Raw genomic sequence first — 56961 nt, 5'->3', positions numbered from 1 at the left:
GATGAGTTGCTGACGCTGTTGCCGGCGGATCCGATCGAGAGTCAGTATCTGGGGCAGGATTTGTTGTGTCAGGTGATTCAGCGTTATCCGCAGATTGCTCATTTGGTGCCGCGGGATTTGCTTTGGTTTTTCGCGGGCGATTGTCTGCATTTCATGCCGGACGATGAGATTGATTTGTATACGGCGCTGGAGGAGCGTCGCTTTGAGGCGATGGAGAACGATGAGCCGTTCGACTGGAATCAGGAGAAGCAGTTGCTGGCGATGTCGCAGTCTGAGTCCAAGCATTGATCTGAGGTTATCCGGATCAAGATCACCATCAAGAGCGTCCGCCTGGGGGCGGACTGTTTCGCCTTCGGCGAGTTACTTGATAAAGCCCCAAGTAACCAAGGGCTTGTGCTCCTGGTTGGGCCCTTCCTTCGTCAGGGTTCCTTCACTCCGGCCTCGCTCCGTGGGCCCGCGCCGAACGGACATCCATGTCCTGACGGCGCTCTCGCCGCATCCATGCGGCTCGGCCCACTTCGCGAGACCTGCGTTCAGCCTGCACCAAAGTCGCGTTCTGCGGTGTCCGGGCTATTTGTGTACGAAGATCAAAAGCGTAGAGCAGATCAACGGCTTCCCGGCTAAAGCCGGTCCTACTGACCGCACCCGCTGCTTTTCGTAGGACCGGCTTCAGCCGGGAAGAGGCCGGTTCGGACGCCGCAATTGATCGTTCCCCCGCTCCGGGTGGGAATGCCGCCCGCGCCGCTTTGCGTCATCCCGTACTCGTCGTCGACATCAATCCTGATAATCCGTCCCAAGCCGATCCAGTTCGCGGATCAGCGCATTCCAATGCCGTGTTACGCCAGGCCCCGTGCCGCTTTTCAGGACTTTGGCCTGCTCTTCCACCCGCTTCACCACCTCTTCAGGCGGGAAGATCAATTCGGCATTGCCCGCCGCCTGGGCGGCAATCTGGATGTTGCAGGCGTATTCGAGGTTGTGCAGGTGTTGAAATGCGTGCTCCACGCTCAGCCCTGCCGTGAGCAGACCATGGTTACGCAGAATCATCACGCTCTTGTCCCCCAAGTCCGCCACCAGCCGCTCGCGCTCGCCGAGGTCCTGCGCGATACCTTCATAGCCGTGATACGCCACCCGCCCGGAGAACCCGAGGGAATGCTGGGAGATGAGCAATAGCCCGTTTTTCTGCGCAGAGACGGCAATGCCATCGCGGGTGTGGGTGTGCAGCACCGCCTGCAAGTCAGGGCGCGCTGCATGGATCGCGCTGTGAATCACGTAGCCGGCGTTGTTGATGCCTAAGCCGGTGGGGTCATCGACAATCGTGCCGTCAATGTCGACCTTGACGAGGTTGGAGGCAGTGATCTCGTCAAACAGCAGACCAAACGCATTGATCAGGAAGTGCTCGTCCGGGCCCGGTACGCGCACGGAAAAGTGCGTGTAGATGTGATCGGTCCAGCGTTTCAGGGCGGCGATCCGGTAGGCCGCCGCCAGCTTCACGCGTACTTCCCACTCTTGGGGGCTGACCCGATCGCGTACGCTGCTGGCATTGGCTGCAAGGCTGACACTGGACTGAGCGGGCAAAGCGCTGACGTTGCTCATGGATGACTCCCTGATGATTTGATTCAGACGTAATCAGGGCAGCCTATGCGCTATGGGAGCCAGTTGAAAATCACATTATCTTCTAAGCTCATTATCATTATTTTTTATTCATGCCCTGGCGTCCGGCTCTTGGTTGATCAGGTGCGTGCATCTTCCTTGGATGCTCTATGGTCTCCTGGCAGGCATGGGAAGCTGCCACGTAATGAACGGCGGCTACTCCCCGATTTCGTTGAAAACATTGGCCGCGATTTCAAGGTAACCCCAAGCTCCGATCAGCCTTCCCAAGGCTCAAGAAACTTCAGAAGCAATCTGTTGACCTCATCGGGTTGCTCTTCGTGAGGGAGGTGGCCGCAGTGGCTAATGGCATGGGCTTCAAGGTCGTCGGCCATCTCGGCCCAAACCTTGGGCATGTCGAACAGTTCGGCGACGGCGGGGAAATTCGCGCCCCACAACGACATTGTCGGCACCGAGATTTTGGTGTCTGCGTCCTCCTGATCCTGGGCAGTGTCGGTGGCGTTGGCACGGTAATCAGACATCGCGCCTCGCACAGCGCCCGGTGCCTGATAAGCCCTGACATACGTGTCGAAGGCTTCTCCGGTAATCGCCTGTGGGTCGTGGCACCAATCAGAGAAGAAATGCCGTAGCCAAATGTGCTCACGTCCGGCAATCAGCGCCTCTGGCAAATCCGGCACCAGGTGGAACATGAAAAACCAGTACGCTTTGGCGATCTTGGCGTCCATCTCACGAGCGACAATACGGGTTGGCACGTTGTCCATCACCACCAGACGGTCCAGCAAATCCGGAAAGTCCTTGGCGAACCGTGTGGCCACGCGAGCACCACGGTCGTGGCCCACCAGCGCGATTTTGGGAACGTCGAGCTCGCGCATCAGCTCGCGAATGTCCAGAGCCATGTTGCGTTTGTCGTAACCGGTAGACGGTTTCTCGGTTTCGCCGTAACCGCGCAGGTCTGGAACGATGACCCGGTAGCGCTCTGCGAGTACCGGGATCTGGAACCGCCAGGCATAGCCGGTTTCCGGGAAGCCGTGAAGCAGGATCACCGGCGGACCTTCGCCGGCCTCAACGATGTGTTGACGGATACCGTTGGCGTTAACCGAATAGCTTTTCAACGTGGACATAAGAACACCTGTTAGAGATGTGGAGCTGTGATTCAACTCAACCATCAGCGATCAAACGGTCCTTAACCAACCCAACGTCCGACTGTGCAGTGAAACGCGACCTATATCGTGCGTAAACGGAGTCCTTCCTGCCGTAACTGTGAAGCAGGGGCAATTCCTGAAGGACTGAGCGTCGCCAAGCAATCGGAATCAGACGTTGGTATCAGCCCACAGTGCACCGTAACGGGTATAGGCCTTCGGAATCCCGATGTGTTCCCTCGGATCATCGGACGCGGTGATAACCCAGCATCCATGGCCCTCTGCCCTGGATGCAACGGTCACCGGGCTCAACGAAAGGTCATTACGCCGGCTGGCGTGGGCTGCAGAATCAGCCGCTGTAGGGCGGATAGTCGACATACCCTTTTGCATCGCCGCCGTAGTAGGTGTCGCGATCCGGCTCGGTCAGTGACCAGCCGTTTTTCAGCCGAGTCACCAGGTCAGGATTTGCGATGAAGGGCTGCCCGAATGCGGCAAGGTCGATCAGGCCGGCGTGCAGCAGCTCTTCAGCGCGTTCACGGGTCATGTCCCCGGCGAGAATCAATGCGGTCTTGCCCAGCTGTGTTTTGCAGTCTTTGAGCAGGTCACGAAGCGCCTGCTCCTGCGCAGCCGAGCCTTCCTCTGCCATGAAGAAGTGGGTCTGATCCATTACGTGAACGTAAGCGATGCCGCGCTGGCTCATGCCTGCACAGAGCGCTGAGTAGGTTTCGTCGATCTGCGGATACAACGGCATATCGAACAACTGGCCGTACGGCGAAATCCGGATACCCACTCGATCAGCGCCGACTCTGGCGGCTGCCGCATCGACAACCTCAAATACGAACCGCAGACGATTTTCCAGCGTGTCGGCTGAGTAGCGATCGGTTCGGTCATTCACCAGCGGATTCAGGAACTGCTCAAGCAAATAGCCGTTGGCGCCATGAATTTCCACCCCGTCGAATCCGGCAGCGATAGCGTTTTCCGCAGCCTGGGCGAAATCTTCAACCACGCGTGCTACCTCTTCGGTGGTCAGCGGGCGTGGCGTGGCGGTGGGCACGAAACCCGGCTCCCCGTCGTCCGTGTAGGCAAACGCGACTGCACCTTGCGCTTGTTTGCTGGTGGCGCTGACCGGCGCTTTGCCGTCGATCTGAATGGAAGTGTGGGACACGCGGCCAACGTGCCACAGCTGGGCGAACATCTTCCCGCCGACGCTGTGGACCGAGTCGGTGACCAGCTTCCATCCCTTGATCTGCTCTTCGGTATAGATGCCCGGATTGAAGAGATAACCCTGGCCCTCACGAGAGATCGGCGTGCCTTCCGAAACAATCAAACCGGCGGTGCCGCGTTGGGTGTAGTGCAGGGCGATTTGCTCCGTCGCAATGTCGTCAGGGGCGCGCGAGCGGGTCATCGGTGCCATGACGATGCGGTTGTCCAGCGTTGTGGCGCCGAGTTCGTATGCTTCAAATAAGGTCATGATTAGTTCTCCTGAAGTGCCCGCTGTGGGGCGCGGAGGTTGGATTCGTGGTTGGCGCGAGCGAGCAGCTCGATAGCACGCTGGCGGTTTGCTTCGCCGGGGATCATGGGGATGACCATCATCTGATCGGTCTGATACTGCGACGCGATGCGCTGCAGTTGCTGAATCGCCAACGGACCGTCGCCAACAACCACCCGCATGCGGTTGAGCGCGACTCGATCGCGCGCTTCAGCGCTGTACTGCGTAGGGTCGACCGCGTCGGGCAGCGCCAACGCCTCGGCTGGGGCAACAGACTCTGCCCGCAGCAACCAGTCATCAAAGCTGGTCGCCAGCCGCTCGGCCTGCTCGACGGTGTCGGCCACTACTGCGAATACAGCAACGATGACACTGGGCGCGGCATGCAGTTTTGACGGACGAAAATAGGCTCGATAATGCTCGGCGGCCAGCACACCTTGCTGATGATGGGGATTGATGAAGTGCGCAAACGTGAAGCCCATCCCTTCCAGAGCGGCCAGTTCAGCGGTACTGCCGCTGGCGCCCAGTATGTGCAACTCAGGGAGGGTCGTGATCCGAGGTGCAGCGTAGATCGGCTGGGGCTGATCGCCTGCCCCCTCTTTGTCATCAAGCAGCAGAGCCTTGAGGTCCTTGAGCTTGGCCGGGAACGGGATCTGGTGTGTCTTCTCATCATTGAGGGCACGGGTGACGCGTTGATCCGCTCCGGGCGCCCGCCCTACTCCCAGGTCTATCCGCCCCGGGTACAACGCCTCCAGCACACGCGCTGTCTCGGCAACTTTGTACGCGCTGTAATGGGGCAGCATGATGCCACCCGAACCCACCCTGATCGCCTGAGTATGGGCGGCAATCTGCATCATCAGCAGCTCAGGGCTGCTCCCTGCCTGAACGTTGGATTGGTGGTGTTCCGCAACCCAGTACCGTTCGAAACCCAAAGATTCAGCGGTTTGCGCCAGTCGCGTGGTCGCCCAAAGCGCATCAGCGGCTGTGCAGCCGCTGTCCACGGGAGAGTGGTCAAGAATGCTCAATCTCATGGCGCGCTCCCGTAAGCGTTGAAGCAGGTCACTGCCTCGCCAATCGTTTCAGGAGCGATTATTTCCTGCACTGCATCAGTGGGTGAATGACAAGCGCTTGCGCGGTGATGGCTGTCTCGACGAGACGGAGTTCGTGTCAGGCGCTGAAAGCGGCGGAGAGCACCACCGCATCGGGCCTCAACAGTCGATCGGAATCCTGTGGCGAAGCCAATTGCCGCTGTGCCGGCTGAAGAGGATGGCATGATGTCGATTCCTTAAAGGTTTCGAGACAGCCTATTGGAGAAATGAAGCGGGATCTCGGCTCGTTGTTACCGAGTGATGTGAATTATATTCACTAATCAGATCGTCTTAGCGAATCGCCGGGTGGGGAGATAGGTATGAGTAAAAGGCTATGGGGTCATGCCCGTTTTCGGCGAGGTGCCGAGCGATTATGACTGCCTTAAACCTTTGAATGTCCGCTTTGGGTCGAAAGCCGTCAGCTCCAGCAATGCGCGCCAAGCCCTATTAAAGCCGACCCGGTTCATACGTCTCGCTATCGGGCACCCCGTGTCAGTCCGACATTTCGAGCCGTACCGCATCAATGTCACCGACGCAGCGACCCTTAGACTTGAGTGCGGTTTGAACAGCAAGCCCAAGGGACTTGCCGTCACGCACCTGACTTGGGCAGCCGGTCACAGCACAGGCACGGTACCACCGTCGATACGGTGCTCGGACCCCGAGATTGAGGCTGCTCGCGGGGATGCCAGGAAAGCGATGAGGTCAGCAACCTCTTGAGGCATGGCTGGCCTGCCAAGCGGAATCCCGCCTATGGATTGCATGACGATTCGTCTGCCGCCCTCGTAGTCCGTTCCCGCCTCGGCAGCCAGCCGCTCCGCCAGCCTTACGGACGCCTCGGTTTCAATCCATCCCGGCGCGACACTCAGCACCCGAACGCCCTTGTGCATAACCTCTTTGGCCAGGGATTTGCTGTAGGTGGTAAGTGCCGCCTTGGCAGCCGCGTAAGCAGTGGTGGACTCCGGCAGGGGCATCATGCGCTGAATCGAGCTGACGTGAATGATGACGCCTGAACCCTGGGCCAGCATGGCGGGCAACAAGGCGCGGTCCAGACGAACTGCGGGCATCAGATTCAAGTTCAGTTCATCTAGCCAGTGCTCGTCACTGATGGCAGCAAAGCCACCTGCAGGCGTATTCGAACCACCGAGCACATTAATCACCATATCAACACCCCCCCAATCCTGGAGAACGCACTGTGCAAGGTGAGCCACACCTTCAGACGTCGTCAGATCCGCACGGATGTAAGTGACGCCTTCCACAGGTCGTGCTGACACGTCGCGGGCTGATGTCGCCACCCGGGCACCTCCCTCTACCAGGTTTTGCACGACTGCTGCGCCAAGGCCCATCGTCCCGCCGGTAACCACCGCCCGTAGGCCATTCAGTTGGAGATCGAAGCTCATAGCGTGATCTCCAGGTTTGCGATCAGGCCGCGCTCAAGGCGGAATGAGAACTTGAGGTCGATCGGGCTGCCTGGAAAATTACCGGCCACGTGGCAGTAGACAGCATGAACATCGCCCGCCCGCTCAATCGAGAATGGCTCAGTGGTGCAGGTGTAGAGGGTCGATACCTCGTCCTTCCAGGACTTGATGGCATCGCGACCACTGTGGGTCTGCCCTTCATCTTTCACGACGCCATCCGGTGTGAAACAGCGGGCAATGGCATTGGAGCCTTGGGTATCTGCCGCAAAATACGCGGCAATGGGATCAGGGAGAGTAAGTGCTGACATGGCGGATTCCTTGACTGGGACGGCCCACATGATGCGTCCTGGCTGTCATTTCAAGAATCCCCTAGAATCAGGATTGATTATGTAGAGAACAAGGCATAATGCGCGGATCTGAATTTGCTGAACTCAAAGCCTTTGTCGCCATTGTTGAGCGTCAAAGCTTCGCCCGGGCTGCGGAACATCTGGGCCTGTCACCTTCCGCACTTAGCCAGAGCATCCGACAACTCGAAGACCGTATCGGCGCACGCCTGCTCAATCGAACGACTCGAAGCGTCGCGCCGTCAGCAAGTGGCGAGCAGCTCTACAGACGCATAGCGCCCCTGTTTGAAGAAATGGCAGTTGCGGTTGCAGAGGTCAGCGAGGCGACGGGGCAGATGAGTGGCACATTGCGCATCAACACGTTAGGGATTGCAGCGAGGACCATCATTGCTCCACGGCTTTCACGCTTCCAGCAAATGCACCCGGATGTGGTGCTCGACATAGTGGTTGACGATGCGCTGGCGGATATCGTGACTGGCCGATTTGACGCAGGGATCCGCGTGGGTGGCCAGCTTGAAAAAGACATGGTCGCTGTTCGGCTCACCCCTGATTTGGACATGGTTGCCGTGGCGTCGCCGGATTACCTCGCGCGCCGAGGAATCCCCCACTCCCCTGCTGACTTACACGAACACGCGTGCATCAACTGGCGGCTTCAAGCGGACGGCAGATACTACTGCTGGGAGTTCAAGAAACGGGGCCAGCAACTCGAAGTCGCGGTGAAAGGCCCCGTCGTCACCAATCACCCTGATATCGGTATTACTGCTGCGCTACAGGGCCTGGGCATTGCTTACCATTTCGAGCGAGATGGAGTAGGTGAGCTTCTGGCCCAAGGAAGGCTGATCGAGGTCCTTGCGGACTGGTCGATCACGCGTCCCGGGCTGTTCCTCTATTACTCGAACAGGCGACACCGCCCAGCCGCTCTAGGTGCGTTCATCGATTGTCTGCTGGATCGGAAACCGTTTGATCGGCCCTGACCAGCCCCTTCGGAGATCCATCATGCACGCAGATGGAGAGCCAGCCGACGACATAAAAGCACTGCGTCATCCGCGAAAATTTGCCCGGCAGAAATTTGAGGCTGCCACGTGAACAAAATATTCCAGTCAATACGATATAAACCATCCTCTCATCGACGGCGACTTCAACAGAGACTTCAGGGTAGGCCTCAAGAAATGGAGGCTAATACCTGGTGGACAGAAGACCTGCGCGATCGCTCAACAAAGAGAGACGATGCCTGCCGGATCCGCTCGGCACTGACGCTCAGTAAGGTCCACGGTTCAATCAGCAAGGGATTTGCGGTAGTAGCGATAACTGCCCTCTTTGCGAAAAAATAAATAGCCTGCTGCCTCATACATGTGCCTTGCGGGGTTGTGCTCAATGACTCCGAGCGTCAGTAGCGTGGCGCCTTCTTTCGATGCATTACTCTCGAAATGTTGAAGCAGCGCTGTACCAATTCCCTGTCGACGAAAGTCTGGGAGCACATTGATAGAGCTGAGGCCAGCATTGTCGATTTCCATCTCCCAGAAATAGTATCCAACAACGTTACCTGCCATTTCGGCCATGTACATGCGGGATAAATTTGATACCCATTGCTCAATGTGACGATCTGCCGCGCTTTCCCAGGCGCGTAATGCTTCTGACTCAAAATTCTGGATATACGCTCGCTCAAGCCTGAACACGAGAGGCAGATCCATGGGCGATGCACAACGTAAACTAAGCACTAGATGGTTTTCCAATGTTTATCCCTATCTGCATTAGGGTGACTTGGTGAAGCCCGAGCCTGCTGCCCGCGCGGCCAAGGCGCTGAGCGGAATGAAATGCGCCGATGGCAGTATGAGCTGGAATCGATCGCTTACTCCGCTGCCACCGCCATCTGGTAACGGCCTTTAACAATCGGAGTGCGGGTAAACGTAAGTTTTCCGACGCCTAAGGAAAGAGAAAATGGCGTTCCCTTCATGATTGATTCTTCTACCAGGTATGGAATGGATAAGCCGAGCGCCCTGACTGCAAGACGCTTTGTCACTTTAACGAGCTCTCGTTTAGCAGGGTCTTCGTCATCAACAGCCGACACATCCACAAGAACGTTTAGTTTGAGCGGTATACTGTCGCGACCCTCTACGAAAAATAAAATCAGATTCGGGTTATCAAGGCTTATCGTTCTCGCGCTGCTTCGACAACCCTCTAGTCCTTCGACACTCCGAACCCAGTCGCCAGCCCTCAAATGGACGTCAGTCAGCAGACGACAGCTTTGGCCTGGCGAGCTAACACGCAGGTCGGCAAAACATTGAAGCGAAATCATCAGCGCGAGAAAGCCCGGTATAGAGCGAACCATCTGGTTAACCTTTTATCAATTAAGAGTAGTGAAGTGATTCCGCAACCATCAGGATTAGCTCAATTAATCCGAAACCCGCATCTGCCCGATTTTCCGAGTGACTGGACATAAGCTCCGTCGACACATAGAACTGCAAATCAAGCATGGGATGACGAACCCGCCAAGTGCCTTGCTGGCGCTATTCATTTATCAAGCTCTGAAGCCCCACTACCGCTCAAGCGCTGGCCATTCGGCTCAGCTGGCAACGAAGCGCAGGCTTCATCATCGCTGCTGTATAGCTATTCTTAGCCCCAGTGAGACAAATAGTGTCCCGATGATCTTCCCTTCCCATTTGCGAAGAGGCGAAAGTTTCACGAGCAATCGCGATAATGGACGGATTGTTAGAACAATTGATGTTGTATACACAATACTCATCGACGCCAGTATCGACCCCAAAATCAAAAACTGCAGGAATGTGGAGCCCGATGCTGGGTGGACAAACTGAGGCAAAAACGCCAAGAAGAATAAAGCCGTCTTTGGATTCAGAACTTCTGCCCCTACAGCCTGGATGTAAGCGGCGCCGGGCCTCAATGGAGCCAGCGTTATGTCGGTCGACTGACCAGGCTTAGCCATGAAAGCTCGAATCCCCAGATAGACGAGGTAGGCAGCCCCGATCCATTTTACGCAGTTGAACGCTAGGGAGGAGGTCATCAGGATCGCTGAAAGCCCCAAGGCGGCACTCAACGTATGCAAAAGATCGCCCGACGCTATCCCCAGTCCTGTCATTATTCCTATCTTGCGCCCGCCCTGAAGTGCCCGCGTTATGACCAGAAGAACTGCGGGTCCAGGCACCAAAAACAGTCCGATCACGATGATTACATAGGTGAACAGCTCAGATATTTCCATGGAATCCCCAACATTAATAGTCTGCCGTCCTGCACTGCCTGTGCACTGCGGACAGGTACGGCTGAATTGGCTTCAGCAATAGGTACTGATAACTGTACTGAGTCACAATGCTACCCTGTGCGGTACCGGAGGCAGTGCGTCATGGCGAGCACACGGCGATGGCCGCATGCCGTCTCCACTGTAAGTTTTGCTCTGCCCCTCGATGCTTTCAGGAGCTGAGCATTCTTACCTGCCAATGCGCTGTTCAAAGCCGCCAACTGTCAGCCCGCGGCACTGTTGTGCTGGGTCTATTAGCTATGAGCTGAAGTAATGAGCACCTAATTCCGCAGCTAGCTTTTCTTCAAGAGCGGCCGAGAGCACGTTAATGGCCCCTACCGGACCATGGTAGATGCCAACATCTACGATGTTCCCATCCGCATCATTGCTCAGTAATAAAACGCCATGTATAGCAGTCCCCCCCACGAGGACGGCGTCGTATTCCAGTAGCGTTCTATTCCCGAATGACGTGTGGTACATGACCGTGTGCTTTTCATACATCTCAGCTGCGCTTTGCACCACCCTGATAATCGCTTCCCTGCCTTGCAGCGAGCGATTGAGGACTGATGCGGTCAGTGTTGCGTCCGGGACCAAATGGTTCAGCCATTCGGGCACCAGGGGTACTGTTGAAGGCGCCATCATTCCAAAACCCTTAATACGATCTTGCCTTGAGTCCTACCCTGCTCCAAGAGCGCATGGGCCTTCGCGCCTGCACTTAGAGGAAACTCATGGCTAACGTGAGGCGTCAGCAGCCCCATATCCACCCACGCTGCCAGCTGTTGCAGCCCGGCACCGTCCGGCTCGACGGCGACACCGGAAAATCGGCGGCCGCTGGCTGCAGCCAGTTCCGTGACATGGCCATTGCTCAGCCCAATAGAGGTCACCACGATCCCGCCCGGTTTGAGCACTGAAAGCGAACGCTCGGCATAATCGTGACCCACGGTGTCGAATACTGCATCAATCCCACTGACCGCAGTGGTGAAGTCAACAGCCTGATAATCAATCACTTCATCGGCGCCGAGCATGCGTACGAAATCGCGTTTGCTCGCACTAGCGGTGGCAATTACATATACCCCAAGTGCTTTGGCGATCTGAATCGCGACGTGGCCTAATCCGCCGCCACCGCCGTGGATCAGTACCTTTTGTCCTGGCTCGACTTTAGCTATGTCGCTCAATGCCTGCAGCGCCGTGAGCCCTACCAAAGGCAAGGCAGCTGCCTGGACGTGGCTAAGACGCGCTGGTTTGAACCAAAAATGACGTGAAGGGGCGGCGACATACTCTGCATAGGCGTTTGCGGCACGTGGAAACAACGGCATGCCAAATACCTCGTCCCCCACTTTAAAGCGCGTCGATCCTGGATCTATTTCTTCGACCACTCCGGACACATCCCAACCTGGGACGAAAGGCGCTGGGCCCAGCAATGGAAATGCGCCTGAGCGGACGTATGTGTCCACCGGGTTGATTGAAGCAGCGTGGACCTTTATCAGCACCTCAGTGAAGTTGCGCAGCGGCTTTGCGACCTCAGCCAACTCAAGGACGTCAGGGCCGCCGACGCGGTATTGGATCAAGCTCTTCATGTCTTACCCCGGATAAAAAGCTCTCAAATAGAGCCGATATAGATATACTGCAGGCCGTGATCTCCTTTGTAAATTAGGCACCCACAAGTGCCGTAGGTACCCAATGGATACTAGATTTAGTCACCTTACCCGCGCCGAAATTGGCGGAATACGACCAGGGGATGTTTACGACGTTACCTGCCCGTCACGAAGCGTTATACAAATGCTTGCAGATAAATGGACGATGTTAGTCATCGATTCTCTTTCCGGGAGACCGATGCGGTTTGGAGAATTGCGTCGCCACGTGGGTGGCGTCACGCAGAAGATGCTGACGCAAACATTGCGTTTGTTGGAACGAGACGGCTTGGTCCTGCGCGTGGTGTATCCGAGCGCGCCGCCGAGTGTTGAGTATTCGCTGACGCCGCTTGGTGTCAGCATCACTGAAATCACCGAACAGATGTGCCGTTGGGCGCAGGACAACATGAAACCGGTATTAGTGGCGCGGCTCGATTATGACACCCGTATGACTAACGAGAAGCAACCGGCCTCCACCTCGCAGTCAACGTAACGGCCGTCACGCGCTATTCAAGCCTGTCAGACCTCGTTCCGTCCGGCGCCCGCCAATGGCCCATGTGGAGTCGGCTTCGGCTATCAGGTGGCAAACTGCGCGTTAATGATCAACGCACAGTTCAGTAATACACAGCAGTATCTTCATATTGAAGTGTATAGCTGTCGCTGGTGCCGTGGTTCGGTGCCGTACTCGGCTCCACGATTCCTTCCCGTCCCTAGCGCAAGGGTTTTCCGGAGTTATATCTCAGTCCTGTCCGGCTCAAGCAAAAGACGACCTCTGCTTCAGGCATCGAAACCGTAACGGAAGACTGAAGGATGGCTGGCGCACACCGGCGCATGACGGGGGTGCATTAAGCCAATTGTCAGAAGCGGATGGCTGCTTTGGGGCAAAAGCGTCCTCTCGCAAATGACTTTCTTCCTCGGCATGTTCACTTGCAAGACCGTCCCGCCAAAGTTAAGGTCGGTCTCATGAGTACGCCACGCTTCGAATCGACTACAACCTTCACGACCGCCACGCGCGGGTCGTGGGAGGTCATGTGAGTTAAACCAGCACACAATCCCTAAAGACCCGCCAGTAATGGAGCGGGTCTTTTTTTTGCCCCGGTTTTGCTGGCACCCACGTAAGGAAACGCACATGTACGCACTTCTGATTCTCGACATGCAGGTAGGTCTTGTTCACGGGCCGGACAAACCTTGGAGAGGTCCAGCGCTTATCGATACCTTGAATGGGCTCATGGGGAGTGCACGGGAAAAAGGGGCTCCCATCTTTCTTGCCCGCCATATAGGTCCGGCAGGGTCTACGATTGAGCCGGGTAGCCCGCTCACCGAGCTTGTCCAGGAGTTAGAGCTACTGGGTAACGAAGTGATTTTCGATAAAAAACGGCCCAATGCTTTCGCTCAGACTGACTTGGCAACTCTGCTAAGGGAGCGCGGCTGTGAAGGCGTCGTCGTTACAGGCATGAAAACCCAATACTGCGTGGACAGTACTTGCCGCGCCGCCCGCGATTGCGGATTCGATGCTGTGTTCATCGCAAACGGACATACTTGCTCCGATACTCCAGAACTCAAAGCAGAAACCATCGTTGCCCACCACAACGCAACGTTAGCTGGGCCATTCTGCCGAGTCGTCCAGGCCGAGGAATGGACTTTCTAGTTAACTCACCTGATCGACCCGGCCCGGGTCGATCAGCCCTTGGCGCTTTCCTTGCCACAAACCATTAGCGGCAAGGAGCCGTCCCTCAGAGCTGTCCGCCTAGGGTCGAAAGCAGTCAGCCGTTACCGGCAGCTTTCGACCCAAAGCGGACAGTGATGAACAAGTTATGAATCGTTCGATACAAGCACTCGAAGCGTCTAGAAAACAAGCTTCATGCATCTTTCACCATTTTTTCGAACTGACGAATCAGTTTTTCAAATCGAGATGCATCACATACCGGACACAGGAAAGGCATTCGTCGTCCCGTAAACATCGACGTCAGACTGTTGCATTTCATGCAATGGAGGTGTGTTTGTACGCATGCGGTCAGAGGTTCCACAAGCTGCTCGTTCAATCGGCTTGCGAGAAAGGCGACCTGAGACCGATCAAACTGGTTCGTCAGGCTCAGATGGCGTAGATGTGTACAGTGAACGAGGCTGGTGATGTCGTCGTCCTTGAGCTTCGCGTTAGACAGCGAAAGTCTGGTGAGCCCGGATATACGGGTAACAGGTTCAATTGATTCAAGGCGTAGCGGCGAGCCTCCACCCAAGCTGCCGGAAAGACGCAGCTCTGTAAGCTCGCTTAGCTTCTCTAGCCCGTCGAGTTGTTGCAGCCTTGGGAAGTCTCCAATTGCCAGATGCGTCAAGCGACTCAGTCTGGAAACAGGTTCCAGCGATTCGATCTTTGTTCCCCACTCCAGCGTCAATCGTCGTGTATGAGTGAGCCTGTCGATTCCCTCAAGTGAAGCAAGCTTGAGATGGTAAAGGCGTAGTTCCTTTGCTGTGCATCTAGAGAGCACAGTCGGCCACATTTTTGCTGAAATGTTCCGCAGATCAAGTTCCTGCCTTTCCGCCAATTCTTGTTCAGAGAACTCGCGATCCAAACACAGAATCATGGCTCAATCCTTAGAAATTGTTCCGTGAGGGGAAAGGGAAGCCTCGACAGGGCTCAAGGACACCGAGGCTATCGACTGACTGCAAGGCTGTCCAGCGGCTGCTCCTGGCCGATTTCAGCCTGTCGCGACCGGCTGAAAACGACCCAAGGCGGGCATCCACTCGTGACTATTCGGATCATGCGCCCACGTCATTTATCAGTTCGCGCCAGGCATCCCTTGCCTTCTCCTCCGAGGTAAAGACTTGTACTTTTGGATGCCAGAACTGCCCCTCAATTACGATGCATTCCAGGGTAGAGTCCTGAAACGTGAAGACATAATGGATGGCATCTTTTAGAAACCGCTGTCTATCGTGTCGCGGATGAATGGCGTTTCTCTGCTCAAGCTCTGCTAGCCAAGGCGAATTATCTATTCGATGAATTTGGTAATGCTTGAGGCCAAGTCCAATAAGCGGATGACCACCCAAAGCCTCGTCGTTTGGTGAGCCGAACTGAATTTTTTTAACTAGGGGAAAATGGATTAAAGCTATTTCTTCCCCAGCGGTGCAATACCGTAAACATAGCTGCGTGTCCGTGGCAAACACGATGGGTTCGGGCGACATACTTGGCTGTGGCCAGGAGTCAAGCAGCACTACGGTTGCGAATGACATAGGGAAGCCTAGTGAGGAATAGGGAGCAAAACAGAGTGCGAGAGCGACGCGTTGTCGTCAAACGTTTCTGATCGCGATGGGCTGCTTCTGGCCGATAACAGCCTGTCAGGACGATCAACTTTCCTCCCAATGCAGTCATTGATACCCCCGTTGCTTGACGTGCACGAGCACTTAGACATTGAAAGCAAGTGCCAGGATCGGGCTGCCACCCGAAACGATGACTCGCCAGTTCACAAAAGCAGCGCATTCCACCAGAGCTTCAAATTGTTTAGGACAGCGATGCTTAAAACTCTGGGCATTGTCGATGACCAATGAGAGTGTTTGTCCGCTCTGAACGTGGACAGATGACATTTCTACGCTGGGGTCATCGAGGTATGAAAGGCAGTCAACCCAAGCGTCCATATTGCGGCCGTAGAAGCCAGGGAAACCGAATTTTTCTGCGAATACGCTGTGGAATGTGTGCCAGTCAGTTATCAGGTTTGCATCCACTCGCACCATTGTCAGATCAACCTCTGTCGAATTGGAAAAAACAGGTATGGCGGTCTCGCGAGGTGAAGTCAATTGCTGACAGCGTATTCGCGCAACCTTGGGCTCGATCCGCGACAAACGACGCTCCAGCGGCCGTTTCTGGCCATAACAGCCTCTCACGAAGGTCTGTTTTCGACCCATAATGAACATCATTATGATACCAAGGCTGACATCGTCGTCTGAGTAGGTAGCCAGATGTGCCTGACTACTAAAGAGCGTTCCGACGCAAGCCTTCACCCCCAAGTTTCTTTCAGCACAGAGCGAAACAGTTCGGAAAGTAATGGTTCAACTTCTTTGCGTTCGCTACGGATCGGCTTGATGGTTTCAAGTCGATGCAGTTCACGCTCAATGAATTGTTGGATGGGAGTGATCTGGGGTGATAACCCCATCTCCGGAGACGCGCGCTTGATCGCAAGCAATTCATCAATGGCCTGCTGGAGCCCGGACTCTCGCTCGATGACACCGCGCAGCTTCTCAAACTCTATGGGGGTAGGTGTACCAAACTGCTCCAGCCACCGCACCGATAACAGCGGGCGCAGAACGTAGAATTATTTTTTCAGCGGTACCTGAGGGGCCTGCAAATATCCCCTATAGTTGGTTTTGGCCATGCTGCGATAGTGGTAGATGCCACTCTCCACCGAATACACCTGCGGCAATAACCCCTTTGCCCGCTCGTGGAAACAGCCAGCATGCTCGTAAATGATGGTCGACTGTATCCACTCCACAAAGCCTGGATTGGACTTCCAAAATAGCCTGAGTGCCTTACGTAGATCCCAGCCATTGATATCCATGTCGTCAATGATCGGATACTCGATGACGTCGCGTTGCTCCTCGAGGCCGACAGAGATATACCACTCGGGTTTATTTACGTAGATGAAGCGTGCGTCGTAGTCGCTGTTGGGAGAGGCAAATCCCCAGGCACGACTGCCAGACTCAATAGCTAAAAGAACTTTCACGTCATGCTCGGTCTCAGCACGACGTAGCCGGTCTCGAACCTCTTCTTGAACAACGATAGAAACCATGAGCCAACTCTAATTAGACGATGTTTCGAGTGCACGCTACTCATCCCGCGGGGGGCTGTCCAGCGTCCGCTTCTGGCCGATAGGTGTCTTACCTTTGGCCGATTTGGTGAAAAAACAGCGTATGAGGCAAATGGCTCCAGCAGCGAATGCAAACACGCAACAGATTTGCTGCTGATTGTTAACTGCACCGCTTGGTTCGCGAGGCTGGTCGTGGTGCAGGATGCAAACGCGGCAATGTATTGCTGCAAGATTTGCCCTGGTTGGTTGGCTCAGTGGTGACCTGTGATTGGGCATTTAGCCAAGTCTCCAGGCTCTGCCATTCGAAATCGGGAAGATCTGCGATTCTCTCTCCGCGCCGGCTAACCATGCGCAGACCAAAATGCTCTGGCAGAAGGGGACCGAGGCCCCCGAAGCGCCAAGCATGATTGAACACAAGGACATTCAGCCCGCCGGTGTCGCGATCTTGAGCTTCAGTGCCGTGGACAGGATTGGGCTGCCAGATAAAGCCACCGTTTGTGGGCTTGTAGAAGTTGTCCGGTACCTCGGTACGGCCAGGCTTCTTGGAAGCAAAGCGAGGGTCGTTCCAGTACCCGCTGAAGGCCAGCACCTCCGATACGATTCCCGCCCAAACGACGCTGTGGCTTGAAATGGGATTTACTTTCGAACCAGCAAATGCGAGCACCATATCACCCACCTTAGCCTTCTTGCGGATTCGCGGCTTACAGACAGCCAGCGTCACGGCAGGCAAATCGTAGTTCGGGGCTGAGCCCGCGTCTGTAGCGATCACATATGTGTGAACTCGCAAAATCATGCCTCCTGCGCAACCGACCGATTGAGCCATACCCCTAATATTCGTGCAATTCTGGATGCCCACCGTAACATCCACTGCCGGGGTCTACGTACATTTCGACCGTCCCCTTTTGGCCGAAAGCTGCCGGTCGCGCCTGACCGCTTTCGGCCCAAAGCGGCCCTTCGGCGCCATAGAACGCGGTTAAGGCTTGCCGAAGCTTGGTAGGCTAAAATTTACAACAATATGGCCGACATAGGGTAATCCCTAATCTCATGATGCAATGAATATCAACGATCCCAGGGCGTAACTCAGCGTATTTTGGCTTGGTTACAGTCTGATTCAGGGTGATATAAATAGGGTAAGACTTCTTGAAGTGGTGTGCGCAGAAGGGATGATAAATTATGCCAGTGCAAAGATGTTATAGCCAAGTTGCAGTTGTGCAGATCATATTTGGCTACACTAATAAAATTACGAGGTGCTTTTCGATGAGGAATGCAGCGATGAGACAGGGGCTGTAGAAGTGAAATTAATTAAGAATTGGTCTTTTTTGTTGGCGCTGGCGTTTAGTCTTCTAGGGTGCCAAAGGTCCGTCATCAATGCTAATCAAACTCCGCACGTTACTATTCCAGACGACGTGCGATGCATTCTTGCTCAGTCAAGTCACAACCCGTCGGATATAGACATACTTCAGAAAAATACCGAGCGAGGAAATACGCGTTGCCAAGTGCTTCTTGGAGATCTGTACGAGCATGGTATTGGTGTTCCCCAGGATATTCCACATGCAAGGTCGCTCTATCTTTTAGCGGCCCAGACGGACGTGACAGCTAACTTCTATCTAGGACGCCTGGCTGAAGAAGGTACAGGAGCGCCAGTTGACTATCGCATGGCAAGATATTATTACAAAAAGTCGGCTACTGGCATCGGAAAAATCCCAAGCAGCCTCAAGCTTGCACCGCTTTTAGAAAATGGAAAGGGTGGCCCTGTAGACTTGCAAAGTGCCATGGATCTTTATTTGGATGTAGGCGGTTCTAATGCAGGAGCTCGCGACGGAATTCTTCGTCTGTATCGTTTAGGGGCTGAATTAAGTGACTCTCAAAGAGTTGGATTTTTTAATTCCTGGGCGAGTCAATCAGTAAGCTTGCTGATGTCGCAACTTTCTGAACAATGCCACAGTCTTTTAAAGGCAAATCCCTCAGCAATTGAGTTGAAGCCTGCAAAAATTCAGCTTAAGTATGTCCCTAGGTCTTTGCTCGCGCAAATAAAACTACTGGAAAGCTCAACTGATAAAGTTTTCGATCAGCGTTTAATGCAAGCAACTTATGATTATAAGTTTCCATATGCGCCCCTGCCGGAACCATCAGGAAAGCCGGTCAACATAATAACTGACATTGATCCACGTTCCATCTTATGTATCGTACACCTTTAAGATTCAGGAAAACTCTGAAGAAGACGTCAAAACTTGGCTTAATGTCTGATATCAACCGCCGAGATGCCTGATGAAGCAGATCACCTTTGCCGACGCCGAGTAGGCCGGCAAACGCAAGCAAAGCCGTAAAGAGCGTTTCCTGATCGAGATGGATCAGGTCGTAGTCTGGAAGGGATTGATCAATCTGATCGAGCCTCATTACGCGCTCGAGCAAGAACAAGGACGGAAAACGCGATGCCAAAATGCATTAGACGGAGAAAGGAAGCCAGTATTTCTTCCGCGTGCCAGCGCCCATCTGGGTACGGCGGCGAATGTGGCAGACGTGAATCAGCTCGACCAGCTGCTGCACGGCGAGGAAACCTTTGTGATTAGTGATGCGGGCTGCACCGGCGTCGACAAGCGTACGGAGCGTCAGAGTTGTTAGCTGAACTGTTCAATCGCGGCACGCCCAAGCAGCTCCAAAAAGCATGGCGAGAACTGTTTGATCGCACGCGTGCGCCGCAAGATCAAATACGTGAGAGTCCGAGTGCGGGCGAAGGTTGAACATCTGTTCCGTATGATCAAACGCCAGTTTGGTTATGCAAAATTGTTGTTTCGCAGGTTGGCTATAAACACTGCGCAGCTGGCCACGCTTTTCGATCTGTCAAACCTCCAAGTGGTACGAACACAGCTACTGATAGGGAATCCGGGTTTCGATGGGACAGCTCCTGCGAGCACCACCGGCCTGCTTACTTAATTCGTCAAGGCTCATCTATGCAAAGACAGATGAGCCTTTCATACCGATACCGCAGGTAGGCGCATTCAGTCTGCCTGCCAATCAGCCTAAATGCTCGTTCCCATGCTCTACCACGCCGCCGATAAGGGTGATGGCCGTCGCTTCGGTATGGCTGACTTCGGTGCTCAGTAGCGGCGAGGAGGACACAACTTTACTCCCGTCAAATTCTTTGAATATCAAATGAGCAGGGGTCAGATCCGCGACGTGGTTGCCCTGTAGCAGCAACTCGAAGTGCGCGCCGTCCCGGTCACTGGCGTCCAGTGATTTGAGCGCGGTCAGGGTGCCGGCGGCGTTCACGACCACCTTGAGCGTACCGTTGTGCCCATTGCCCAGGCCAAGGAAGCCTGTACCAGACACATCGATGACGTCGTTTTCGTTCCCGTTGAAGTCAGTGATCGTGTCCCGCTGTGCGGTGCCGTCATTGTCGTAACGCTGGCTGTTTCGAAAGTTGCCGTACACGAAGGTATCGGCGCCCGCGCCGCCCGTCAGGGTATCGGCGCCCGCGCCGCCCGTCAGGGTATCGCCGCCAGCCCCGCCGTCGAGTCGATCATCGCCGGCGCCCCCATTAAGCGTGTCCCTGCCTGCACCGCCCAGTAAGGTTTCCGCAGCACTGGTTCCAAGGAGCTTGTCACTGGCGTCGGTGCCCTGGATCACGGGTTGCAGATTGGCATTGGTGAAGGTATGCAGGAAGTTGCCGTTCAAGGTCAATTCGAAGCGTTCCCCCAGCACGTCCGCATCCAGACTCTTCAGATAAGTGACGTTCTTGGCCTCGTTGTAAGCCAGCACGAGCGTGTGGTTATGGCCATTCCCCAGCCCGGTGAAGCCGATGCCTCCACCTGCAACGTCGATCTTGTCATGGGCCACGTCGAAATCGGTGATCACATCCGCATACGACTTGGTCGCGGTGCGATAGCTCTCACTGACCGTATCGAAGCGGAAAATATCATTCCCCTCGCCACCGGTGAGCTTGTCTACGCCAGTGCCACCGATCAGGGTGTCGTTGTTGCCCTTGCCGTTGAGGGTGTCGTTGCCAGCGCCGCCGTATATCACGTCTTGAGTGATGTCACCGTTGAGCGTGTCGTTTGAACGGGTACCGTAGGTGTAGATAGAGTCGGTATTGTCCGACACTTCGCTGCTGGCGAGCGCGGCAACGGCGCCCGTTTGGGTGTGACTGATGACGTTGTGCGTGTACGAATTGTCAAACACGGCGTTGCTTTCGCGGATGCCGTAAGTGGACTGTTCGCTGCCAGTGATGATATTGCCGGTCACCCTGATGTCGTGGGACTTGCTGGAGGTACTGACTTTGGCCACGCCGTATACCTCAATTTCGGACACGGGGCTGCCTAGAGAATTATTGTGGACGGTGTTTGAAAAGACGTCGCCGTTTACGCTGCTTGCGATATATATCCCGCTGCCCTTGTTGTCATGAATATCAACGCCCGTGATCTTGAACTGACGGGCGAACGCGGTGTGGATTCCGTCATCGCCATTGCCGTAGACTTCGCCGCCTTTAACGGTAGTGCCGGTGCTTTGCACGAATATTCCGAAGTCGGTATTGCGATAAGCGTGGTTGTCCACCACCTGGACATCGCCGCCGACGTTGAAACCGGTCCGGTTTGCGTAGGCGACATTGTCATGCAACAGGCTGGCAGTCGTTGCATAGGCGCGCACACCGTAGTCATTGTCATGGGCGACGCTGTTGCTCAGCTCTACCTGCACCAAACCGTTGGTGCCCTGCAAATCGAAACCGTTGCCCGCTGCGTTCTTGGCTTCAACGCTATCGATCTTGACCTGAGTCCCGCTGCCATTCAGCCAGCCCGATACATACCCCGTGTTGTGCTGAAGGTTGCCATCAAGGGTCAGTTTGCTGGCCCCCACATCGTGGGTGCCGTCGGCCGTCAGGATGCCAGTGACGGCGGAGGGCAAGTCGTTCGCCAGCTTGAGTGTTGAGACGCCCATGCCTTGGCCGACCAATAAAACATTGCTCTTCAGGGCGAGGCAACTGCCCGTCGTTGCGCTGACCATGTAAGTGCCCCCGGGCAAGTACACCTGTCCGCCGCCCGCCGCAGCGGCGGCATCGATGGCTTTTTGGATGGCGAGCGTATCGTCGCTGCTGCCATTACCCTTTGCGCCGAAATCTTTAACGTTGAATGTTGCCATGATGACTCTCTGCTGGGGATTGAGGTGTCTCCTTATCCACCAGGGAGCCGATGAAGCGGCTCGGTCCCGGACAACGAACAGACTGCATGAGGGTTGGACAGCGCAACAGTGTGGCTGAAATCCAAGGGTTTACCAGCGTACTGACCGCCGTCTATCGAAATTGGGATCAAAGCGGAAAAGGGTATGGAGGTGTAGCGCACATGGGTCGGGCGCAGCTTAGCCACCAATGCCGGCTGCGTGCCGATCATGGCGCCCTGGCGGGTCGCAACCCCTACATCAGCGCAAGGCCCAGACCGAGTGCCTCTGTTCTAGCTTTGTCAGCGCTGGACCGCGGCCTCGGCTCGTTAGCCGCCGTTGGGCAAGACGGCTGACGATCAGCCCAGGTCTCCTCTCTCCGCCCGGGCAACGAACTCATCCACGACGCGTCTTACCTTGGGCTGCAGGTGCCGCGTCTGTGGCCAGACAACGTGGATGGCGACGTCGCCCGGGCTGTATTTTTCAAGCACAGGAACCAGTCTGCCGTCCTTGAGGTGGTCGCGGATCAAAGAACTGGGCATCTGACAAATGCCCTGCCCTGCCGCCGCCATCGCAATGATGGCATCCCCGTCCCCGACCTCGTGGGTACTGGGTGGAACGATCCGGGCGATCTCACCGCTTTCATCCCGGACAGACCAACTCATCCTCTGGCCTCTTCGATAGTTGACGATACAGCGGTGCTGCTGAAGGTCTTCCACAGACTCCGGGTACCCGTGTTTTTCGAGGTAGCGAGGTGCAGCGCAGATGATCTGTTTCTGTACAGCAAGACGCCTCGCTACCAGGCCGCTTGCGTCCTTGAGCGTCCCGAATCGAATGCTGAGATCGATACCCTCCTCGATCAGATCAATCACGCTGTCGGTGTCACCGTCAACTTGAGCTCTGGATAGGCGTCAAGGATGTAGGCTATTGCCTGAATGCCGTTACCGGGCAGTTACGCATTGAAGATCCGGTCATCGCCCACGACATCGCGCATCCGCATTCGCCGCGCACGGCGCCCGGCATTGTTCTCGAAGCACTGCGACGCCGTCGTGCCTCGGGCATCGCGGCATTTACCGTGTTGTGCTGTGACAACATGCCGGACAACGGCCAGCGCACCCGCCAGGCAGTGACTGCGTTGGCGGCGATGCAGGACGAGGAAATGGCGCAGTGGGTTAACGATCACGTGGCCTTTCCGGGTTGCATGGTTGACCGGATCGTCCCCGCCATGGATGACGAGTCCTTTACCCGGCTAGAGCAGGAACTGGATTGCAATGACCGTGCGGCCGTGGTCTGCGAAAGCTTCAGCCAGTGGGTGATCGAGGATCACTTTCCTCTTGGGCGTCCAGACTGGGAGGTGGAAGGTGTGCAGATGGTGGACGACGTACGTCCGTTCGAAACCATGAAACTGCGCATGCTCAACGGTAGCCATTCACTGCTGGCCTACGTGGGTATGTTGCTGGGCCACGAATCAGTGTCCGATGCCATCAACGATGCGGACCTGGCGCCGTTCGTGGAGCGTTACATGACCGAGGAAGCAGCGCCTACGCTGCAGATGCCGGCTGGCATCGATCTTGTGGCCTATGCCGAGGATCTGAAGGCGCGCTTCGCAAACGACAATCTGCAACATCGGCTCCGCCAGATCGCCATGGATGGCTCGCAGAAGCTGCCACAACGCTGGCTGCTCGGCGCGCAGCAGTTGCTCGACCAGGGTCGTGGCTTTGATTGCACGGCGTTAGGCATTGCCGCATGGATTTACGACTGCACACAGCCGCGCCCCGATGGATCGACGCGCGTTATCGACGACCCGTTGAGCCCGACTTTTACCGATCTTGCTCAACGATTTGAAGGCGCATCATTGGTGGATGCGTTTCTCGATCTGGATGACGTTTTCCCGGGCGCGCTCCGTGAACGCGCTGAATTTCGCGCCTCCGTGCAACGTTGCTATCGCGCTTTGATTGACGAGGGCATGAGGTCCTGGCTGCAAGCTTCTGCGGCCCACAACTAACCGGAAGGGAGAACCACATGGAACACACAACCCGGCGATAAGTCCGGTGCTGCCAAGGGCGCCGAGCCCCTGCCCGTGCTGTGTCATGTTGTTCGCCAGGCAACGCGCATCAGATCTGCGCCAGGCCGCCGTCGACCGGCAGCGGCCGCAGAATCGCGAGCCCCCACGTCACAGCCCTCAAGCCGCATCCCGCTCCTGTTTCAGCGATTGCGCCACCAGGCTGCCGAAAGACGCCACTGGCGCCTGCAAATTGCCGAGGAAGCGTGGATACATCAGCCACAGGTCCATCACCGGTTTGAAGTCCTTGAGCGGTATGACCGCCAGTGCATCGCGGTGAACGCTGCGCTCCAGCAGCGGACGCGGCACCAGACCCAGCCCCATGCCGTCGGCGACCAGGCCCAATTGCAGCTCGGTGCCGAAGGTTTCCAGATTGACCTTCAGGCTCAACCCCTGATCGGCCAGCGTACGTTGCAGCCCGGCGCGGAAACCGCAGCCGTCGGGGTTGAGCACCCAGCCCTGCTCGTAGCAGTCAGCCAGTTTCACCGGCTTTTTCGGCAGCGCGTCCTTGGCACACACCACCACCAGCTCCATTTTGCCGATGGACTCGCCGACGATGCCTTCAGGGAAGATCTTCCCGGCCGGAAAAAGCGCGGCGGCGGCGTCCAGTTCGCCGTTCTCGATTTTGTCGATCAGGTGGCTGCCCCAGCCGGTCATCACTTGCGCGCGCAGGTCGGGAAATTGCCCGCGCAGGTGCTTCAGCGCATCCAGCAGCACCACGTCGCCGATGGTTTGCGGCACGCCCAGCCTGAGCAAGCCGCTGGGCGGCGTGTCGCTGGCAACGAGTTCGCGCAATGAGTCCATTTCCCGCAGGATCCCCAGACACTTCTGATAGACCTGCGTGCCCATCGGCGTCGGCTTGAGCGGCTTGGTATTACGGTCGAACAACTCAACGCCCAGGGCCTGCTCAAAATTTTGCACTCGGCGCGTGATGGCCGGCTGGGTCAGGTCCAGGGATTCAGCAGCATGGCTGATCGACTGGCAGCGAATGACCGCTACGAATGCATCGATGTCATCAATTTTCATTCAGATCGCACATGGAATAAGGGGAACAAGATAGGCAAAAATCATAATGGCTATCGAAGGCTCTGGATAGCTTCACATCGATCTTCATCCTGAAAATCGGTTATCAACGCATTTTTGGTTATAACCTAATCATCAATAATTAGCATATTAACCCGCTGCATTATGCTTATATGAAGCTCTCTTCTTTGCCCGGAGCCGACATGACTCACATCCGACACCCTGAACGACTCAGGGCTTTCATCGGCGCGTTGGCCGAACTGATCGATAGCAATTCGAGGGAAGGCGACCTGCTTTCACGGGGAGGCAAACTGCTGGGGCAATTGGTCCGTTACGACGACTGGCTGCCGGATGACTTCGCCACTCCCGATCCGACACGCTATCAACAGTTTCTGTTGCACGCCGACTCACGGCAGCGCTTTTCGGTCGTCAGCTTCGTGTGGGGACCCGGCCAGAGCACACCCATTCACGATCACCGCGTCTGGGGCCTGATCGGCATGCTGCGCGGCGCCGAGTATTCGCAGGGGTTCGCCCGCAGCGCCGATGGCCGCCTCGAGCAGGAAGGCCCGGCCATCCGCCTGGAGCCCGGCCACGTCGAGGCGTTGTCGCCGCACAGCAACGACATTCATCAGGTCAGCAATGCTTTCGACGATCGGGTGTCGATCAGTATCCATGTCTACGGCGCCAACATCGGCGCCGTGAAGCGCGCTGTTTACCAGCCGGATGGCAGCGAAAAGCTGTTCATCTCCGGGTATTCCAATGCCTTTCTCCCGAACATCTGGGATCTGTCCAAAGAGAGCCAAGCCCAATGAGCCACCACACCCGTTCCTACGCCGACATCCGCCACGCCCTGCTTGCCCATGAGGAGGTCGCGCTGGTCGATGTCCGCGAAGAAGCGCCATTCGCCGAAGCTCATCCGCTGTTCGCCGCCAACATCCCGCTGTCGAAGCTGGAGCTGGAGGTGCTCGCGCGCATCCCTCGTCGCGACACCGCTGTGACGGTTTATGACAATGGCGAGGGTCTGGCCGAGCGCGCTGTGAAGCGTTTTCAGGACCTGGGCTACAGCGACGTCACGCTGCTTGAAGGCGGGCTGCAGGGCTGGCGCGACGCTGGCGGCGAGGTGTTCATTGACGTCAACGTGCCAAGCAAGGCGTTCGGCGAACTGGTGGAGCACCATCGTCACACGCCTTCGCTGGCCGCCGAGGAGGTCAAGCAGCTGCTCGACGCCAAGGCCGACGTGGTGGTGCTGGATGCGCGGCGGTTCGATGAATACCAGACCATGAGCATTCCCACTGGCGTCAGTGTGCCCGGCGCCGAACTTGTGCTGCGCGCCCGTGAGCTGGCACCCGATCCCAGTACCCGGATCATCGTCAATTGCGCGGGGCGTACGCGCAGCATCATCGGCACTCAGTCACTGGTGAATGCCGGCCTGCCCAACCCGATTTCCGCCCTGCGCAATGGCACGATCGGCTGGCTGCTGGCCGGGCAGACGCTGGACCACGGGCAATCACGGCGCTTCCCGCAGGTCAGTGAAGCGATCCGGGAAGTTGCCCGGTCCGATGCGCGCCAGGTGGCGGACAAAGCGCGAGTGAAACGCGCCAGCCGCGCGGACTTGCAGGTCTGGCAGGCAGAAACGAATCGCACGACGTACCTGTTCGATGTGCGCACGCCGGAGGAATTCGAAGCCGGCCATGTGCCCGGTGCCCGTTCGACGCCGGGCGGGCAGCTGGTGCAGGAGACTGACCATTACGCCAGCGTGCGCGGCGCGAGAATCGTATTACTGGATGACGACGGCGTGCGCGCGAACATGTCTGCTTCGTGGCTCGCGCAGTTGGGCTGGGAGGTGCTTGTGGTGGACGACCTGGGTCCAGAGGATTTCAGCGAAAAAGGGACCTGGAACGCGCCGAATCCGCCCGCGTCACAGGTCGAGGAGATTAGCGCCGAAACGCTGCGCGAGTGGCGCGAAAACGGCGGCGTGGCAGTGCTGGATTTCACTGCCAGCGCCAACTACGTGAAGCAGCATATTCCGGGCGCCTGGTGGGTGCTGCGTGCCGAGCTGGCAAACGCGCTGCAAAACATCCCGCTTGCCGAGCGTTACGTGCTCACCTGTGGCAGCAGCAAACTCGCGCGCCTGGCGGTGCCGGAGGTCGAAGCGCTGACCGGCAAACCGGTGTTTGTGCTGAAGGACGGCACCGCCAGTTGGGTGGCTGCCGGTTTCGAGCTTGAGCACGGTGAAAGCCATCTGGCCTCGCCGCGTATTGATCGCTATCGTCGGCCGTACGAAGGCACCGATGCACCGCGTGAAGCGATGCAGGCGTATCTGGATTGGGAGTACGGGTTGGTCGAGCAATTGGGCCGCGACGGGACCCATGGGTTTTATGTGATCTGAGCCGCCGCATAACGGCTGGCCCTTCGTCGCGCGGACGACGCCAGCCTCTGTGGGGGTAAGCGCGCTCACGAAGACGGCGTTTCAACCTTTGAAGATCCAGTGAGTGTGCCCGCCACTTGCTGGGTAACCGCTCCCGGAGAACTGAATAGCTTTAAAAAAGGTTATGCATTTATTTGATGATAATAAAATACATAATCACGCAAATACATAATTAGCATATAACCAAAAGATACTTCTATTCCGTTTCTTATAGGCATAAGGTCAATCCCCTTGCCGACCCCTTCTCCAGGCGGAGGCCGAGAATCCACTTCCACGCCTGGAGACACGCATCATGTCCGCCCCTTTCGCCCCCCTGCTCCGCGTCCGACACGTGATACTCGGCGCACTGCTCGCATTCTCATTCAGCCAAACCACACAGGCCGCCGAGCAACTCCAGCCGCTGCTCGTCGCTAACCAGAAGTCCGCGCTGAAGGTGCTGCTGGAGGTGTCCGGCGAGCTGAAGGATGTGCCCTACGAGATCAAGTTTTCCGAATTCCCCTCGGCATCGCCATTGGGCGAAGCCCTAAACGCGGGGGCCGTGGACGTCGGGGCACTGGGCGACGCGCCCTATGTCTTCGCGCTGGGCGCCGGCGCAGCATTAAAGGTGATCAGCATCACCCACGTCGATGGCCGCTACACCACCGCGCTGATCGTGCGTAACGACTCGCCGATCAAGTCGGTGGCGGACCTCAAGGGCAAGCGCATCGTCACCGGTCGTGGCTCCATCGGCCACTACCTGGCCATTCGCGCGCTGAACGAAGCAGGGCTTAAGACCAGCGACGTGAATTTCGTCTACCTGTTGCCCAGTGAATCCCGGTTGATCCTCGACAACGGCGACGCCGACGCCTGGGCCACCTGGGCGCCCTACACCACCGTCGCCACGCAAAACGGCGCGCGCATTCTGCCCAATGGACCGGATTTGCTGACCAACCATTCCTACCTGGCTGCGACCCGCTCAGCCATCGCCGACAAGCGCGTGCAGCTGGACGACTTCGTGGTGCGGCTCGACCGCGCCTATCGCTGGGCCAACGCCCACCCTGCCGAATACGCCGCCGCCCAGACCAAGGTCACCGGCCTGCCATTGGCCGTGCACCTGGCGGTCAATCAAGAGACGAAGATGGAACGCGTGAGCATCAATGACGGCGTCATCGAGGGGCTGCAGAACACTGCGGACATCTATCAGCGCGAAGGCATCCTCAACAAGCACGTCGACGTCTCCCGCGGCTTCGACCCGGGCTTCAACGCCATCCGCCTGGCCGCCGAGCAATCGGCCGAACACACGGCCAATCAAGCCACTGACCCAACCAATCCCCAAGCTGCGCGCTAAGCGCTCGAATCAGGAGCACAGATCATGAGCAAGCCTCGTCAACTCAAATTCGGTGCAATGGTCCACGGCGTGGGCCACGGCTGGGGCGAGTGGCGCCACCCGGACGCGCAGGCTGATGCCAGCACCAACTTCGACTGGTACAAGGGACAGGCCCGGTTGGCCGAGGCCGCGAAGTTCGATTTCGTGTTCATCGCTGACAGCCTGCACATTCACGAGAAATCCAGCCCGCATTACCTCAACCGGTTCGAGCCGCTGACCATTCTCTCGGCACTGGCGGCGACGACATCGAAGATCGGGCTGGTGGCGACCGTGACCGTCAGCTACACCGAACCTTTCCAGGTGGCCCGACAGATCTCTTCGCTGGACCACATCAGCGGCGGCCGGGCCGGCTGGAACGTCGTCACCTCATGGCTCAGCGGCACCGCCGAGAACTTCAGCAAGAGCGAACATCCGCCCCACGCCGTGCGCTATCGCATCGCCAGGGAACACGTATCGGCGGTCAAAGGGCTGTGGGATTCCTGGGAGGACGACGCTTTCACCCGCAACAAGCAAACCGGCGAGTTCTTTGACCGCAGCAAGCTGCACCCCTTGAACCACGCGGGCGACTTTTTCCAAGTCAAAGGTCCGCTGAACATCGCCCGCTCCCGCCAGGGCCAGCCGGTGCTGTTTCAGGCGGGCACCTCGGAGGACGGGCGCAACTTCGCTGCGGAATATTCCGACGCCATTTTCGTCCACGCCGAGTCCCTGGAAGAAGCCCAAGCGTATTACGCCGATCTCAAGCGCCGCGCTGTCGGTTTCGGCCGCGACCCGGATGACCTGTCGATTTTGCCAGGGATTCGCCCGATCGTGGGTCGCGACCCAGACGAGGTTGAGCAGCGGTATCAACAAGCCGTGCAACTGGTGAGCATCGAGGACGCCATCGTCGCGCTGGGCCGACCGTTCAACGATCACGATTTCAGCCAATACCCGCTGGATGCGCCGTTTCCAGACCTGGGCGATCTTGGCGCCAACAGCCAGAAAGGCGGATCCGATCGCATCAAACAGCAGGCCAGGGAGCAGAACCTCACCCTGCGCCAGGTCGCGCTGGATTTCTCCCGCCCTCGCCGCGAATTTGTCGGCACACCTGAACAGGTCGCCGACCAGATTCAGCACTGGTTCGAGCACGGCGCCAGCGACGGTTTCATCATCAATTCGCTGCTGCCTGATGGGCTGAAATCCTTCACGGAGCTGGTCATTCCAGTCCTGCAGCAGCGTGGCCTGCAACGCACTGATTACAGTGGTTCGACCCTGCGCGAGCATTTCGGCCTGGCGTTTCCGGTTAATCGTCATACGGCCGCGCGGTTGGCCACTGCGACGAAGGTCACGGACGCTGAACAATCGCAGATCCCGGCATGAGCGCAGGGTTGAATCGGCAGCCTGGCGCCCCTGTAGTTGCGGAGACCGAACCGGCCTTTGCTGCGCGTTTGCAGGGGATAACCGAGCGGCTGGCCGAGACTGCGCAGCACTACGACCAGACGGCTGAATTCCCACACGAAAACTTCCGTTTGCTGCACGAGCACGGTTTGCTTGGGCTGACGGTGGAAGGCGCGCTGGGGGGCGGCGATGCGGATCTCAAGCGGGCGCAACAGGTGATCAGCGCGGTGGCGAAAGGTGAGCCGTCCACCGCGCTGATTCTGGTGATGCAGTACATCCAGCACGCGCGCATTCGCGAGGTGAAAAACTGGCCGGAGCATCTCTACCGCCAGGTGGCGTTGGACGCAGTCAATAAGGGCGCGCTGATCAATGCCCTGCGGGTCGAGCCGGACCTGGGTTCACCTTCTCGCGGCGGACTGCCGGCGACGATTGCGCGCAGGACGGCGGAAGGCTGGCGGATCAGCGGACGGAAAATTTATTCAACGGGCAGTCACGGGCTGACGTGGTTCAACGTCTGGGCGCGCAGCGATGACGCCGATCCGCAGGTCGGGGTGTGGCTGGTGCGCAAGGACAGCCCGGGCGTGCGCATCGTCGAGGACTGGGACCATCTGGGCATGCGCGCAACGTCCAGCCACGAAGTGATTTTCGACGACGTGCTGGTGCCGCTGGACCATGCCGTCAATACCAGCCCGGCGAGTTCACCGCAGCCGGAGCTGGATGCGACGGGGTTGCTGTGGATGTCGGTGTTGTTGTCGTCGGTGTATGACGGCATTGCTCAGTCGGCGCGGGACTGGCTGGTCGGTTTTCTGGAGCAGCGCACGCCGTCCAACCTGGGCGCCTCGCTGTCGACACTGCCGCGCTTTCAGGAAGTGCTCGGCCACATCGACACGCTGCTGTTCGCCAATCGCACGCTGCTGGAGTCAGCGACCCATGGGCTGACGTCGGCGGGCCATGCGTCCCAGATCAAATACCTGGTGACCAGCAACGCCATTCGCGCGGTAGAGCTGGCCATCGAAGCCACCGGCAACCCCGGCCTGTCCCGCAGCAACCCGCTGCAACGCCATTACCGCAACGTCGTCTGCGGCCGTGTCCATACGCCGCAGAATGACGTGGTGTTACAGGGGGTGGGCAAGGCCGTGTTTACCGGGCGAGCAGTCAGGCAGTAAGTAGCGCCGCACCCCCCCAGTAGGACCGGCTTCAGCCGGGAAGAGGCCAGTTTGAACACCCCAAATCTTGCAGCGTGACGCCTGACGTCTTCCCGGCTAAAGCCAGTCCTACGGGTGCACGCGGTGTTAGTAGGACCGGCTTCAGCCGGGAAGAGGCCAGTTGCAACACCCTCAATCTTGCGGCGTCATGTCCGACGTCTTCCCGGCTAAAGCCGGTCCTACAATGCGCGTCATGCTTCAGTTTGCCGATCAAGCCAGCATCTCTGGCGGATCGAACGCGGTGATAGGGGGCACTTCGCCGTGCCACTTCTCGACTTCAACCGTGACCGTCTGCGCCGAACAGCCCTGGGACAGACTCGACGCGCCGACATCTTCAGTCAGCACGTTCGGATTGCCATGCTTCTCCAGGCTGTTCGCCTGCCCCTTCGCCAGCGGATCAAACCAGGCGCCGGTGGCGATCTGCACCACGCCCTGACGAATGTTGTCTGACACCATCACCCCCGCCAGAAACGCACCTCGATCATTGAACACCCTGACCACCTCCCCTTCGGCAATCCCGCGCGCCAAGGCGTCCTGCCGGTTGATTGTCAACGGCTCCCGTCCCTGAATTTTCGAAGCCTGGCTGTAATCCCCGTGGTCGTATTGGCTGTGCAGGCGCGTCTTCGGCTGATTCGACAACAAATGCAGGGGCAGCGGCTGGGCGGGCTTGTCCAGCCAGACGGGATGGCCGGGACAATCGGCGTAACCAAAGCCTGCGATCGTCTCACTGAAAATCTCGATCTTGCCCGACGGCGTCTGTAGCGGATTCCCCTGCGGGTCCTCACGAAACGCCTTGAGCAGCACCGTATCGTCTGGCGGGTAATCCACCTCAAAGACACCTTCGCGCCAGAATTCCTCAAAATCGGGCAGCTCAATGGCGAAGCTTCCGGCCCGTGGTCGCGACTCTTCATACAACAAGCGCAGCCATTGCCCGGCGTCACGGCCCTCGGTAAACACCTGCATGCAGTCGAGCCGACGGGACAGCTCGGCGAAGATCGCATAATCGTCCCGCGCCTCCCCCACTGGCTCGATCGCCTTGTGCATGGCGATCATGTAGCGGTCCGACGCCGCGCTGCCGATGTCATCCCGCTCCAGTGCGGTAGTGGCCGGCAGTACGATATCGGCGTGCTTGGCCTGAGCGGTCCAGAATTGCTCGTGAACGATGATGGTTTCCGGACGCTGCCAGGCGTGCAGCAGTCGATTGATGTCCTGGTGATGATGGAAGATGTTACCGCCAGCCCAGTACACCAGCCGAATGTGCGGATAGTGATACCGCTTGCCGTTGTAATTGAAAGCCTCGCCAGGATTGAGCAGCATGTCGGTGACCCGCGCCACCGGAATGAAATCCTTGACCGGGTTCACGCCTTGGGAAAAGCGCGGCCCGGAAAACGCCTTGCGCCCGCTGCCGGTGTTGTTCATGCAGCCATAACCCAGACCGAAGCCGCCGCCGGGCAGACCGATCTGCCCGAGCATTGCCGCCAGGGTCACGGTCATCCAAAACGGTTGCTCACCAAACTGCGCCCGCTGCAGCGAATAGGCGACGTTGATCATCGTGCGCTTGCCGGCCATTTCCCGCGCGAGGCTGACAATCCGGTGGGCCGGAATACCAGTCAGGGCCGCAGCCCACTCCGGCGTCTTCGCCACACCCTCCACGGCGCCGATCAGATATTCGATGAAGCGCTCATGCCCTGTCGTGTAGCGACGCAGAAAACCCGTGTTGTGCAGCCCTTCGTCCACCAGCACCCAGCACAGCGCCATCATCAGCGCAGTGTCGCTGCCGGGCCGGACGGCGAGCCATTCATTGCGTTCCGGTCCGGTTAAATCATCACGCAGCGGGCTGACATTGACGAACTGCACGCCAGCATCCGACATCCTGCGAATGCCGTTGCTGACCAGATGATCGCTGGCGCCGCCGGGACTGCACTGGGCGTTCTTCAACGGCAAGCCGCCGAACGCGACGAACAGCTCGCAATGCTCCGCCAGATTTCGCCAAGACGTATGGGCCGCCAGCAGCCAGTCCATATTGCCGACGATGTGCGGCATCAACACCCGACCGGCGCCGAGGCTGTAACTGTCGACGCTGTACACGTAGCCTCCATAACTGTTGAGGAAACGGTGCAGCTGACTCTGCGCGTGATGAAAACGCCCCGCGCTGCCCCAGCCATAGCTGCCGCCGAAAATAGCCTTATTGCCGTGCTCGCCCTTCACCCGCGACAACTCAGTGGCGACCAGATCCAGCGCAACGTCCCACGGCACCTCGACGAAGGCTTCGTTGCCGCGCAGGTGCGGGTCGCGTAGGGCCGGATGATCGTTGAAGCGCTCGAGAAAACTGCGGCGCACCGCCGGCCGACGGATACGCGTGGCAGAGTCGATGGCGCCGGGGATAGATAAACCGATCGGCGAAGGGTCCGCGTCCCACTCTACCGGGTCCATGGCCTGCAGACGTCCGTCAACAACGCGCGGACGGTAAGCGCCCCAATGCAACGAGGTGAAACTCATGGGTGAATGCTCCAGCAGGTGGGCCTGTGCGATGACTGCCGTGATCGGTCAACGCGCCGTTTGTGCCAACGCGTTAGCCCCGGCTTCGAGCGCCGAGGCAAAGGAGTCGTCGAATACAGTGCCAGCAGGATAGGATTTCGTCAGCCCGGCGGCGTTGAAAAAGTCGATGGTCTGCTGCGCCTGGGTGATGACCTGGGGCGAAATCGGCAGCACCACCGTCGCCGAACGCTCGAACCAGCCGCGCGCCACTGCAGGATCGGCCTTGGAAAGGACGGCCCAGGCGTTGGCGTACGTGTCAGTGTTTTGCTTGTTGGCGACCGACCAGGCCCGAGCCTTCTGCAGGCGTTGGAGAAAGTCAGTGATCTCTGGGCGCTTGTCTTTGATCGAGCGGTCATTGGCAACAACAAAGCTCTGCGCCGGAATCAGGTTCTGCGCAGTGGTGATCACCCGCCCGCCCTGCCGTTCCTGTTGAATCACGTAGGGATCCCACGTCGCGATGGCGTCGACCGAGCCGCCGTCCAGGGCGTGAGAAGCATCCAGCGCACTCAAATATCGATATTCCACCGCATCCCGCGCGATGCCGGCCTTGTCCAGCGCGGTCAGCATCAGTTGCTGGCTCCACGAACCCTTCCAGATCGCCACCCGCTTGCCTTTAAGGTCCGCCACCGTTTTGATGGGCGAATCCTTGCCGACCACGATCGCCACACCCGCCAGATTCTGCCGGGAAACCCCAATCACCTTGATCGGCGCCCCCAATGCGCCGAGAAACAGTACGGGGGCATCACCCAGCAGCCCGACGTCGAGGCTGCCTGCGTTGAGCGCTTCCGCCACAGGCGAGCCGGCAGTGAACTGCTTCCACTCCAGCGTGTAAGGCAAATCGTCGAGAACGCCGGCGGCTTCCATGACGGTCCGGGCGCCATAGCTTTGGTCGCCCACGACCAGTTCTGCGGCATGCACCGCGGTGAGGGAGCCGCTGAATAAAAGAAGGAACAACACAGGACGCAGCAGAAAGGATTTGATCGACACAGGCAATCTCCGGGGAGGCTCCATCGGAACCGGGATCATGAAATGAGCGCCGGTCCGCCTGTGCGGTAGCCGATTCTTGGGCCTGCGCTGGTTCAAGCAGCATCAGGCATCAGAACCATAGCATCGAACGTTATATTAAATAAATTCAATATGGTTATATGGAAATATGCGGAATGCGCAGGATGAGACTCACCAGCAGCGGGAGTTCGTTATAAATCGAACACACACAAAAACGCCGCTCTGTTGAGCGGCGTTTTTGAGAATTTGGAGCGGGAAACGAGACTCGAACTCGCGACCCCGACCTTGGCAAGGTCGTGCTCTACCAACTGAGCTATTCCCGCAAATGGCGTCCCCTAGGGGACTCGAACCCCTGTTACCGCCGTGAAAGGGCGGTGTCCTAGGCCACTAGACGAAGGGGACACAGCCTGGAAACACCATGGTGTTGTGTTCCAGTTCCAGAAACACATCCGAAGATGCTTCCTGGTTTCACTCAACTTCGCCCGAAGGCAAAGCTGCTTAAAAATGGAGCGGGAAACGAGACTCGAACTCGCGACCCCGACCTTGGCAAGGTCGTGCTCTACCAACTGAGCTATTCCCGCAATGGCGTCCCCTAGGGGACTCGAACCCCTGTTACCGCCGTGAAAGGGCGGTGTCCTAGGCCACTAGACGAAGGGGACACGCTACAACATTCACTGCCTGCTACGCTCTGCTGTGTGCTTTACGCTGCAAGTGGCGCGCATTCTATGGATGGATATAGGGGTCGTCAACCCCTCAGTGAAAATATATTCAAATCAATGACTTCGCCCTCTATTAAGGCAATGTGCGGCCGATACACAGGTGTCAGCCGCCATGGCCTAAATCTGGCGAAGTGACAGGACCACCTTCCCGCGATAGTGGATAGCCACTACACTCGCGCAAATTACTTGACTGAGGCTTGTGCGGTGACACCACTCATTATCACCCTGTTCGTCGTAGCAGGCATCGTGCTCCTCATAGCCGTCGGCTACTTGAATCATGTCGCAGAGGGCAAAAAGGTCGAGCGTGCGCGAGGTCTTGTCGAGCTCAATGACCGGCTGCGTCGCTGCAGCGAGCTGTCCGAAACCTTCCCCGGTCAGTTGATGACACCGGCGCTCAAGCTGCTGCTGGTTCGCCTTGAGCTGAACGTGGTGAAGCGTCTGCTGGCGCTGGAAAAGAGGAACAACCCGAACCTTCAGGAACGCCAGGCTGAGCTGGAAGCACTGGTGGCCCAGGGTGACGCGATCACGGTCAGCAACCCGGCCAGCCCGATTCAGACCGAAGCCAAGGCCAAGGACGTGCGCTTTCTCCTGGAAGCCATGCATGGCCAGGTCACGCGGGCGGCCCACGATGGTTTCCTGCAAACCGCTGAAGCCAAACACTGGATTCGCGAGATCCGTAACTTGCTGGTGCTGCTGCACATCGAATTCTTCAACAACCTCGGCCAGCACGCGATGAGTCAGGAACAGCCCGGCCAGGCCCGTCTGGCCTTCGAGCGCGGCGTTCAATACCTGAAAAACCAGCCTGAACCCGCACCGTGGAAAGCCCACCTGCAGGCGATGGAGCGGCAACTGGCCAAGGCCAACTCCATGGTGCTGGACACCATCGCACCGACTGAAGACGACAATAACGAGCTGACCGAAGGCTTGAGAGTCGTGGACGCCGACGCCGAATGGAAAAAGAAAGCCATCTACGACTGATGGCTTAAACCTGACGCACCGCGCGGTGCGTCAGGGCTTTATCTCAGCAATCAGTCGATTTCAAGAAGATCGCCGCCAGCCTTTCAATCCCCGCTTGATCCTCCTCGCTGAAGCGCCCGACACTCGGGCTGTCCAGGTCCAGAACGCCAACCAGCTTTCCGTCCTTTATCAAAGGCACTACCACCTCGCTATTGGAAGCACTGTCGCAGGCGATGTGTCCGGGAAACTCATGGACATCGTGCACGCGCTGGGTTTCGCGGCTTTGTGCCGCCGTGCCGCAGACACCCTTGCCGAACGGAATGCGCACGCAGGCGATCTGGCCCTGGAACGGACCCAGCACCAGCTCTTCGTTGCGATTGAGGTAGAAGCCTGCCCAGTTCAGGTCCTCGAGCTGGCTATAAAGGAAGGCCGAAAACTGCGCCGCGTTGGCGATGAAGTCGCGCTCGTCGGCCAGCAGGGATTCCAGTTGTGCAGCCAGCAGGCGGTAGCCATCAAGGCCCTCCCCTGCGGAATTCAAATCGATCATGCGTCTTGCTCCAGCATTTTCAAACCAACCCAGTAGCGGGCGAACTGATACGCGCAACGACCGTTGCGGTTGCCGCGGCCGGTCGCCCAGCGCACGGCGTGAATCTCAAGGGCTTCATCACGCTGCCATTGCAAGCCGGCCTTGGCCGCCAGCTCGCCGATCCAGTGCTCCACCACATCCAGGAAATGCTCCTGGGTGAAGGGATAGAACGACAGCCAGAGACCAAAGCGGTCCGACAACGCGATCTTGTCCTCCACGGCTTCACTCGGGTGAATCTCGCCGTCGTCACCGCGCTGCCAGTGAGCATTGTCGCTCTCCTTTTCCGGCACCAGGTGGCGGCGATTGGACGTGGCGTACAGCAGGACGTTGTCCGGCGCCTGTTCCAGCGAGCCGTCGAGCACGCTCTTCAGCACCCGGTAGTCGCCTTCGCCGGATTCGAACGACAGGTCATCGCAGAACAATACAAAGCGCTGCGGCAATTTCTGCAGCTGCTCGACCACACGCGGCAGATCCCCCAGATGATCCCGCTCGATCTCGATCAGGCGCAGGCCGGCTTTGGCGTGCTCGGCCAGCAACGCCCGGACCAGTGACGATTTGCCCGTGCCACGGGAACCCCAGAGCAACGCGTGGTTGGCGGGCAGCCCGTCGATGAACTGTTGCGTGTTGCGGCCCAACTGCTCACGCTGGCGGTCAACGCCGATGAGGTCGGACAGGCGCATGTCCAGGGTGACCTCGAGCGGCATCAGGTAACCGACACGGCCTTCGCGCACCCAGCGCGCCGCCAGCGTTGTCTCCCAGTCCATGGGCTGTCGCACGGCGGGCAGCAGAGGTTCGAGACGGGCCAGCACCGACTCGGCGCGCTCCAGAAATGCGTTCAATCGAGAATCCACGGTTTCTCCTTGATTTAACGGGTTAACGCCCGGTCGCGATCAGCTATGCTTGCCACGCGACGGACACGAGAAGTGACAATGCCTTTATGGATATAGCGATCACCCACAGGCTGTCATTCAAACAGGCCCGTCTGACTGTGCTGATCGGCTTTGTATTGGGCACGCTGCTCAGTCTGTTTCAAATTGCGCTCGATTATGCCAGCGAAGACGCGTCCATCGATCGTGAAATTCGCTCCTTGCTGCAAATCAGTCACAACCCCGCCTCGCGCATTGCCTACAACCTCGACGCAGAACTGGCGCAAGAGCTGACCCTGGGCCTGCTGCACTCCCCGGCCGTGGTCGGCGCGCGCCTGACCGATAACAACAACGTTCAGCTCGCTGCCGTGTCGCGACCGTTGGCGAACAGCGCCTACCGGATGGTCAGTGATTTCCTGTTCGGCGGCAGCCGGCAGTTCGAAGACGTGCTGCACCTCGACCACATCCCCAATGAGTCCATCGGCATCTTGCACCTGGACGTCGACACCTTCGCGTTCGGCAGCCATTTTCTGCAGCGCGCCGGGATCACACTGATCAATGGTTTCGTGCGCAGCCTGGTGCTGGCCGGTCTGTTGCTGGCGCTGTTTTACTTCACCCTGACCAAACCGCTGACGGGCATGATCCGTGCGCTCTCGGAACGGGATCCGCGCAGCCCCGTTCAACCCCCGCTGCCCTGCCCGCGCGGCCATGAGCATGACGAAATCGGCGTGCTGGTGGCGGTCACGAATAGGCAGTTCGAGAGCGTGGCCAGTGAGTTCGCGCGGCGGCGGGAAGCGGAAAACCGGCTCACCGACCACCTCAACGAACTGGAAGACATCGTCTCCGCGCGGACCAACCAGCTTGAAGCCAGCAACGCCCGGCTCAGCCAGTCCAACGAAGAACTGCAGATCGCGCGCAGCACGGCGCTGGACATGGCCCACGCGCGCTCGGCCTTTCTGGCCCACATGAGCCATGAAATACGCACGCCCCTCAATGGCTTGTTGGGCATGCTGGCCCTGTCCCTCGATGGCCCGCTGAGTGCAGAACAGCGCCAGCAGCTGTCCATTGCCCACGACTCGGGCAAGGTGTTGGTCGAACTGCTCAACGACATTCTCGACCTGTCGAAATTTGATGCCGGTCAGGTGGAGCTTGAGCGCATTCCGTTCGATCTGGCGGCCTTGATCGAAGACACCGCCAGCCTGCTGTCGCAGAACGCGGCGCCGAATGTCGAGCTGACCTGCCTGATCGACCCGCGTTTCCCGGCGTCCGTGCTGGGTGACCCGACCCGAGTGCGCCAGATCGTCAGCAACCTGCTCTCGAACGCCCTCAAGTTCACCCGGGCCGGGCGCGTGGATGTGCGCCTGGGTCAACATGGAGACCACATGCGTATTGAGGTGTGCGACACCGGCATCGGTATCGCGCAGGACGCTCAGGCGAAAATCTTCCAGCCATTCACCCAGGCCGAAGCCGCGATCACCCGGCAGTATGGTGGCACCGGTCTGGGCCTGACCCTGACCCACAACCTGACCGATGCCATGAACGGGCAATTGAGTATCGAGTCCACCCTCGGCGTCGGCAGCCGTTTCCGCGTGGACCTGCCGCTGCCGGCACACACGCCAGCGCTGCAATGGCCGCTGCTGAAAGGCAAAGTGCTGGTGGCCAGCGATACGGGCAGCGGATTACTGGAAATGTTAAGCCGAGTGCTGCCGGAATGGGGCGTTACCTGCCAGCACCTTGAGGAAGACGCACCACCCGACTGCGATGCGGACTTGCTCATCACCGATTGCCCGCAATGCCTGGTGGCCATCCGCGAGGCGTGCACGGTGCCGGTGTTGCTGGTGACGGCGTACGGCAATTTCATGCCCGGCGAGCAAGTCGCGGCCCTGGCACCGTTGCAGCAGCAGGCGCGGCCGTTACCGCGCAACGTGCTGCATCAGAGCCTGGCTCGCATTCTGGACGCCGACGGTCAGACGGGCAGCAGCCACGAACAGAGCGCCCCCTCACCCACCCATCGGGCGCGTATTCTGCTGGTGGAGGACAACCCGGTTAATCAGCTGGTAGCCAAGGGCATGCTGGGTAAGCTCGGTTGCGAGGTCATCGTCAGCAGCAACGGCGCCGAAGCGCTGCAACAGCTTGAGCAGGACCACTTCGATCTGGTGCTGATGGACTGCAACATGCCCGTGATGAACGGCTATGACGCCACCCGTTGCATTCGGAAAAACGGACGTTGGTCGGACCTGCCGATCATCGCGCTGACGGCCAACGCGATGCCCGAAGAGCGCGAACACTGCAAGGCCGCGGGCATGAGCGACTACCTGGCCAAGCCGTTTCGTCGCGAGGAATTGATGGCGTTGCTGGATCAGTGGATCCCCGTGGCACAGCCCCAGTAAAAGGCTTAGATCAACCGGCCGCCTGTTCTTTCAACAGCGCGTCGATGTCCGCCTTGATGTCTTCCGGCTTGGTCAATGGGGCGTAGCGCTTGACCAGCTTGCCGTCGCGACCTACCAGGAACTTGGTGAAATTCCACTTGATGCCTTCCGAACCCAGCAAGCCCGGCGCGCGCTTCTTGAGCTGCACGAACAGCGGGTGGGCCTGGCTGCCGTTGACGTCGATCTTCTTGAACAGCGGGAAGGTTACCCCGTAGTTCAGCTCGCAAAAGTCGGAAATCGCCCCTTCGTTGCCGGGCTCCTGTTTGCCGAACTGGTTGCATGGAAAGCCCAGCACCACCAGCCCGCGATCCTTGTAGCCCTGCCACAATTCCTCAAGACCCTTGTACTGCGGCGTGAAACCGCACTTGCTGGCAGTGTTCACCACCAATACCGCCTTGCCGCCGAAATCAGCGAGGGTCTTTTGTTCGCCCTTGATCGTTTGCACCGGAATGTTCAGCAGCTCGTCGCTCATGGCGATGCCTCGAAAGTGGTAAACAGCCAAGCTAGCGCGCCATTGCCTGGCGCGCTATCCCATTGTTGCCGGTGATAGGCGTGCATCAGGCGCTGCGCGGCACCAAATCCAGGCACACGGAGTTGATGCAGTAGCGCAGACCGGTGGGCGCCGGGCCGTCCGGGAACACGTGGCCGAGGTGAGCATCGCATTTACTGCAGACCACTTCAGTGCGGATCATGCCGTGACTGACATCGCGCACTTCGACCACGGCGCTGCCTTCCAGCGGCGCGTAGAAGCTCGGCCAGCCGCAGCCCGAATCGAACTTGGTTTTTGAATCGAACAACGGCTCGTTGCAGCAGATGCAGTGGTAAACGCCGTCAGTCTTGGTCTCGTTGTATTTACCGCTGAATGGACGCTCGGTGCCCTTCAGCCGGCAGACGTTGTACTGCTCCGGATCGAGCATCGCTTTCCATTCTTCAAGGGTTTTATCCAGCTTAGCCACGGGTAGACCTCCGTAAATGAAAAAGCCCGATCTGCGTCTTTTCCACGGATCGGGTGGCACGTATGATTGCGCCTTCGTTGGACGCCAGTCTGTCACCCGCGTTTCTCGCGTACAAATCCATTTTGATGGCGTCATGCTCAGCGGTCTGCGCATCTTCACACAGCGGGCCGTCTCTTTTCGGGACCAATCACCATGCAGTTCAGCAAATCGAACAAGCTCGCCAACGTCTGCTACGACATTCGCGGGCCGGTGCTCAAGCACGCCAAGCGCCTGGAAGAGGAAGGCCATCGCATCCTCAAGCTGAACATCGGTAACCCGGCGCCGTTTGGTTTCGAGGCGCCGGACGAAATTCTGCAGGACGTCATCCGCAACCTGCCCATGGCCCAGGGCTACAGCGATTCAAAAGGCCTGTTCAGCGCGCGCAAGGCGGTGATGCAGTACTACCAGCAGAAGCAGGTCGAAGGTGTCGGCATCGAAGACATCTATCTGGGCAACGGCGTCTCCGAACTGATTGTGATGTCGATGCAGGCCCTGCTCAACAACGGCGATGAAGTGCTGGTGCCTGCGCCGGACTACCCGCTGTGGACCGCCGCCGTGGCGTTGTCGGGCGGCAACCCGGTGCATTACTTGTGCGACGAGCAGGCCAACTGGTGGCCTGATCTGGAGGACATGAAGGCCAAGATCACGCCAAACACCAAAGCCATGGTGATCATTAACCCAAACAACCCGACCGGCGCCGTCTATTCCCGTGAAGTGTTGCTGGGGATGCTGGAGATTGCCCGTCAGCACAATCTGGTGGTCTTCTCCGACGAAATCTACGACAAAATCCTCTACGACGACGCCGTGCACATTTGCACCGCCTCGCTGGCACCGGACCTGCTGTGCCTGACTTTCAACGGGCTGTCGAAGTCCTACCGCGTGGCGGGTTTCCGCTCCGGCTGGATCGCGATTTCGGGGCCCAAGCACAACGCGCAAAGCTACATAGAAGGCATCGACATTCTGGCGAACATGCGCCTGTGTGCCAACGTGCCGAGTCAGCACGCGATCCAGACCGCGCTGGGCGGCTATCAGAGCATCAATGACCTGATCCTGCCGCCGGGCCGTCTGCTGGAACAACGCAACCGGACCTGGGAACTGCTCAACGACATTCCGGGTGTCAGCTGCGTGAAGCCGATGGGTGCGCTGTACGCCTTCCCGCGCATCGACCCGAAGGTCTGCCCGATCCACAACGACGAGAAGTTCGCGCTGGACCTGCTGCTGTCGGAAAAGCTGTTGATCGTTCAGGGCACGGCGTTCAACTGGCCGTGGCCGGACCACTTCCGCGTGGTGACGCTGCCGCGTGTGGATGATCTGGAACAAGCCATTGGCCGGATCGGCAATTTCCTGAAGACCTATAAGCAGTAACGCTGCTTGCTGCAGGAGCCGACTTGCGGGTGCCCGCCCGTAAGCCGACTCCTGCCGATTTGAGCGCAATTGCCCTGGCCTCACTCCCTCGCCGATGACACTCATCGCCGAGGCGACACCAAACGACACAGTTTGAAATGATCGCCCGGTTGAATACGCCCCGACATCACCTTATATACCCCCGCAGTACGTTACATATTCTTCCCGAGGAGACACTCTTAACCATGATGCGCATTTTGCTGTTTTTGGCCACTAACCTTGCGGTCGTGCTGATTGCCAGCATCACCCTGAGCCTTTTTGGCTTCAACGGGTTCATGGCGGCCAACGGGGTTGATCTGAACCTCAATCAGCTGCTGATCTTCTGCGCCGTGTTCGGTTTTGCCGGTTCGCTGTTCTCTCTGTTCATCTCCAAATGGATGGCGAAGATGAGCACGGGCACCGAAATCATTACCCAACCCCGCACCCGCCATGAGCAATGGCTGCTGCAGACCGTGGAACAACTGTCCCGCGATGCGGGCATCAAGATGCCGGAAGTGGGTATTTTCCCCGCCTACGAAGCCAACGCCTTCGCCACCGGCTGGAACAAGAACGACGCCTTGGTCGCGGTCAGTCAGGGCCTGCTGGAGCGTTTTTCGCCCGATGAAGTGAAGGCGGTGCTGGCTCACGAGATCGGTCACGTGGCCAACGGCGACATGGTGACGCTGGCGCTGGTCCAGGGCGTGGTCAACACCTTCGTCATGTTCTTCGCGCGGATCATCGGCAACTTCGTCGACAAGGTGATCTTCAAGAACGAAGAAGGCCGTGGCATTGCGTTCTATATCGCGACCATCTTCGCTGAAATCGTGCTGGGCTTCCTCGCCAGCGCCATCGTCATGTGGTTCTCGCGCAAGCGTGAATACCGCGCAGACGACGCCGGTGCCCGCCTGGCCGGTACGGGCGCGATGATCAGCGCGCTGCAGCGTCTGCGTTCGGAACAGGGCGTTCCGGTGCAAATGCCTGAGAGCATGACGGCATTCGGCATCAACGGTGGCTTGAAGCACGGCCTAGCCGGGCTGTTCATGAGCCACCCGCCGCTGGAAGAACGCATCGAGGCGCTTCGCCGTCGCGGTTGATTCCGTGACAGCTGGACGAGAAAGGGCTACGTGAAGTCGCCCTTTTCTTTTGCCTGTGGCAGATTTTGTGCGCATAGGCGGTCTGTGGGAGCCGTCCCGCCGCTACGCGCCGCGCTGTCACGCAGCAAACAGGGTGCACGACTCCTCTCCTGTGGTGATGCTAATACCTTGGAAAGCGAAGAGCGGCTGCCCCGTCAGGGGCAGCCGCTTTTTGCTTTGCTAGGATTCAGGTGCGCGGGACAGAGGCCGGTACTCACATTGGTGTGACAGCACCCGCGTGGGAGAGTGGCCCGCACGGTATCGGCGTGGAGTCCTTGTCGGCACGGCTAGCCGTGACCACGTATGAGAGAGTGAACCCTTTCGCCACCGTGTGCCCCGCGCGCCCATCATCCTGCGAGGAAATAGCATGGCGCGCAAGCAATCCAGGCAGCGTTTTGAACTGGTCCATCCGCATTGTGCCGGTATCGATATTGGCAGCCGCGAGCATTGGGTCGCCGTTGATCGTGACCACGAGCAACCGGTACGCAGCTTCTCCACCTTCACCGACGACCTCATCAAGTTGGCCGACTGGCTTGAAGGTCTGAAGATCGAGGTCGTGGCCATGGAAGCCACTGGCGTCTACTGGATTCCACTGTTTGAGCTTCTTGATGCGCGAGGCTTCAAGGTCTATCTGGTCAACTCACGCGCAACGCGGCAGATTTCCGGTCGTAAATCCGATGTCCTCGATTGCCAGTGGATATGGCAACTGATGAGCCATGGCCTGCTGCGCGGAGCTTTTCGCCCTGACGATGCGATCTGTTCCATGCGGGCACTCATTCGCCAACGAGCCAGTAAAGTTCGCAGTCAGTCCCAAACATTGAACCGTATGCAAAAAGCGCTGAGCCAGATGAACATCCAGCTCGCCAACGTCATCAGCGATATTTCGGGCGTGACCGGCATGAAAATCCTTCGTGCAATCATTGCCGGCGAGCGCGATCCGTCTGTTCTGGCCGACCTGACTGATCGGCGGATCAAGGCCAGCAAAGAGACTGTAGCCCGCAGCCTCCACGGTAATCGGCGTCTGGAGCACCTGCATGCGCTCGAACAGGAAGTGCAATGCTATGACTTCTTTGAGCAGCAGATTGGCGCTTGCGACAAGGCCATTATGGGCGCGCTGAGTCAGCTGCCCGAGCGCGAGGAGGCCCCGCAACCCTCACGAAAAATCCTGCGTAGCCCCCACCGCTGCGCAGCAGATCAGGCGGCTCTGCATCAGTCAATTTGGCGCGTCATGGGCGTCGATCTCACCGCCATACCGACCATCGGCGTCGATACGGCTCTAATCATTGCCGGCGAAATTGGGCCGGATTTGTCCCGATTTCCTACGATGGAGCATTTCTGTTCCTGGCTGGGCGTGGCGCCACCGACACGGATTTCAGGCGGTCGCCCACTGTCGGGTAAAAGTCAGAAAATCCTCAACAACGCGGCCCAGGCGCTCAAGCAGGCGGCGTCCAACGCGCGAAATGACAAAAGCTTTATCGGCGCCAGCCACAGGGCCCGACTGGCGCGGATGGATACCAGTTGCGCCATCAAGGCCACGGCTCACCAACTTGCACGCTTGATCTACGCCATGCTGACCAAGGGGCAGCCCTATGTTGAGCAGGGGGTCGAAGCGTTTGAAGAAAGGAGCAAGGAAAAGCAGTACCGGGCCTTGCTGCGCAAGGCCCGGAAACTGGGGCTGGACTTGGTAAAGGCTTCTTGAATTGTGTAACGAAATCAGAGACTTATTTTTTGTTTGATGAGAGTGAGCTTGCTCACGAAGACGTATCCACATCCGCTGGATTTTCCAGCACTGGAGCCCATTCTCCAGCCTGCCCCTTCCTTATCGCCGATACAGACGATAAGCATATTCCATCAGGGATGTCGCGCCCGCCTGCTTGAACTTCACGCCCTGCTCCAGCACATCCAGATCCGCGACGCGCTTGACCCGCCAATCGGGGGACAACAACTGCAGCACCTCATCCTCATCCACTGAGAACGGCGGGCCGGCAATCAGCGACTGATCGTAATCCAGCGTCACCAACAAGCCGCAGGCATCTTTCGACAGCAAGTGATTGAGCTGTTTGACGTAACGCCAGCGCAGGTCCGGCGGCAGCGCAATCAGGGCGGCTCGGTCGTAGAATGCGGTACAGTCGCCCACGTCTTCGGGATTCAGGGCAAAGAAGTCACCGCACCAGATCTCGCAGCCCTCCACACGATAAACCTTGAGCGCGCCACGCTCCTCGACCGTCGGCTGCAAGCCGTTCTCGCTGAAGAATCCCGCCACCGCTATCTCAGACAATTCTGCGCCTACCACGTGAAAGCCCTGGTTGAGCAGCCAGACCATGTCGATGCTTTTGCCGCACAACGGCACCAGCACGCGCTCCCCAGGCATGGCGGTGAGCTCTGGCCACAGGCGCAAGAGGTGCGAATTCACAGACGCCTGATTGAAACCGATCTGATTGATCGCCCAGCGCTCATGCCAAAAACGCGGCTCCATAGACACTCCTGATATCCCGATCAAAACGGACGAAAACTTATATTAGATTTAGATGGATGTACTGCCCGATCATGCCACTCACCTTATACGCTCAGGACACTGCAAATGCTGCCTAGCCTGTTCATTTCCCACGGCTCGCCCATGCTTGCCCTCGAACCGGGTGAGAGCGGGCCCGCGCTTGCGCGTTTGGCCGCCACCCTGCCGCGCCCCAAAGCCATCGTTATGGTCTCGGCGCACTGGGAAAGCAATGAACTGCTGGTCAACGGCAATCCCCAGCCGGAGACCTGGCATGACTTCGGCGGCTTCCCATCCGCACTTTTCGCCGTGCAGTACCCGGCGCCCGGCATGCCAGAGCTGACGCATCGCGTGCTGGAACTGCTGGCAGAGGCTGACCTGCCAGCGCGCATGAACACTCAACGGCCATTTGACCATGGCGTCTGGGTGCCCTTGTCGTTGATGTACCCGCAGGCGGACATTCCCATTGTGCAGGTCTCGCTGCCTACGCGCGGGGGCCCCGCCCTGCAGACGAAGGTCGGGCAGGCGCTGAATGGACTGCGCGAGGAAAACGTTCTGCTGATCGGTTCTGGCAGCATCACCCATAACCTGCGAGAGCTGGACTGGCAGGCGGGACCTGAAAGCATCACGCCGTGGGCCCTGGCGTTCCGTGACTGGATGGTAGAAAAGCTGGCGGCCGATGATCTGGAAGCGCTGCACGATTACCGAAACCAGGCGCCCCACGCCGCGCGCAACCACCCGACCGATGAACACCTTCTGCCGCTGTATTTCGCTCGGGCGGCGGGTGGAAAATTCAGCATTGAGCACCAGAGCTTCACCATGGGTGCGCTGGGGATGGACATCTATCGGTTTGGGTAAGTCGATCGACTCGACCTGGAACCTTAGGAATGGCCTATGACGCCCTGGTAGGACCGGCTTTAGCCGAGAATAGGCCAGTTCAGGCGCCGTCAATCATGTGGTGTGCCATCTAACGCCTTCCCGGCTAAAGCTGGTCCCACTGACATCAAAAGCCTGTCGGCGGCGTGCCAGATAAGCCCCACGCGCCTACCTGTTCAAGTTCAGACGGCAGCTCCAGCCTGGACGGCGCGGACTAATGTGGGACCGGCTTTAGCCGGGAATAGGCCAGCTCAGTCGACATCAATTATGTGGTGTGCCATCTGACGCCTTCCCGGCTAAAGCCGGTCCCACTGACATCAAAATCCTGTGGGCACGGCAACATCCCAGAACCGCCCTACCGTTGACCACTCGTCGGACCGCCTGCATCCTGCGCCGCCTTAAATTGGCGGACATCAGAAAGGTCATGTTCAAGGACTTACAGCTTGAACACAAAAAAAATCCCCGAACCAGTCGGGGATTTTTTATTCAGACGATCAGCTCAAGAGCAGATCAATCTTCGCGATAGCGACGCAGCTTCAGCTGCTTGCCGGCAACGCGGGTGTCTTTCAGCTTGGCCAGCAGGCGCTCGAGGCCGTCTTCCGGCAGCTCGACGAGGCTGAAGCTGTCACGCACCTGGATGCGACCGATGGCTTCGCGAGCCAGACCACCTTCATTGAGGATGGCGCCCAGCAGGTTTTTCGCAGCGATGCCGTCACGGGCACCCAGCGCGGTACGGCAGCGAGCACGGCCTTCGGCCAACGGCACCGGGGCCCGACGTTCGCGGTCGCCACGATCAGGACGGTCGCCTGCTGGACGCTCAGGACGGTCACCACGTGGCGCATTGTTCGGCACCAATGGACGTTCTTTCTCGATCGCGCTCAGGGTCAGCGCCTGACCATTGGTGGCCTTGCGCAGCAGAGCAGCCGCCAGGGCACGCGGGGTGCAACCGATGTCGGCAGTCAGGCGGTCCAGCAATTCGCCATGGCTTGCTTCAGCATCAGCAACCAGCGGCGACAGGCTGTTGGTCAGTTTCTTGATGCGGGCATCGAGAACGGCCTGGGAGTCCGGCAGGCGGACTTCGGCGATTTTCTGACCGGTCATGCGCTCGATCACTTGCAGCATGCGACGCTCACGCGGCGTTACCAGCAACAGGGCGCGACCTTCGCGACCGGCACGGCCAGTACGGCCGATACGGTGAACGTAGGCTTCCGGGTCGTACGGCATGTCAACGTTGAACACGTGAGTGATGCGGGGAACGTCAAGACCACGGGCAGCAACGTCAGTCGCAACAACGATGTCCAGACGACCATCCTTGAGGGAGTCGATGACGCGTTCACGCTGGTTCTGAGCGATGTCGCCGTTCAGCGCAGCAGCCTTGTAGCCTTTGGCTTCAAGGGCACTGGCCAGATCCAGAGTGGCCTGCTTGGTGCGCACGAACATGATCAGGGCGTCGAAATCTTCGACTTCCAGCAGGCTCAGCACGGCAGAGGTCTTCTGGTCAGCGTGAACCAGCAGGTGAGCCTGCTCGATCGCGGTAACGGTCTGGGTCTTGCTCTGGATCTTGACGTGTTTCGGGTCTTTCAGGTGACGCTCGGCGATCGCGCGGATCGACTGCGGCAGGGTCGCCGAGAACAGCACGGTCTGACGGGTTTCAGGCATGGCCTTGAAGATGACTTCGAGGTCATCCATGAAGCCCAGCTTGAGCATTTCGTCAGCTTCGTCGAGAACCAGATGGTTCACAGTCGCCAGGACTTTTTCGTCACGACGCAGGTGGTCACAGAGACGGCCCGGGGTAGCAACGACGATTTGAGCGCCGTTACGAATGGCTTTCAGCTGCGGGCCCATTGGCGCGCCGCCGTAGACAGCCACAACGGTAACGCCCGGCATCTGCTTGGCGTAGGTTTCGAACGCGGTGGCCACTTGCAGGGCCAGCTCACGAGTCGGCGCGAGGATCAGCGCTTGCGGCTCGCGTTTGGCCGGGTCGATCAGGCTCAGGATGGGCAGAGCGAAGGCGGCGGTTTTACCGGTACCTGTCTGCGCCTGACCGATCATGTCGTGACCGGCGAGAATAATGGGGATCGATTGCTGCTGAATGGCCGAAGGCTCTTCGTAGCCGGTGGCTACTACAGCTGCAACAATTGTCGGGTGAAGGTTAAGAGCGGCGAAGCCGCCGGTTTCCTGGGTCATGGGTCTGCCTCTGAGTGCATCCGCAAAGACCCATGCTTCAAAGCTGCGCGTGCCGTGTAAGACCCTAGAGTCACCCTGGCTGCTTTGTCGGCGGGGATTTGCGAAAACGTATTGATGAATGGATCGTCATGGGTGGTTCGTGACCGAACCGGTTCGAGAAGATGGCTTCGCGAACCTAAACCGTGACGAGGGCCCTATGAAAGGCCGGCGCGCACTATACCGGAAATGCTGAAACAAGTGAGGATTTTTTTCGGGAAACAGCCCCTTGCGGCCAACTGTCACAGGCTTTGCGCAAAGCTGCGTCAGTGTCTACTTTTCAAGTGCCCGGTATCGGTAGCGAGCAGAGCTTAAACGATTCATCTGGACAGTGCGACACCCCACCCTCCCTTTCTCCTCATCTGCAGGAATCAGCGACATGACCTCTTCGATCAAAGGCCACGTCAGCCGGGAACAGCGCGGCGCCATCATGCTCATCGGCCTGGACCGCATCGCAAAGCGCAACGCCTTCGACATGCACATGCTCAATCAGTTGAGCCTGGCCTACGGGGAATTCGAGCGTAACGACCAGGCGCGGGTTGCGGTGGTGTTTGCCCACGGCGATCATTTCACCGGCGGGTTCGATCTGGCAGAGGCAGGGCCGGCATTGAGAGAAGGCTGGACGCTGCCGGCCGGCGGTTTCGACCCTTGGGGCCTGTCGATCGGACCGAGGGTGAGCAAACCGGTAATCGTCGCGGCCCAGGGCTGGTGCCTGACACTGGGCATCGAGCTGATGCTCGCCTCTGACATCAATCTCTGTGCGAGCAATTCACGCTTTGCCCATCTGGAAGTGCAACGCGGCATTTTTGCCTGTGCCGGCGCGACCCTGCGGCTGCATCAGATCGCGGGTTGGGGCAATGCCATGCGCTGGCTGCTCACGGGCGATGAATTCGACGCCCACGAAGCCTGCCGCATGGGCCTGGTGCAGGAAGTGATGGCGCCCGAAGACCTGCTCCCGTCGGCGCTGCGCCTGGCCCAGCACATTGCCGACCGCGCGCCGTTGGGGATTCGCACCACTCTGGAGTCCGCGCGTCAGGCGGTGCTTGAGGGCGAAAGCGTTGCCGCGAAGGCGTTGCCTGCGCTGGTCCGGCGTGTGCTGGACAGCGAGGACGCTAAAGAAGGCCTGCAGGCGTTGCTGGAAAAACGCCCGCCGCTGTTCAGGGGTTGCTGATCAGGTCGCAGGCCGCAGCGTCTTGATCAGCGGCAACAGCGAATAGCCCAGTTGCGGCGCAAGGCTTTCAGCGCGCTGGGTCAAAGCGTCAAGGTCCAGCGTCTGATCGAGGTCGGCGGGGACGATGAGGATGACGTTCCCCTCCTTCACCGGCAGCTCCCAGTAATGACGGTGATACAGCCCGCGCAGGAGCGCCGCGCCCAATGGCTTGCCGTCGTCCGATGCCCACTGATTGATGATCAGCCAGCCGCCGGGGTTGAGGCGCTGCTGGCATTTCTCGAGAAAGCCCCAGGCCAGATGGCCCACCGCAGGGCCGGTGTCGGTGTAGAGATCGACAAAGATCAGGTCAGCGTCCTCGGCGGTCGGCAGCAGGTCGAGGGCGTCGCCGATGCGCACGTACAACCGGGGATCGTCCTGCAGGCCCATGAATTCCATGGCCAGACGCGGCACATCGGGGCGCAGTTCGATGGCTTCGACATCGTCAAGGGACAGAAACTTCAGACACGCCTGGGTCAGCGTGCCCGCCCCCAGCCCCATGAACAGCGCGCTTTCCGGGGCTGGATGGCAGAGCGCGCCAATGAACATGGCGCGGGTGTAGTCGTATTCGAGCCAGGCCGGATCGGCCGTGAACGTGCAACTCTGCTCGATGGCATCCCCGAACTCCAGGAAGCGGTAATCGGCCACTTCAAGTACGCGGATCTTGCCGAATTCGTCGTGAACTTCGGCCAACACGTGCTCTACGCGTTCCTCTGTCATTGCTGTTTTCGTACCCATGGTCAGAGTGGTTCGGGAGCTCGCCCGCAAGGATCAGGGTTGCCGCGCCCCGGACCTCGTGTGCAGACAGACGCAAGGGGCGGCCCCGGAAAAGCGCGAATTGTCGGCGAATCGCGCCCCGCAGGTCACGCAAATTCTCGAGGCGAGCTGCTAACATGCCTGTCCGATCGCACTGACTTCGAGTTCAAGATGAGCCAACCCTGGAGCCCCGACAGCTGGCGCAACCTGCCTATCCAGCAGCAACCTCAATACCCGGACGCGGACCACGTTCGCCGTGTCGAGCAGACCCTCGCCAGCTATCCACCGCTGGTGTTTGCCGGGGAAGCGCGAGAGCTGCGCCGGCAGTTTGCCGAGGTGACCGAGGGCCGGGCGTTCCTGCTGCAGGGTGGCGATTGCGCCGAGAGCTTCTTCGAATTCTCGGCCGCGAAAATCCGCGACACCTTCAAGGTGCTGCTGCAAATGGCGATCGTCATGACCTTTGCCACCGGTTGCCCGGTCGTCAAAGTCGGGCGCATGGCCGGGCAATTCGCCAAACCGCGTTCCTCCAACGACGAGACAATCGACGGCGTGACCCTGCCGGCGTACCGCGGTGACATCGTCAACGGCATCGGCTTCGACGAGAAAAGCCGCGTGCCCGACCCGGACCGTCTGCTGCAGGCGTATCACCAGTCCACCGCGACCCTCAACCTGCTGCGCGCTTTCGCTCAGGGCGGGTTTGCCGACCTGCATCAAGTGCACAAGTGGAACCTGGATTTCATCGCCAACTCGGCGCTGTCGGACAAGTACAGCCAGCTTGCCGATCGCATCGACGAGACCCTCGCTTTCATGCGTGCCTGCGGCATGGACACCTCCCCGCAGTTGCGCGAAACCAGTTTCTTCACCGCCCACGAAGCGCTGCTGCTGAATTTCGAAGAAGCCTTCGTTCGCCGCGACAGCCTTACCAATGACTTTTACGATTGCTCGGCGCACATGCTGTGGATCGGCGACCGCACGCGGCAACTGGACGGCGCCCACGTGGAATTCCTGCGTGGGGTGAAGAACCCGATCGGCGTCAAGGTCGGGCCAAGCATGAACACCGATGACCTGATCCGGCTGATCGACATCCTCAACCCGGACAACGATCCGGGACGCCTGAACCTGATCGCGCGCATGGGCGCCAACAAGGTTGGCGACCATCTACCGGCGCTGATCCGTGCAGTGGAACGCGAAGGCAAGAAGGTGCTGTGGAGTTCGGACCCGATGCATGGCAACACGATCAAGGCCAGCAGCGGTTACAAGACCCGCGACTTCGCGCAGATCCTGGCGGAAGTGAAGCAGTTCTTCCAGGTGCATCAGGCGGAAGGCACCTACGCCGGCGGCATCCACATCGAGATGACCGGCCAGAACGTCACCGAATGCATCGGCGGCGCACGTCCGATTACCGAAGATGGCTTGTCGGACCGTTACCACACCCATTGTGACCCACGGATGAATGCCGATCAGTCGCTGGAGCTGGCGTTTCTGATTGCCGAGACGTTGAAGCAGGTGCGTCGATAAGTAGGGTCGCAGCCCCTGTAGGACTGGCTTTAGCCGGGAAAGCGCCGGATATCACACCAAAGAATTGAGGGTGCCAGCGCTGGCCCATTCCCGGCTAAAGCCGGTCCCACAACGGCGCGCTGTTTCTGTAGGACTGGCTTTAGCCGGGAAAGCGCCGGATGTCACACCAGAGAATTGTGGGTGCCCGCGCTGGCCCCTTCCCGGCTGAAGCCGGTCCTACAAAAAGCAGGCAGCTGGCGTTACAGATGATCAAAACCGCTGGCCACAAACGCCGCCCGCAAGCGCGACGTACTGGCGCGCTGGCAGTTGATCAGCACATCTGGCAGTTCCAGCCAGTTCGCCAGTTGCCGCAAGTGGAACGCGAGGGCGTGCATGCCTTCGTCATCCAGCCCGGGTTGCTCTTCATGGAGCGCATGAACCGCCAGACGCCCCGCCGCCCTTTCAGCCCGCAGGTCAATGCGCGCGGCGATGCGTTCGTTGTGCAGAAACGGCAGCACGTAATAGCCGTAAACCCGCTTGTGCGCCGGGGTGTAGATCTCCAGCCGGTAATGGAAATCGAACAGCCGCTCAGTGCGCCCCCGCTCCCAGATCAGTGAATCAAAAGGCGACAGCAACGCGCTGGCCGTCACCTTGCGTGGCACGACCCGCCCCGCAAGGGTGTACGCCGGTTGCTTCCAGCCCTGCACCTGAACCCTCTGAACCACGCCCTCCTCTACCAGCTCAGCCAACCCGCGCCTGGCGGGTGCCGGGTCCTGCCGGAAATAATCGCGCACGTCCTTTTCGGTACCGACGCCCAGCGCTTTGACGGCATGCAGCAGCAAGCCTCGCTGTGCGTCCGATTCGCCGGTATCAGGGTGATTGACGATCGCCGCCGGCAGCACACGCTCAGGCAAATCGTACAGGCGCTCGAAACCGCGACGACCGGCGACCGTGACCTCACCCGCTGCGAACAACCATTCCAGCGCATGCTTTTCAGCGCTCCAGTCCCACCAGGGTCCGGCGCGATCCTGCCGGGTGCTGATGCTGCCCGCGCCCAACGCGCCCTGTTCGCGCACGGTCTGCAACACCCGGGCGATGGTGATCTGCTGCTCGCGGCCGAACTTCGCCAGTTGCTGATAAATGCCCTCGCCCTGGGCCGCACGTTGCATCCGCCAGCGCATCAGCGGGTACAGCTCTACCGGCAGCAATGACGCCTCATGGCCCCAATACTCAAACAGATTGCGATGCCGACCCTGGCTCCACGCCGCCTGCTCCAGCAAGGTGCGCGGGTAAGGACCGAGCCGGGAAAAGAGCGGTAAGTAGTGCGATCGCACCAGCGCATTGACCGAATCGATCTGCAGCACGCCGAGTCGCTGGATCAACTGCGTGACATGCGCGGCCTTGATCGTCGCAGGCGGCTGGCGGCTGTTAAAGCCTTGGGCGGCCAGCGCCAGCCGGCGCGCGTGCTTGAGGGAAAGTGGCGGGTGAATCGGCGGCTCGGCGGGCATTGCGACCTCCATGGCGGTGTCCAACGCTAACCGATCACCCGCTGTGCTGTCAGCGCTTCATCGGGTCATCCCAGAAAGGACGCTCCACTTCTTCGTAGACATCCGCCCGACTCAGGCCCATGTCTTTCAGCGCGTCATCGCTGAGGGTCGCCAGTTCGACACGCTGGTGATGCAGCTTGCGCCAGCGAGCGACCTGCGCCACGGCCGATTTCCACCAGCGTTCCGGCGCGGATTCCTGCGACAGAGGTTTTGCGACCAGTACGTAACCTTTTTGACCTTTCATCGTCCTGCCCTCCAGTGGGGATGGGCAGATTCTCTCGCCGCGCCTAAGATCAATCCAACGAATGTTTCTCATGCACTGCATCTGGGAGATTGATGCATGACCACCTACCCGAGTATCGACAGCGAGCTGCTGCGCACCTTTGTCGCGATCGCCGATGAGGGCGGTTACACCAAGGCCGGCGAAGTAGTGAATCGCACGCAGTCCGCCGTCAGCATGCAGATGAAACGGCTGGAGGAGGACGTGGTGAGGCGGCCGTTGTTTCTGAAAGACGGCCGCACCATCAGCTTCACCGCGGAAGGCCAGGTGCTGCTGGGCTACGCGCGGCGGATTCTTAAACTGCACAGCGAAGTGTTCAACACCCTGCGCGAGCCGCACATGGTTGGCACGGTGAAGATCGGTACGCCGGATGATTACGTGATGCGCTTTCTGCCGGGGATTCTGCAGCGCTTTGCCCAGGCCTACCCGCTGGTACAGGTGGAGGTGCATTGCGAGTCTTCGTCGCAGTTGCTGCAACGCCAAGACCTGGACCTGAGCATCGTCACCCGCGAGCCCGGTAAGGAAATCGGCCAGATCTTGCGCCAGGAGCGGTTCGTCTGGGCGGTCGGCGCAGGCTTTTGCCCACAGGAGCAGACGCCGATGCCGCTGGCGATGTTCAACACCGACTGCTTTTGCCGGCAGTGGGCAATCAACGCGCTGCAGGCGTCCGGCCGCGAATTCCGCGTGGCCTACACCAGCGCGAGCCTGTCAGCGATCATGGCCGTGGTCAGCGCAGGACTGGCGGTGACGGCGCAGCTGCAAAGCCTGATCACCTCGGACCTGGAAGTATTGGGGGAACAACACGGGCTGCCGCAGTTGCCGTCGGCGAGCATCGTGCTGCTGCGCAACCCCAATAACCCATCGCCGATCACCGAATGCCTGGCCGATCACATTGCTGAAGGGTTCAGGCTGTAACAAGTACTCATTGCGTTAGATCACAGCTTGAAGCACAGCATGATCGCGCAAATCACCAGAAAGCCGCAGAACAGCGATCGCAATACGCGCTCCGGCAAACTGTGCGCCAAGGCGACGCCCCAACTGATGCTGGCCAGCCCGCCAATCGCAAGGGGAATACCCATCAGCCAGTCGACATGGCCATGCAGGGAGTAGGTCGCCAGCGTGATCGTGGTGCTCGGCGCCGCCAGGGCCAGCGCCAGGCCCTGGGCCGCCACCTGCGTCGCACCGAACAAACCGGTCAAAATGGGCGTCGCGATCACTCCGCCGCCGACGCCGAACAGCCCGGCGGTGACGCCCGAGCCGAGGCCCAGCAGCCACAACCAACGGGTGTGCCGCAACTCGGCGCCCACGGTCCCGTTGCGCCAGACCATCTGGATCAGGTTGAACAGCGTCAGCACCACAAGAAAGCCGACAAAGCCCAGGCGCATGATTTGCGGGTCGACGCGCACGGCCCACAGCGAGGTCAGCCAGGACATCGTGAAACTGGGCACGATGAGCATCAGCGCATGACGCACCGACACCCGATTGCGCTGGTTGTAACGCCACAGCGCCAGCAGCACGTTGGGCAGCACCATCAACAACGCCGTGCCCTGAGCCAGTTGCTGATCGAGCCCGAACAACACGCCCAGCGCCGGAATGGCGACCAGCCCGCCGCCAATGCCGAACAGTCCACCCAGCGTGCCCATGGCGGCGCCCAGCAGCAGGTACATCAATACATCGACAATCACGGCCGATCCTCTGATCCGATTTCTGCGCGCATGCTACGCAGTCAGTGCCGTTGAGGAAATCCGCTGAGACGATATCAGGATGTGGAAACGATCCACGGCTGAGGCCGGCGATAGAAAACCCCATGCCCGGCCATTGCAGAAATTATCTGGTGCATTAAACAGCAGGGCACTAAATTACCGAGCATTACTGACTGAGAGGGACACCCCATGAACGCCAACGAGCCCACCCACAAGGCTGGCGCTGGCAGTTGCGACGAGCTGCTGCTGGATAACCAGCTGTGCTTCGCCCTGTACTCGACGTCGCTGATGATGACCAAGGTCTACAAGCCACTGCTCCAGGCACTGAACCTGACCTATCCGCAATACTTGGCGATGCTGGTGCTGTGGGAGCGCGACGGCCTGACCGTCGGAGAAGTCAGCACCCG

General features: G+C 58.8%; 50 protein-coding genes, 4 tRNA genes and 3 pseudogenes (2 of these 57 only partly in view). 22 read left to right on the top strand and 35 right to left on the bottom strand.

The window, feature by feature from the left end:
- A protein-coding gene (locus tag AC3ISG_RS07350) for a PA2817 family protein (protein ID WP_074888183.1) crosses the window boundary here: on the top strand, positions 1-288 show its 3' portion. Its footprint begins 123 nt before the window's first position; the window shows 288 of its 411 coding nt (coding positions 124-411); its start codon lies beyond the left edge, outside the window; it ends in the stop codon at positions 286-288.
- Between the two features lie 486 nt (positions 289-774).
- Here AC3ISG_RS07350 and AC3ISG_RS07345 read toward each other — a convergent pair whose 3' ends face one another.
- The 6 genes from AC3ISG_RS07345 to AC3ISG_RS07320 all read right to left on the bottom strand — a co-directional run bounded on the left by AC3ISG_RS07345 (position 775) and on the right by AC3ISG_RS07320 (position 7044).
- Complete coding sequence (locus AC3ISG_RS07345; protein ID WP_489298867.1) at positions 775-1593, bottom strand: class II aldolase/adducin family protein; 819 nt, start codon at positions 1591-1593, stop codon at positions 775-777.
- A gap of 272 nt (positions 1594-1865) precedes the next feature.
- A complete protein-coding gene (locus tag AC3ISG_RS07340) occupies positions 1866-2729 on the bottom strand; it encodes an alpha/beta fold hydrolase (protein ID WP_240356912.1) in 864 nt (287 codons plus the stop codon).
- A gap of 367 nt (positions 2730-3096) precedes the next feature.
- Entirely contained in the window at positions 3097-4218 is a 1122-nt protein-coding gene (locus tag AC3ISG_RS07335) for an alkene reductase (RefSeq protein ID WP_489298866.1), read from the bottom strand.
- A gap of 2 nt (positions 4219-4220) precedes the next feature.
- A complete protein-coding gene (locus tag AC3ISG_RS07330) occupies positions 4221-5264 on the bottom strand; it encodes an MsnO8 family LLM class oxidoreductase (protein ID WP_489298865.1) in 1044 nt (347 codons plus the stop codon).
- A 671-nt stretch (positions 5265-5935) separates the two neighbouring features.
- Entirely contained in the window at positions 5936-6718 is a 783-nt protein-coding gene (locus AC3ISG_RS07325; RefSeq protein WP_489298864.1) for an SDR family oxidoreductase, read from the bottom strand.
- Positions 6715-7044 carry a nuclear transport factor 2 family protein gene (locus AC3ISG_RS07320; protein ID WP_122535759.1) on the bottom strand — a complete coding sequence of 110 codons (330 nt, stop codon included), beginning with the start codon at positions 7042-7044 and terminating at the stop codon, positions 6715-6717. The genes AC3ISG_RS07325 and AC3ISG_RS07320 overlap by 4 nt, the downstream gene beginning before the upstream one ends.
- Before the next feature lie 98 nt (positions 7045-7142).
- On the opposite strand from AC3ISG_RS07320, the gene AC3ISG_RS07315 reads away from it, so the two are divergent.
- Positions 7143-8054 (top strand): LysR family transcriptional regulator, encoded by a 912-nt coding sequence (locus tag AC3ISG_RS07315; RefSeq protein WP_489298863.1) that lies wholly within the window; start codon positions 7143-7145, stop codon positions 8052-8054.
- 300 nt (positions 8055-8354) lie between these two features.
- Here the strand turns inward: AC3ISG_RS07315 and AC3ISG_RS07310 are convergent, their stop codons facing one another.
- The 5 genes from AC3ISG_RS07310 to AC3ISG_RS07290 all read right to left on the bottom strand — a co-directional run bounded on the left by AC3ISG_RS07310 (position 8355) and on the right by AC3ISG_RS07290 (position 11907).
- Positions 8355-8771, bottom strand: a complete 417-nt coding sequence (locus tag AC3ISG_RS07310) for a GNAT family N-acetyltransferase (RefSeq protein ID WP_489298862.1) — start codon at positions 8769-8771, stop codon at positions 8355-8357.
- Positions 8772-8929: 158 nt separating this feature from the next.
- Complete coding sequence (locus AC3ISG_RS07305; RefSeq protein WP_122535571.1) at positions 8930-9409, bottom strand: hypothetical protein; 480 nt, start codon at positions 9407-9409, stop codon at positions 8930-8932.
- Between the two features lie 261 nt (positions 9410-9670).
- A complete protein-coding gene (locus AC3ISG_RS07300) occupies positions 9671-10294 on the bottom strand; it encodes a LysE family translocator (RefSeq protein WP_489298861.1) in 624 nt (207 codons plus the stop codon).
- A 294-nt stretch (positions 10295-10588) separates the two neighbouring features.
- A complete protein-coding gene (locus AC3ISG_RS07295) occupies positions 10589-10972 on the bottom strand; it encodes a hypothetical protein (protein ID WP_489298860.1) in 384 nt (127 codons plus the stop codon).
- Positions 10969-11907: an NADP-dependent oxidoreductase gene (locus AC3ISG_RS07290; protein WP_489298859.1), complete on the bottom strand. Its 939-nt coding sequence runs from the start codon at positions 11905-11907 to the stop codon at positions 10969-10971. Before AC3ISG_RS07290 ends, AC3ISG_RS07295 begins: the two co-directional genes overlap by 4 nt.
- Before the next feature lie 202 nt (positions 11908-12109).
- On the opposite strand from AC3ISG_RS07290, the gene AC3ISG_RS07285 reads away from it, so the two are divergent.
- Both AC3ISG_RS07285 and AC3ISG_RS07280 read left to right on the top strand, forming a co-directional pair.
- Positions 12110-12454: a winged helix-turn-helix transcriptional regulator gene (locus tag AC3ISG_RS07285; RefSeq protein WP_122535575.1), complete on the top strand. Its 345-nt coding sequence runs from the start codon at positions 12110-12112 to the stop codon at positions 12452-12454.
- 636 nt (positions 12455-13090) lie between these two features.
- A complete protein-coding gene (locus AC3ISG_RS07280) occupies positions 13091-13609 on the top strand; it encodes a cysteine hydrolase family protein (protein ID WP_489298858.1) in 519 nt (172 codons plus the stop codon).
- Between the two features lie 211 nt (positions 13610-13820).
- Here the strand turns inward: AC3ISG_RS07280 and AC3ISG_RS07275 are convergent, their stop codons facing one another.
- The 5 genes and pseudogenes from AC3ISG_RS07275 to AC3ISG_RS07255 form a co-directional block, all read right to left on the bottom strand.
- The gene (locus AC3ISG_RS07275; protein WP_489298857.1) at positions 13821-14543 is read right to left on the bottom strand and encodes a leucine-rich repeat domain-containing protein; all 723 of its coding nucleotides are present in this window, start codon (positions 14541-14543) and stop codon (positions 13821-13823) included.
- A 175-nt stretch (positions 14544-14718) separates the two neighbouring features.
- On the bottom strand, positions 14719-15189 hold the full coding sequence (locus tag AC3ISG_RS07270) for a hypothetical protein (protein ID WP_489298856.1): 471 nt from the start codon (positions 15187-15189) through the stop codon (positions 14719-14721).
- Positions 15190-15360: 171 nt separating this feature from the next.
- The gene (locus AC3ISG_RS07265; protein ID WP_489298855.1) at positions 15361-15870 is read right to left on the bottom strand and encodes a barstar family protein; all 510 of its coding nucleotides are present in this window, start codon (positions 15868-15870) and stop codon (positions 15361-15363) included.
- An 80-nt stretch (positions 15871-15950) separates the two neighbouring features.
- Positions 15951-16739 (bottom strand): annotated as a pseudogene (locus AC3ISG_RS07260) (nucleotidyltransferase domain-containing protein).
- 178 nt (positions 16740-16917) lie between these two features.
- Positions 16918-17580 carry an Nmad2 family putative nucleotide modification protein gene (locus AC3ISG_RS07255; protein ID WP_489298854.1) on the bottom strand — a complete coding sequence of 221 codons (663 nt, stop codon included), beginning with the start codon at positions 17578-17580 and terminating at the stop codon, positions 16918-16920.
- 469 nt (positions 17581-18049) lie between these two features.
- Here AC3ISG_RS07255 and AC3ISG_RS07250 point away from each other — a divergent pair, with 469 nt between their 5' ends.
- Entirely contained in the window at positions 18050-18955 is a 906-nt protein-coding gene (locus AC3ISG_RS07250) for a tetratricopeptide repeat protein (RefSeq protein WP_489298853.1), read from the top strand.
- Between the two features lie 139 nt (positions 18956-19094).
- Positions 19095-19691, top strand: a pseudogene (locus tag AC3ISG_RS07245) (transposase).
- A gap of 81 nt (positions 19692-19772) precedes the next feature.
- Here AC3ISG_RS07245 and AC3ISG_RS07240 read toward each other — a convergent pair.
- On the bottom strand, positions 19773-21890 hold the full coding sequence (locus tag AC3ISG_RS07240) for a glycosyl hydrolase family 28-related protein (RefSeq protein WP_489298852.1): 2118 nt from the start codon (positions 21888-21890) through the stop codon (positions 19773-19775).
- Positions 21891-22264: 374 nt separating this feature from the next.
- On the bottom strand, positions 22265-22777 hold the full coding sequence (locus AC3ISG_RS07235; RefSeq protein ID WP_489298851.1) for a LysR substrate-binding domain-containing protein: 513 nt from the start codon (positions 22775-22777) through the stop codon (positions 22265-22267).
- 38 nt (positions 22778-22815) lie between these two features.
- Between AC3ISG_RS07235 and AC3ISG_RS07230 the strand changes: the two are divergent.
- A pseudogene (locus AC3ISG_RS07230) lies at positions 22816-23910 on the top strand (mannitol dehydrogenase family protein); the annotation flags it as partial.
- A gap of 177 nt (positions 23911-24087) precedes the next feature.
- On the opposite strand, the gene AC3ISG_RS07225 reads toward AC3ISG_RS07230, so the two are convergent.
- Positions 24088-24993, bottom strand: a complete 906-nt coding sequence (locus AC3ISG_RS07225) for a LysR family transcriptional regulator (protein ID WP_489298850.1) — start codon at positions 24991-24993, stop codon at positions 24088-24090.
- A 200-nt stretch (positions 24994-25193) separates the two neighbouring features.
- On the opposite strand from AC3ISG_RS07225, the gene AC3ISG_RS07220 reads away from it, so the two are divergent.
- The 5 genes from AC3ISG_RS07220 (at position 25194) to AC3ISG_RS07200 (ending at position 31324) form a co-directional block, all read left to right on the top strand.
- Complete coding sequence (locus AC3ISG_RS07220; RefSeq protein WP_489298849.1) at positions 25194-25802, top strand: cysteine dioxygenase family protein; 609 nt, start codon at positions 25194-25196, stop codon at positions 25800-25802.
- Entirely contained in the window at positions 25799-27379 is a 1581-nt protein-coding gene (locus tag AC3ISG_RS07215) for a rhodanese-related sulfurtransferase (protein WP_489298848.1), read from the top strand. Before AC3ISG_RS07220 ends, AC3ISG_RS07215 begins: the two co-directional genes overlap by 4 nt.
- Before the next feature lie 331 nt (positions 27380-27710).
- Positions 27711-28745, top strand: a complete 1035-nt coding sequence (locus AC3ISG_RS07210) for an ABC transporter substrate-binding protein (protein ID WP_122535589.1) — start codon at positions 27711-27713, stop codon at positions 28743-28745.
- Between the two features lie 24 nt (positions 28746-28769).
- Complete coding sequence (locus AC3ISG_RS07205) at positions 28770-30140, top strand: LLM class flavin-dependent oxidoreductase (RefSeq protein WP_489298847.1); 1371 nt, start codon at positions 28770-28772, stop codon at positions 30138-30140.
- Positions 30137-31324: an acyl-CoA dehydrogenase family protein gene (locus tag AC3ISG_RS07200; RefSeq protein ID WP_489298846.1), complete on the top strand. Its 1188-nt coding sequence runs from the start codon at positions 30137-30139 to the stop codon at positions 31322-31324. Before AC3ISG_RS07205 ends, AC3ISG_RS07200 begins: the two co-directional genes overlap by 4 nt.
- 249 nt (positions 31325-31573) lie before the next feature.
- Here AC3ISG_RS07200 and AC3ISG_RS07195 read toward each other — a convergent pair whose 3' ends face one another.
- From AC3ISG_RS07195 to AC3ISG_RS07170, 6 genes are all read right to left on the bottom strand, one after another.
- Positions 31574-33862, bottom strand: coding sequence for a molybdopterin guanine dinucleotide-containing S/N-oxide reductase (locus AC3ISG_RS07195; protein ID WP_489298845.1), 2289 nt, complete (start codon positions 33860-33862; stop codon positions 31574-31576).
- Positions 33863-33910: 48 nt separating this feature from the next.
- Positions 33911-34912, bottom strand: coding sequence for an ABC transporter substrate-binding protein (locus AC3ISG_RS07190; RefSeq protein ID WP_489299465.1), 1002 nt, complete (start codon positions 34910-34912; stop codon positions 33911-33913).
- Between the two features lie 241 nt (positions 34913-35153).
- Positions 35154-35229, bottom strand: a tRNA-Gly gene (locus AC3ISG_RS07185).
- Between the two features lie 3 nt (positions 35230-35232).
- A tRNA-Glu gene (locus AC3ISG_RS07180) sits at positions 35233-35308 on the bottom strand.
- A 103-nt stretch (positions 35309-35411) separates the two neighbouring features.
- Positions 35412-35487: transfer RNA gene (locus AC3ISG_RS07175), tRNA-Gly, on the bottom strand.
- 2 nt (positions 35488-35489) lie between these two features.
- Positions 35490-35565 (bottom strand) — tRNA-Glu (locus AC3ISG_RS07170).
- Between the two features lie 264 nt (positions 35566-35829).
- On the opposite strand from AC3ISG_RS07170, the gene AC3ISG_RS07165 reads away from it, so the two are divergent.
- Entirely contained in the window at positions 35830-36603 is a 774-nt protein-coding gene (locus tag AC3ISG_RS07165) for a hypothetical protein (RefSeq protein ID WP_122535594.1), read from the top strand.
- 43 nt (positions 36604-36646) lie between these two features.
- On the opposite strand, the gene AC3ISG_RS07160 is transcribed toward AC3ISG_RS07165, so the two are convergent.
- A complete protein-coding gene (locus AC3ISG_RS07160; RefSeq protein WP_489298844.1) occupies positions 36647-37129 on the bottom strand; it encodes a GAF domain-containing protein in 483 nt (160 codons plus the stop codon).
- Positions 37126-38019: an ATP-binding protein gene (locus tag AC3ISG_RS07155; protein WP_122535596.1), complete on the bottom strand. Its 894-nt coding sequence runs from the start codon at positions 38017-38019 to the stop codon at positions 37126-37128. Before AC3ISG_RS07155 ends, AC3ISG_RS07160 begins: the two co-directional genes overlap by 4 nt.
- An 86-nt stretch (positions 38020-38105) precedes the next feature.
- Between AC3ISG_RS07155 and AC3ISG_RS07150 the strand changes: the two genes are divergently transcribed.
- Positions 38106-40424, top strand: coding sequence for a hybrid sensor histidine kinase/response regulator (locus AC3ISG_RS07150; RefSeq protein ID WP_489298843.1), 2319 nt, complete (start codon positions 38106-38108; stop codon positions 40422-40424).
- A 10-nt stretch (positions 40425-40434) separates the two neighbouring features.
- On the opposite strand, the gene AC3ISG_RS07145 is transcribed toward AC3ISG_RS07150, so the two are convergent.
- Both AC3ISG_RS07145 and msrB read right to left on the bottom strand, forming a co-directional pair.
- The gene (locus AC3ISG_RS07145; protein ID WP_489298842.1) at positions 40435-40935 is read right to left on the bottom strand and encodes a glutathione peroxidase; all 501 of its coding nucleotides are present in this window, start codon (positions 40933-40935) and stop codon (positions 40435-40437) included.
- 85 nt (positions 40936-41020) lie between these two features.
- Complete coding sequence (gene msrB, locus AC3ISG_RS07140; RefSeq protein WP_122535599.1) at positions 41021-41419, bottom strand: peptide-methionine (R)-S-oxide reductase MsrB; 399 nt, start codon at positions 41417-41419, stop codon at positions 41021-41023.
- 192 nt (positions 41420-41611) lie between these two features.
- Here msrB and AC3ISG_RS07135 point away from each other — a divergent pair, with 192 nt between their 5' ends.
- The 3 genes from AC3ISG_RS07135 to AC3ISG_RS07125 all read left to right on the top strand — a co-directional run bounded on the left by AC3ISG_RS07135 (position 41612) and on the right by AC3ISG_RS07125 (position 45673).
- A complete protein-coding gene (locus AC3ISG_RS07135; protein ID WP_122535600.1) occupies positions 41612-42823 on the top strand; it encodes a pyridoxal phosphate-dependent aminotransferase in 1212 nt (403 codons plus the stop codon).
- 224 nt (positions 42824-43047) lie between these two features.
- Positions 43048-43935, top strand: coding sequence for a protease HtpX (gene htpX / locus AC3ISG_RS07130; RefSeq protein ID WP_037011815.1), 888 nt, complete (start codon positions 43048-43050; stop codon positions 43933-43935).
- 406 nt (positions 43936-44341) lie between these two features.
- Positions 44342-45673, top strand: coding sequence for an IS110 family RNA-guided transposase (locus tag AC3ISG_RS07125; RefSeq protein ID WP_489298841.1), 1332 nt, complete (start codon positions 44342-44344; stop codon positions 45671-45673).
- Positions 45674-45793: 120 nt separating this feature from the next.
- On the opposite strand, the gene AC3ISG_RS07120 is transcribed toward AC3ISG_RS07125, so the two are convergent.
- Positions 45794-46450, bottom strand: coding sequence for a thiopurine S-methyltransferase (locus AC3ISG_RS07120; RefSeq protein WP_489298840.1), 657 nt, complete (start codon positions 46448-46450; stop codon positions 45794-45796).
- Positions 46451-46555: 105 nt separating this feature from the next.
- On the opposite strand from AC3ISG_RS07120, the gene AC3ISG_RS07115 reads away from it, so the two are divergent.
- Positions 46556-47323, top strand: a complete 768-nt coding sequence (locus AC3ISG_RS07115) for a DODA-type extradiol aromatic ring-opening family dioxygenase (protein ID WP_489298839.1) — start codon at positions 46556-46558, stop codon at positions 47321-47323.
- A gap of 528 nt (positions 47324-47851) precedes the next feature.
- Here the strand turns inward: AC3ISG_RS07115 and AC3ISG_RS07110 are convergent.
- Positions 47852-49528, bottom strand: coding sequence for a DEAD/DEAH box helicase (locus AC3ISG_RS07110; RefSeq protein ID WP_122535604.1), 1677 nt, complete (start codon positions 49526-49528; stop codon positions 47852-47854).
- A gap of 415 nt (positions 49529-49943) precedes the next feature.
- Between AC3ISG_RS07110 and AC3ISG_RS07105 the strand changes: the two genes are divergently transcribed.
- Positions 49944-50735: a crotonase/enoyl-CoA hydratase family protein gene (locus AC3ISG_RS07105; RefSeq protein ID WP_122535605.1), complete on the top strand. Its 792-nt coding sequence runs from the start codon at positions 49944-49946 to the stop codon at positions 50733-50735.
- Here AC3ISG_RS07105 and AC3ISG_RS07100 read toward each other — a convergent pair whose 3' ends face one another.
- The gene (locus tag AC3ISG_RS07100) at positions 50736-51491 is read right to left on the bottom strand and encodes a spermidine synthase (RefSeq protein WP_122535606.1); all 756 of its coding nucleotides are present in this window, start codon (positions 51489-51491) and stop codon (positions 50736-50738) included. It lies immediately after the preceding gene.
- Positions 51492-51698: 207 nt separating this feature from the next.
- Here AC3ISG_RS07100 and AC3ISG_RS07095 point away from each other — a divergent pair, with 207 nt between their 5' ends.
- Positions 51699-53045, top strand: a complete 1347-nt coding sequence (locus tag AC3ISG_RS07095; RefSeq protein WP_489298838.1) for a class II 3-deoxy-7-phosphoheptulonate synthase — start codon at positions 51699-51701, stop codon at positions 53043-53045.
- Positions 53046-53284: 239 nt separating this feature from the next.
- Here AC3ISG_RS07095 and AC3ISG_RS07090 read toward each other — a convergent pair whose 3' ends face one another.
- Positions 53285-54532 carry a winged helix-turn-helix domain-containing protein gene (locus AC3ISG_RS07090; RefSeq protein ID WP_489298837.1) on the bottom strand — a complete coding sequence of 416 codons (1248 nt, stop codon included), beginning with the start codon at positions 54530-54532 and terminating at the stop codon, positions 53285-53287.
- Between the two features lie 49 nt (positions 54533-54581).
- Complete coding sequence (locus tag AC3ISG_RS07085) at positions 54582-54815, bottom strand: DUF1127 domain-containing protein (protein ID WP_240356910.1); 234 nt, start codon at positions 54813-54815, stop codon at positions 54582-54584.
- Positions 54816-54911: 96 nt separating this feature from the next.
- On the opposite strand from AC3ISG_RS07085, the gene AC3ISG_RS07080 reads away from it, so the two are divergent.
- On the top strand, positions 54912-55766 hold the full coding sequence (locus tag AC3ISG_RS07080; protein ID WP_065993052.1) for a LysR substrate-binding domain-containing protein: 855 nt from the start codon (positions 54912-54914) through the stop codon (positions 55764-55766).
- Between the two features lie 20 nt (positions 55767-55786).
- On the opposite strand, the gene AC3ISG_RS07075 is transcribed toward AC3ISG_RS07080, so the two are convergent.
- Positions 55787-56518 (bottom strand): sulfite exporter TauE/SafE family protein, encoded by a 732-nt coding sequence (locus tag AC3ISG_RS07075; RefSeq protein ID WP_489299464.1) that lies wholly within the window; start codon positions 56516-56518, stop codon positions 55787-55789.
- Between the two features lie 225 nt (positions 56519-56743).
- On the opposite strand from AC3ISG_RS07075, the gene AC3ISG_RS07070 reads away from it, so the two are divergent.
- A protein-coding gene (locus AC3ISG_RS07070) for a MarR family winged helix-turn-helix transcriptional regulator (RefSeq protein WP_489298836.1) crosses the window boundary here: on the top strand, positions 56744-56961 show its beginning. The gene runs 256 nt beyond the window's last position; 218 of the gene's 474 nt are visible here — the first part of the coding sequence; it begins with the start codon at positions 56744-56746; its stop codon lies beyond the right edge, outside the window.

The organism is Pseudomonas sp. GL_135, assembly GCF_057834665.1.
The sequence above is the reverse complement of the archived record's forward strand: the minus strand, read 5'-3'. Positions and strand labels throughout refer to the sequence as shown.

Bases quoted from the DNA above. Each gene is read 5' to 3' on its own strand.
- AC3ISG_RS07115 (WP_489298839.1), top strand. From the start codon at position 46,556: ATGCTGCCTAGCCTGTTCATTTCCCACGGCTCGCCCATGCTTGCCCTC.
- AC3ISG_RS07335 (WP_489298866.1), bottom strand. From the start codon at position 4,218: ATGACCTTATTTGAAGCATACGAACTCGGCGCCACAACGCTGGACAAC.
- AC3ISG_RS07300 (WP_489298861.1), bottom strand. From the start codon at position 10,294: ATGGAAATATCTGAGCTGTTCACCTATGTAATCATCGTGATCGGACTG.
- AC3ISG_RS07160 (WP_489298844.1), bottom strand. From the start codon at position 37,129: ATGATCGATTTGAATTCCGCAGGGGAGGGCCTTGATGGCTACCGCCTG.
- AC3ISG_RS07095 (WP_489298838.1), top strand. From the start codon at position 51,699: ATGAGCCAACCCTGGAGCCCCGACAGCTGGCGCAACCTGCCTATCCAG.
- AC3ISG_RS07150 (WP_489298843.1), top strand. From the start codon at position 38,106: ATGGATATAGCGATCACCCACAGGCTGTCATTCAAACAGGCCCGTCTG.
- AC3ISG_RS07325 (WP_489298864.1), bottom strand. From the start codon at position 6,718: ATGAGCTTCGATCTCCAACTGAATGGCCTACGGGCGGTGGTTACCGGC.
- AC3ISG_RS07275 (WP_489298857.1), bottom strand. From the start codon at position 14,543: ATGATTCTGTGTTTGGATCGCGAGTTCTCTGAACAAGAATTGGCGGAA.
- AC3ISG_RS07105 (WP_122535605.1), top strand. From the start codon at position 49,944: ATGACCTCTTCGATCAAAGGCCACGTCAGCCGGGAACAGCGCGGCGCC.
- AC3ISG_RS07315 (WP_489298863.1), top strand. From the start codon at position 7,143: ATGCGCGGATCTGAATTTGCTGAACTCAAAGCCTTTGTCGCCATTGTT.
- AC3ISG_RS07200 (WP_489298846.1), top strand. From the start codon at position 30,137: ATGAGCGCAGGGTTGAATCGGCAGCCTGGCGCCCCTGTAGTTGCGGAG.
- AC3ISG_RS07135 (WP_122535600.1), top strand. From the start codon at position 41,612: ATGCAGTTCAGCAAATCGAACAAGCTCGCCAACGTCTGCTACGACATT.
- AC3ISG_RS07340 (WP_240356912.1), bottom strand. From the start codon at position 2,729: ATGTCCACGTTGAAAAGCTATTCGGTTAACGCCAACGGTATCCGTCAA.
- AC3ISG_RS07270 (WP_489298856.1), bottom strand. From the start codon at position 15,189: ATGTCATTCGCAACCGTAGTGCTGCTTGACTCCTGGCCACAGCCAAGT.
- AC3ISG_RS07320 (WP_122535759.1), bottom strand. From the start codon at position 7,044: ATGTCAGCACTTACTCTCCCTGATCCCATTGCCGCGTATTTTGCGGCA.
- AC3ISG_RS07330 (WP_489298865.1), bottom strand. From the start codon at position 5,264: ATGAGATTGAGCATTCTTGACCACTCTCCCGTGGACAGCGGCTGCACA.
- AC3ISG_RS07280 (WP_489298858.1), top strand. From the start codon at position 13,091: ATGTACGCACTTCTGATTCTCGACATGCAGGTAGGTCTTGTTCACGGG.
- AC3ISG_RS07265 (WP_489298855.1), bottom strand. From the start codon at position 15,870: ATGATGTTCATTATGGGTCGAAAACAGACCTTCGTGAGAGGCTGTTAT.
- AC3ISG_RS07100 (WP_122535606.1), bottom strand. From the start codon at position 51,491: ATGACAGAGGAACGCGTAGAGCACGTGTTGGCCGAAGTTCACGACGAA.
- AC3ISG_RS07220 (WP_489298849.1), top strand. From the start codon at position 25,194: ATGACTCACATCCGACACCCTGAACGACTCAGGGCTTTCATCGGCGCG.
- AC3ISG_RS07080 (WP_065993052.1), top strand. From the start codon at position 54,912: ATGACCACCTACCCGAGTATCGACAGCGAGCTGCTGCGCACCTTTGTC.
- AC3ISG_RS07255 (WP_489298854.1), bottom strand. From the start codon at position 17,580: ATGGCTCAATCGGTCGGTTGCGCAGGAGGCATGATTTTGCGAGTTCAC.
- AC3ISG_RS07345 (WP_489298867.1), bottom strand. From the start codon at position 1,593: ATGAGCAACGTCAGCGCTTTGCCCGCTCAGTCCAGTGTCAGCCTTGCA.
- AC3ISG_RS07305 (WP_122535571.1), bottom strand. From the start codon at position 9,409: ATGGTTCGCTCTATACCGGGCTTTCTCGCGCTGATGATTTCGCTTCAA.
- AC3ISG_RS07120 (WP_489298840.1), bottom strand. From the start codon at position 46,450: ATGGAGCCGCGTTTTTGGCATGAGCGCTGGGCGATCAATCAGATCGGT.
- AC3ISG_RS07225 (WP_489298850.1), bottom strand. From the start codon at position 24,993: ATGAAAATTGATGACATCGATGCATTCGTAGCGGTCATTCGCTGCCAG.
- AC3ISG_RS07125 (WP_489298841.1), top strand. From the start codon at position 44,342: ATGGCGCGCAAGCAATCCAGGCAGCGTTTTGAACTGGTCCATCCGCAT.
- htpX (WP_037011815.1), top strand. From the start codon at position 43,048: ATGATGCGCATTTTGCTGTTTTTGGCCACTAACCTTGCGGTCGTGCTG.
- AC3ISG_RS07215 (WP_489298848.1), top strand. From the start codon at position 25,799: ATGAGCCACCACACCCGTTCCTACGCCGACATCCGCCACGCCCTGCTT.
- AC3ISG_RS07190 (WP_489299465.1), bottom strand. From the start codon at position 34,912: ATGGAGCCTCCCCGGAGATTGCCTGTGTCGATCAAATCCTTTCTGCTG.
- AC3ISG_RS07205 (WP_489298847.1), top strand. From the start codon at position 28,770: ATGAGCAAGCCTCGTCAACTCAAATTCGGTGCAATGGTCCACGGCGTG.
- AC3ISG_RS07295 (WP_489298860.1), bottom strand. From the start codon at position 10,972: ATGATGGCGCCTTCAACAGTACCCCTGGTGCCCGAATGGCTGAACCAT.
- AC3ISG_RS07090 (WP_489298837.1), bottom strand. From the start codon at position 54,532: ATGCCCGCCGAGCCGCCGATTCACCCGCCACTTTCCCTCAAGCACGCG.
- AC3ISG_RS07195 (WP_489298845.1), bottom strand. From the start codon at position 33,862: ATGAGTTTCACCTCGTTGCATTGGGGCGCTTACCGTCCGCGCGTTGTT.
- AC3ISG_RS07110 (WP_122535604.1), bottom strand. From the start codon at position 49,528: ATGACCCAGGAAACCGGCGGCTTCGCCGCTCTTAACCTTCACCCGACA.
- AC3ISG_RS07210 (WP_122535589.1), top strand. From the start codon at position 27,711: ATGTCCGCCCCTTTCGCCCCCCTGCTCCGCGTCCGACACGTGATACTC.
- AC3ISG_RS07145 (WP_489298842.1), bottom strand. From the start codon at position 40,935: ATGAGCGACGAGCTGCTGAACATTCCGGTGCAAACGATCAAGGGCGAA.
- AC3ISG_RS07240 (WP_489298852.1), bottom strand. From the start codon at position 21,890: ATGGCAACATTCAACGTTAAAGATTTCGGCGCAAAGGGTAATGGCAGC.
- AC3ISG_RS07285 (WP_122535575.1), top strand. From the start codon at position 12,110: ATGCTTGCAGATAAATGGACGATGTTAGTCATCGATTCTCTTTCCGGG.
- AC3ISG_RS07290 (WP_489298859.1), bottom strand. From the start codon at position 11,907: ATGAAGAGCTTGATCCAATACCGCGTCGGCGGCCCTGACGTCCTTGAG.
- AC3ISG_RS07310 (WP_489298862.1), bottom strand. From the start codon at position 8,771: ATGGATCTGCCTCTCGTGTTCAGGCTTGAGCGAGCGTATATCCAGAAT.
- AC3ISG_RS07085 (WP_240356910.1), bottom strand. From the start codon at position 54,815: ATGAAAGGTCAAAAAGGTTACGTACTGGTCGCAAAACCTCTGTCGCAG.
- AC3ISG_RS07075 (WP_489299464.1), bottom strand. From the start codon at position 56,518: ATGTACCTGCTGCTGGGCGCCGCCATGGGCACGCTGGGTGGACTGTTC.